Source organism: Roseateles toxinivorans, from assembly GCF_004362525.1.
GTDB lineage: Bacteria > Pseudomonadota > Gammaproteobacteria > Burkholderiales > Burkholderiaceae_C > Paucibacter > Paucibacter toxinivorans.
The window spans coordinates 392,962-450,458 of the sequence record NZ_SNXS01000001.1 but is presented as its reverse complement, the minus strand read 5'-3'; the positions used below and the strand labels follow the sequence as shown (position 1 = coordinate 450,458).

Annotated in this window: 47 protein-coding genes (1 of these 47 running past the window's edge); 21 read left to right on the top strand and 26 right to left on the bottom strand. The window is 67.0% G+C overall.

What is annotated here, in order from left to right:
- Together DES47_RS02065 and DES47_RS02060 are read left to right on the top strand one after the other, a co-directional pair.
- Positions 1-779 carry the final stretch of an ATP-binding protein gene (locus DES47_RS02065; protein WP_166651810.1) on the top strand. The gene continues 1,783 nt to the left of window position 1, outside the view, so only the last 779 of its 2,562 coding nucleotides appear in the window; the start codon falls outside the window, past its left edge; it ends in the stop codon at positions 777-779.
- Positions 769-1,812, top strand: a complete 1,044-nt coding sequence (locus DES47_RS02060; RefSeq protein ID WP_133698993.1) for an RNA methyltransferase — start codon at positions 769-771, stop codon at positions 1,810-1,812. Before DES47_RS02065 ends, DES47_RS02060 begins: the two co-directional genes overlap by 11 nt.
- 11 nt (positions 1,813-1,823) lie before the next feature.
- Here DES47_RS02060 and DES47_RS02055 read toward each other — a convergent pair whose 3' ends face one another.
- A complete protein-coding gene (locus DES47_RS02055; RefSeq protein ID WP_166651809.1) occupies positions 1,824-4,238 on the bottom strand; it encodes an EAL domain-containing protein in 2,415 nt (804 codons plus the stop codon).
- A gap of 246 nt (positions 4,239-4,484) precedes the next feature.
- Between DES47_RS02055 and mfd the strand changes: the two genes are divergently transcribed.
- Together mfd and serB are read left to right on the top strand one after the other, a co-directional pair.
- Positions 4,485-7,937, top strand: coding sequence for a transcription-repair coupling factor (mfd, locus tag DES47_RS02050; RefSeq protein WP_133698991.1), 3,453 nt, complete (start codon positions 4,485-4,487; stop codon positions 7,935-7,937).
- A 108-nt stretch (positions 7,938-8,045) separates the two neighbouring features.
- Positions 8,046-8,744 carry a phosphoserine phosphatase SerB gene (gene serB / locus DES47_RS02045; RefSeq protein ID WP_133698990.1) on the top strand — a complete coding sequence of 233 codons (699 nt, stop codon included), beginning with the start codon at positions 8,046-8,048 and terminating at the stop codon, positions 8,742-8,744.
- Between the two features lies 1 nt (position 8,745).
- Here the strand turns inward: serB and DES47_RS02040 are convergent, their stop codons facing one another.
- The gene (locus tag DES47_RS02040; RefSeq protein WP_133698989.1) at positions 8,746-9,237 is read right to left on the bottom strand and encodes an Lrp/AsnC family transcriptional regulator; all 492 of its coding nucleotides are present in this window, start codon (positions 9,235-9,237) and stop codon (positions 8,746-8,748) included.
- A gap of 105 nt (positions 9,238-9,342) precedes the next feature.
- Between DES47_RS02040 and DES47_RS02035 the strand changes: the two genes are divergently transcribed.
- Complete coding sequence (locus DES47_RS02035; protein ID WP_133698988.1) at positions 9,343-10,263, top strand: EamA family transporter; 921 nt, start codon at positions 9,343-9,345, stop codon at positions 10,261-10,263.
- A gap of 7 nt (positions 10,264-10,270) precedes the next feature.
- Here the strand turns inward: DES47_RS02035 and DES47_RS02030 are convergent, their stop codons facing one another.
- From DES47_RS02030 to DES47_RS02015, 4 genes are read right to left on the bottom strand one after another with little or no spacing between them, the layout of a single operon-like run.
- Entirely contained in the window at positions 10,271-11,254 is a 984-nt protein-coding gene (locus tag DES47_RS02030; RefSeq protein ID WP_243748119.1) for a tripartite tricarboxylate transporter substrate binding protein, read from the bottom strand.
- Positions 11,255-11,272: 18 nt separating this feature from the next.
- Positions 11,273-12,247 carry a zinc-binding dehydrogenase gene (locus DES47_RS02025; RefSeq protein ID WP_133698987.1) on the bottom strand — a complete coding sequence of 325 codons (975 nt, stop codon included), beginning with the start codon at positions 12,245-12,247 and terminating at the stop codon, positions 11,273-11,275.
- A gap of 2 nt (positions 12,248-12,249) precedes the next feature.
- Positions 12,250-13,068 (bottom strand): enoyl-CoA hydratase, encoded by an 819-nt coding sequence (locus DES47_RS02020; RefSeq protein WP_243748118.1) that lies wholly within the window; start codon positions 13,066-13,068, stop codon positions 12,250-12,252.
- Positions 13,068-14,258 carry a CaiB/BaiF CoA transferase family protein gene (locus DES47_RS02015; RefSeq protein WP_133698986.1) on the bottom strand — a complete coding sequence of 397 codons (1,191 nt, stop codon included), beginning with the start codon at positions 14,256-14,258 and terminating at the stop codon, positions 13,068-13,070. The genes DES47_RS02020 and DES47_RS02015 overlap by 1 nt, the downstream gene beginning before the upstream one ends.
- A 134-nt stretch (positions 14,259-14,392) precedes the next feature.
- On the opposite strand from DES47_RS02015, the gene DES47_RS02010 reads away from it, so the two are divergent.
- Genes DES47_RS02010 through DES47_RS01995 form a run of 4 tightly spaced genes read left to right on the top strand, consistent with a single transcriptional unit; the run spans position 14,393 to position 18,478 of the window.
- Entirely contained in the window at positions 14,393-15,115 is a 723-nt protein-coding gene (locus DES47_RS02010; protein ID WP_133698985.1) for a GntR family transcriptional regulator, read from the top strand.
- A complete protein-coding gene (locus DES47_RS02005) occupies positions 15,112-16,077 on the top strand; it encodes a Bug family tripartite tricarboxylate transporter substrate binding protein (RefSeq protein WP_133698984.1) in 966 nt (321 codons plus the stop codon). Before DES47_RS02010 ends, DES47_RS02005 begins: the two co-directional genes overlap by 4 nt.
- Before the next feature lie 22 nt (positions 16,078-16,099).
- A complete protein-coding gene (locus tag DES47_RS02000; RefSeq protein WP_133698983.1) occupies positions 16,100-17,470 on the top strand; it encodes an MmgE/PrpD family protein in 1,371 nt (456 codons plus the stop codon).
- Positions 17,471-17,497: 27 nt separating this feature from the next.
- Positions 17,498-18,478 (top strand): MBL fold metallo-hydrolase, encoded by a 981-nt coding sequence (locus DES47_RS01995; RefSeq protein WP_243748117.1) that lies wholly within the window; start codon positions 17,498-17,500, stop codon positions 18,476-18,478.
- A 42-nt stretch (positions 18,479-18,520) separates the two neighbouring features.
- Here the strand turns inward: DES47_RS01995 and DES47_RS01990 are convergent, their stop codons facing one another.
- The 3 genes from DES47_RS01990 to DES47_RS01980 form a co-directional block, all read right to left on the bottom strand.
- On the bottom strand, positions 18,521-18,742 hold the full coding sequence (locus tag DES47_RS01990) for an RNA-binding S4 domain-containing protein (protein WP_133698982.1): 222 nt from the start codon (positions 18,740-18,742) through the stop codon (positions 18,521-18,523).
- A complete protein-coding gene (locus DES47_RS01985) occupies positions 18,739-20,463 on the bottom strand; it encodes a thiamine pyrophosphate-binding protein (RefSeq protein WP_133698981.1) in 1,725 nt (574 codons plus the stop codon). The genes DES47_RS01990 and DES47_RS01985 overlap by 4 nt, the downstream gene beginning before the upstream one ends.
- A 397-nt stretch (positions 20,464-20,860) precedes the next feature.
- The gene (locus DES47_RS01980; protein ID WP_133698980.1) at positions 20,861-22,117 is read right to left on the bottom strand and encodes an MFS transporter; all 1,257 of its coding nucleotides are present in this window, start codon (positions 22,115-22,117) and stop codon (positions 20,861-20,863) included.
- 70 nt (positions 22,118-22,187) lie between these two features.
- On the opposite strand from DES47_RS01980, the gene DES47_RS01975 reads away from it, so the two are divergent.
- The 3 genes from DES47_RS01975 (at position 22,188) to DES47_RS01965 (ending at position 24,645) form a co-directional block, all read left to right on the top strand.
- A complete protein-coding gene (locus DES47_RS01975) occupies positions 22,188-23,027 on the top strand; it encodes an AraC family transcriptional regulator (protein WP_133698979.1) in 840 nt (279 codons plus the stop codon).
- Between the two features lie 93 nt (positions 23,028-23,120).
- Entirely contained in the window at positions 23,121-24,245 is a 1,125-nt protein-coding gene (nadA, locus tag DES47_RS01970) for a quinolinate synthase NadA (RefSeq protein WP_133698978.1), read from the top strand.
- 106 nt (positions 24,246-24,351) lie between these two features.
- On the top strand, positions 24,352-24,645 hold the full coding sequence (locus DES47_RS01965; protein WP_133698977.1) for a late competence development ComFB family protein: 294 nt from the start codon (positions 24,352-24,354) through the stop codon (positions 24,643-24,645).
- Between the two features lie 12 nt (positions 24,646-24,657).
- Here the strand turns inward: DES47_RS01965 and DES47_RS01960 are convergent, their stop codons facing one another.
- From DES47_RS01960 to clpB, 3 genes are all read right to left on the bottom strand, one after another.
- Positions 24,658-25,578 carry a bifunctional helix-turn-helix transcriptional regulator/GNAT family N-acetyltransferase gene (locus DES47_RS01960; RefSeq protein ID WP_133698976.1) on the bottom strand — a complete coding sequence of 307 codons (921 nt, stop codon included), beginning with the start codon at positions 25,576-25,578 and terminating at the stop codon, positions 24,658-24,660.
- 73 nt (positions 25,579-25,651) lie between these two features.
- Positions 25,652-27,316 carry an L-aspartate oxidase gene (gene nadB, locus DES47_RS01955; protein ID WP_133698975.1) on the bottom strand — a complete coding sequence of 555 codons (1,665 nt, stop codon included), beginning with the start codon at positions 27,314-27,316 and terminating at the stop codon, positions 25,652-25,654.
- 98 nt (positions 27,317-27,414) lie between these two features.
- A complete protein-coding gene (clpB, locus tag DES47_RS01950) occupies positions 27,415-30,009 on the bottom strand; it encodes an ATP-dependent chaperone ClpB (RefSeq protein WP_133698974.1) in 2,595 nt (864 codons plus the stop codon).
- A gap of 332 nt (positions 30,010-30,341) precedes the next feature.
- On the opposite strand from clpB, the gene DES47_RS01945 reads away from it, so the two are divergent.
- Positions 30,342-31,214, top strand: a complete 873-nt coding sequence (locus DES47_RS01945) for a 4-hydroxy-tetrahydrodipicolinate synthase family protein (RefSeq protein ID WP_243748116.1) — start codon at positions 30,342-30,344, stop codon at positions 31,212-31,214.
- On the opposite strand, the gene DES47_RS29505 is transcribed toward DES47_RS01945, so the two are convergent.
- A complete protein-coding gene (locus tag DES47_RS29505) occupies positions 31,199-34,507 on the bottom strand; it encodes an ATP-binding protein (protein WP_133698972.1) in 3,309 nt (1,102 codons plus the stop codon). The genes DES47_RS01945 and DES47_RS29505 overlap by 16 nt on opposite strands.
- A 253-nt stretch (positions 34,508-34,760) precedes the next feature.
- On the opposite strand from DES47_RS29505, the gene DES47_RS01935 reads away from it, so the two are divergent.
- From DES47_RS01935 to DES47_RS01925, 3 genes are read left to right on the top strand one after another with little or no spacing between them, the layout of a single operon-like run.
- Entirely contained in the window at positions 34,761-35,426 is a 666-nt protein-coding gene (locus DES47_RS01935; protein ID WP_208114881.1) for a helix-turn-helix transcriptional regulator, read from the top strand.
- Between the two features lie 29 nt (positions 35,427-35,455).
- Positions 35,456-36,460 carry a hypothetical protein gene (locus DES47_RS01930; protein WP_133698970.1) on the top strand — a complete coding sequence of 335 codons (1,005 nt, stop codon included), beginning with the start codon at positions 35,456-35,458 and terminating at the stop codon, positions 36,458-36,460.
- A 37-nt stretch (positions 36,461-36,497) separates the two neighbouring features.
- Positions 36,498-37,622, top strand: coding sequence for a hypothetical protein (locus tag DES47_RS01925; protein ID WP_133698969.1), 1,125 nt, complete (start codon positions 36,498-36,500; stop codon positions 37,620-37,622).
- Here DES47_RS01925 and DES47_RS01920 read toward each other — a convergent pair.
- Positions 37,600-38,907 carry an MFS transporter gene (locus DES47_RS01920; RefSeq protein WP_133698968.1) on the bottom strand — a complete coding sequence of 436 codons (1,308 nt, stop codon included), beginning with the start codon at positions 38,905-38,907 and terminating at the stop codon, positions 37,600-37,602. The two genes, DES47_RS01925 and DES47_RS01920, sit on opposite strands and share 23 nt — an antisense overlap.
- Before the next feature lie 174 nt (positions 38,908-39,081).
- Here DES47_RS01920 and DES47_RS01915 point away from each other — a divergent pair, with 174 nt between their 5' ends.
- A complete protein-coding gene (locus tag DES47_RS01915) occupies positions 39,082-40,008 on the top strand; it encodes a PEP-CTERM sorting domain-containing protein (RefSeq protein WP_166651807.1) in 927 nt (308 codons plus the stop codon).
- 21 nt (positions 40,009-40,029) lie between these two features.
- On the opposite strand, the gene DES47_RS01910 is transcribed toward DES47_RS01915, so the two are convergent.
- Genes DES47_RS01910 through DES47_RS01870 form a run of 9 tightly spaced genes read right to left on the bottom strand, consistent with a single transcriptional unit; the run spans position 40,030 to position 47,945 of the window.
- Entirely contained in the window at positions 40,030-41,040 is a 1,011-nt protein-coding gene (locus DES47_RS01910) for a MerR family transcriptional regulator (RefSeq protein WP_243748115.1), read from the bottom strand.
- Position 41,041: 1 nt separating this feature from the next.
- A complete protein-coding gene (locus DES47_RS01905) occupies positions 41,042-41,425 on the bottom strand; it encodes a CrcB family protein (RefSeq protein WP_243748114.1) in 384 nt (127 codons plus the stop codon).
- Positions 41,422-41,901 carry a molybdenum cofactor biosynthesis protein MoaE gene (locus DES47_RS01900; protein ID WP_133698966.1) on the bottom strand — a complete coding sequence of 160 codons (480 nt, stop codon included), beginning with the start codon at positions 41,899-41,901 and terminating at the stop codon, positions 41,422-41,424. Before DES47_RS01900 ends, DES47_RS01905 begins: the two co-directional genes overlap by 4 nt.
- 1 nt (position 41,902) lies before the next feature.
- Complete coding sequence (gene moaD, locus DES47_RS01895) at positions 41,903-42,154, bottom strand: molybdopterin converting factor subunit 1 (protein ID WP_133699683.1); 252 nt, start codon at positions 42,152-42,154, stop codon at positions 41,903-41,905.
- 2 nt (positions 42,155-42,156) lie between these two features.
- Positions 42,157-43,419, bottom strand: coding sequence for a molybdopterin molybdotransferase MoeA (locus tag DES47_RS01890; protein WP_133698965.1), 1,263 nt, complete (start codon positions 43,417-43,419; stop codon positions 42,157-42,159).
- Positions 43,394-43,951 carry a molybdopterin-guanine dinucleotide biosynthesis protein B gene (gene mobB, locus DES47_RS01885; protein WP_133698964.1) on the bottom strand — a complete coding sequence of 186 codons (558 nt, stop codon included), beginning with the start codon at positions 43,949-43,951 and terminating at the stop codon, positions 43,394-43,396. The genes DES47_RS01890 and mobB overlap by 26 nt, the downstream gene beginning before the upstream one ends.
- Before the next feature lie 6 nt (positions 43,952-43,957).
- Positions 43,958-45,364, bottom strand: a complete 1,407-nt coding sequence (gene thrC / locus DES47_RS01880) for a threonine synthase (RefSeq protein ID WP_133698963.1) — start codon at positions 45,362-45,364, stop codon at positions 43,958-43,960.
- Positions 45,361-46,671 (bottom strand): homoserine dehydrogenase, encoded by a 1,311-nt coding sequence (locus tag DES47_RS01875; RefSeq protein ID WP_133698962.1) that lies wholly within the window; start codon positions 46,669-46,671, stop codon positions 45,361-45,363. The genes thrC and DES47_RS01875 overlap by 4 nt, the downstream gene beginning before the upstream one ends.
- 38 nt (positions 46,672-46,709) lie before the next feature.
- Positions 46,710-47,945 (bottom strand): pyridoxal phosphate-dependent aminotransferase, encoded by a 1,236-nt coding sequence (locus tag DES47_RS01870; RefSeq protein WP_133698961.1) that lies wholly within the window; start codon positions 47,943-47,945, stop codon positions 46,710-46,712.
- Positions 47,946-48,066: 121 nt separating this feature from the next.
- Here DES47_RS01870 and DES47_RS01865 point away from each other — a divergent pair, with 121 nt between their 5' ends.
- From DES47_RS01865 to DES47_RS01850, 4 genes are all read left to right on the top strand, one after another.
- Complete coding sequence (locus tag DES47_RS01865) at positions 48,067-48,441, top strand: Mth938-like domain-containing protein (RefSeq protein ID WP_133698960.1); 375 nt, start codon at positions 48,067-48,069, stop codon at positions 48,439-48,441.
- 121 nt (positions 48,442-48,562) lie between these two features.
- Positions 48,563-49,039, top strand: coding sequence for a peroxiredoxin (locus tag DES47_RS01860; RefSeq protein ID WP_133698959.1), 477 nt, complete (start codon positions 48,563-48,565; stop codon positions 49,037-49,039).
- A gap of 221 nt (positions 49,040-49,260) precedes the next feature.
- Entirely contained in the window at positions 49,261-50,985 is a 1,725-nt protein-coding gene (locus DES47_RS01855; protein WP_133698958.1) for a PhoH family protein, read from the top strand.
- Between the two features lie 15 nt (positions 50,986-51,000).
- Positions 51,001-51,843 carry an HAD-IIB family hydrolase gene (locus tag DES47_RS01850; RefSeq protein WP_133698957.1) on the top strand — a complete coding sequence of 281 codons (843 nt, stop codon included), beginning with the start codon at positions 51,001-51,003 and terminating at the stop codon, positions 51,841-51,843.
- A gap of 3 nt (positions 51,844-51,846) precedes the next feature.
- On the opposite strand, the gene mdtD is transcribed toward DES47_RS01850, so the two are convergent.
- The 3 genes from mdtD to DES47_RS01835 all read right to left on the bottom strand — a co-directional run bounded on the left by mdtD (position 51,847) and on the right by DES47_RS01835 (position 57,352).
- Entirely contained in the window at positions 51,847-53,292 is a 1,446-nt protein-coding gene (mdtD, locus tag DES47_RS01845) for a multidrug transporter subunit MdtD (RefSeq protein WP_133698956.1), read from the bottom strand.
- Between the two features lie 54 nt (positions 53,293-53,346).
- Positions 53,347-55,329 (bottom strand): M3 family metallopeptidase, encoded by a 1,983-nt coding sequence (locus tag DES47_RS01840; protein ID WP_133698955.1) that lies wholly within the window; start codon positions 55,327-55,329, stop codon positions 53,347-53,349.
- A gap of 133 nt (positions 55,330-55,462) precedes the next feature.
- Positions 55,463-57,352, bottom strand: coding sequence for a propionate--CoA ligase (locus DES47_RS01835; protein WP_133698954.1), 1,890 nt, complete (start codon positions 57,350-57,352; stop codon positions 55,463-55,465).
- Between the last annotated feature and the right edge of the window lie 145 nt (positions 57,353-57,497).

Genomic DNA, 57,497 nt, shown 5'->3' with positions numbered 1-57,497 from the left:
TGTGCACCAATGCCTGGCATGCGCTGAGCGGCAGCACCGGCCGCATTCGCGTGGGCATGGCGCGCCAGCGGCTGGACGCCTACAGCGACCCGCGCCTGGCCCAGCTGCCTCAGGGCGACTATGCCCATCTGTGGGTGGCCGACAGCGGCGTGGGCATGTCAGCCGAGGTGCTGGCCCGGGTGTTCGAACCCTTTTTCACCACCAAGCCGGTGGGCCAGGGCACGGGCCTGGGCCTGGCCGTGGTGCACGGCATCGTCAAGGCCCACCAGGGCGGCATCACCATCGACAGCGCGCCAGGCAAGGGCACGACCTTCCATCTCTACCTGCCGCTGCTGGAGACCGAGGCCCAAGCGCCCGTCACCCAGCCCGGCGACAATCTGGGTGAGCTGGACCAGGGCAGCAACGAACGCGTGCTGTATCTGGACGACGATGAGGTCATGGTGCTGATGGTCGAGCGCCTGCTCAGGCGTAGCGGCTACCAGGTCAGCTGCTTCATGGAGGCAGGCGAGGCGCTGCAAGCGCTGCTGCAGCAGCCCCCTGCCTTCGACATACTGGTGACCGACTTCAATATGCCCGAGATGTCGGGCCTGGACGTGGCGCAGCGGCTGCACATGGTGGCGCCGAGGCTGCCTGTCATCATCAGCTCGGGTTTCATCAACGAGGAGCTGCTGGCAGGCGCCCATGAGTGCGGCGTCAGGGCCGTGATGCAGAAGCAGAACACGCTGGAAGAATTGCCCCGTTTGATACACCGCACCCTCTACCCACCCCATGCAGATTGAAGCCCTGCGCCAGCGCCTGCGCGCGCTGGGCGCCAAACCGAAACACGAGCAGCGCCTGCTGGCCGACTGGGTACTGGCCCGCCCGCACGAGCAGGGCAGGCGCCGCCCGGCGGACTTTCTGCCGTTGGCGCTGCGCGAGGCCCTGCCGGCGCTGGACGCCGAGCTGCAGAGCCTGGCCACGCTGGTCTCCATCCACCCCGATGCCGTCGGCTCGGCCCGCCTGCTTGTGGGTTTGAATGACGGCCAGACGGTCGAGTCGGTGCTGCTGCCGCGTGACGGCCTTTGCGTCTCCACCCAGGTTGGCTGCGCGGTCGGCTGCGTGTTCTGCATGACCGGCCAGAGCGGCCTGTTACGTCAGGTCACCAGCGGCGAGATCGTCGCCCAGGTGGCGCTGGCGCGCACCCAGCGGGTCGTCAAGAAGGTCGTCTTCATGGGCATGGGCGAGCCCGCCCACAACCTCGACAATGTGCTGGAGGCGATCCACCTGCTGGGCACGGTGGGCCAGATCGGCCACAAGAACCTGGTGTTCTCCACCGTCGGCGATCCGCGGGTGTTCGAGCGTCTGCCGCTGGGTGAAGTCAAGCCGGCGCTGGCGTTGTCATTGCACACCACCAAGCTCGAGCTGCGCCGCCGGCTGCTGCCGCGCGCACCGCAGATAGCCCCCGACGAACTGGTCGAGCTGGGCGAGATCTATGCCCGATCCACCGGCTACCCGATCCAGTACCAGTGGACCTTGATGGAGGGCATCAACGATGGCGAGGACGAGCTTGACGGCATCGTGCGCCTGCTCAAGGGCAAATACGCGCTCCTGAACATGATTCCGTACAACACCATTCCAGAGCTGGCCTTCAAGCGGCCCAGCTGGGAGCGGGCGGCGGCGATTGCCCGCAGCCTGCACCAACGCGGCGTGCTGACCAAGCTGCGTGACTCGGCGGGGCAGGATGTGGAAGGGGGTTGCGGGCAGCTGCGTGCGCGCAGCCGCACCCCTGTGGCGCAGCCCCTGACCCTGCACCGCCCGGCAAGGGGCGCCTGAGCCCGCCGGGGTCAGGCCGGCCCGGCCGGCAGCACCGCCGCAGCCCCCTGCGCACGCAGCAGCAGCGCAATCTGTTCCGGCAGCTCAGGAAAGCCCAGCAAATAGCCCTGCACCTCGTCGCAGCCCTCCTCCCGCAGGAACCCCAGCTGCGCCGAGGTCTCGACCCCCTCGGCGACGACACGCAAGCCCAGCGTGTGGGCCATCGAGATCACCGCGCTGACGATGGCCTTGGCGTCCGTGTCATCGGGAATGTTGCGCACGAACAGGCGGTCGATCTTCAGCGTGTCGATCGGCATCTGCTTGAGCACGCTGAGCGAGGAATAGCCCGTTCCGAAATCGTCGACGGCGACCCGAATGCCGATATCGCGCAGGCGCTGCAGCACCTTGCCACTGTGCTCGACCCCCTGCAGCACGCTCTCGGTGATCTCGACCTCGATCGCGGCATCGCCCGCGCTCAGGCCGTTGCTGTGCAGCGCCGCCTCCAGTTCCTCCACCAGCTGCTGGTGCAGGATCTGGTGGCCCGACACATTGATCGCGATGCGGACCGGCGCCAGGCCCGCGTCCAGCCAGGCCCGGGCCTGCGCACAGGCGCGCCGCAACACCCACCCGCCGAGCGCATCGATGAGGTCGCTCTCCTCGGCCAGCGGGATGAACCGGTTTGGCGGTATCAGCCCCTGCTCCGGATGGCGCCAGCGCAGCAGCGCCTCGACGCCCGTCAGGCGCTGCGTAGCCGCGTTGAACTGGGGCTGGTAGTACAGCAGCAGTTCGTCACGCTCCAGTGCTCGGCGCAGGCCGGTCTCCATGGCCAGGCGCTCCTGCAGACCGTCCGCAATCTCGCCGGTATAGAAGGCGTAGGTATTGCGTCCGCGCTCCTTGGCCATGTACATGGCGGCATCGGCAGCCTTGGTGAGGTCGTCCACCGAGTCGGCATCATCGGGATAGAGGGCAATGCCCACGCTGGCCGAGATCACGATGTCGCGCCCGTACAGGGCCACCGGCCGGGCAATCTCGGCAATGATCTTGCGCACTACCGCGGCGATCGCGTCGGGACACTCCACTTCCTCAAGAGCCACCGTGAACTCGTCGCCGCCCAGGCGCGTGACCAGGTCCTCGGCACGCACGATGCGCTTGAGTCGCTGCCCGATCTCCTTCAGCAATTCGTCGCCGGCCGCGTGGCCCAGGGCATCGTTGACGATCTTGAAGCGATCGAGGTCGATGAACAGCAGCGCCACCTTCTGCTGATGGCGCCGCGCACGCGCCACCGAATGCTGCAGACTGCTCGAGAACATCAAGCGGTTCGGCAGCCCGGTGAGCGGATCGTGGTGGGCCAGATGGCTAAGCCGCTCCTCGGCGCGCTTGAGCGGCGTGATGTCGGACAGCACCGCCACGTAATGGGTCACCAGCCCGCTCGCATCCGTGACCGCGCTGATGCTCTCCCAGGCGGGGAAGACCTCGCCGTTCTTGCGCCGGTTCAGTATCTCGCCCTGCCACTGGCCCGTCTCGGCCAAGGCGGCCCACAGCCTCTGGAAGAACGCATCGTCATGGGATTGCGATCGCAACAGGGACGGGTTTCGACCCAGCACTTCGGCAGCCTCAAAGCCGGTGATGGCGGTGAACGCGCGGTTCACCGTCAGCAGGTTCGACCGGGCGTCGGTCACGAGGACGGCCTCATTGGTGTTGTCGAACACGGTGGCGGCCAGCAGCAACTGGGCCTCGGCCCGCCGGCGTTCGCTGATGTCGCGCACAAAGGCCTGCCACTGCCCGTTGCGCAGAATCTTTGCGCTCACCTCCACCGGCAATTGGCTGCCGTCCTTGCGGCACAACGTCCACTCCGCGAGTTCGGCGGCGCCACCGATCAACTGCTGCTTCGATTGCGCCAACCGTGGCAAATCTCCGGGCGGAATCAAGTCGGCAATGGTCTTGCCTACCAACTCCGCCCGGGCATATCCCAGCATCTCGCATGCGGCACGGTTGACGTCGACATAGCGCCCGTCGAGATCGGCCACGAAGATGCCTTCGCCGGCCTGGTCGAACAGGCTGCGCAAGCGCTGTTCGCTGCTGCGCAGCCGCGCGTGCGACAGGCTGAAGGCCAGGCCCATCATGCAGAACACCAGCAGCGGAAACAACGCCCGGAGGCTGCCCTTGTCGAACTGATGGACCGGCGGGATGAACAGGTACCACACCATCAGGGCCGACAGCGCGGTGGCCCGCAGGCCCGCGGCCGTACCCCCGATCCAGGAACTGGCGAACACTGCCGGGAAGAACAGGAACCAGACATAGGGCGTGATATGGGCCCAAAGCGCCCATTGCAGCAGAACTGCCAGCAGCGGCGGCAGCAGGGCCAGGCCCGCGCGGGCCAGCGGCGCCTGGTGCAGTTCATCCCGGAGGTGGGCACCAAGTCGCGAAACTGCACTGTTCTTTGGCATCAGGACTCCTGGCTGGCCGCCCATGGGCGTGGCACAACCATCGATCGGCACCCTTGCGAGGGTACGCGAGCGGTATCGACTCCCTTGTTTTGATGTTAGTCAGGCCAGGTTTTCTGCACTTGACTCAACTCAACCCTGCTGTCGGCCGCCGTGGCGCGGCTGGCGGGAAAGCGTGCGATCAGCGCGCATCCCTACAATCGAAGCCATCCTCAAGCCCCGTTCCGGGGCTGAACTCATTTGTGCACCATGCAGCTGCCCTCCATTGCCCCCGGTAAACGCTTTACCCTGCCCCGCCCCGTAGGCTCGGCCGATGCGCTGATGCTGGCGCAGTTCGTGCAAAAGCAGGTGGCTTCAGGTCGCATCACGGCCATCATCACCGCCGACCCGGGCGACACGCAACGTCTCGAAGACGAACTGCCCTTCTTCGTGCCGGGCCTGAAGGTGGCCGTGTTCCCCGACTGGGAGACCCTGCCCTACGACACCTTCAGCCCGCACCAGGACCTGATCTCGGAACGCCTGGCCACGCTGTGGCGCCTGCTGCAGAACCGCCACACCCACGAGATCGACGTCGTGCTGCTGCCGGCCACCACCGCCCTGACCCGCCTGGCGCCGACCAGCTTTCTGGCCGCCACCACCTTCAACTTCAAGCAGAAGCAGCGGCTCGATGAGGCCAGCCTGAAGGCGCAGCTGACGCTGGGCGGCTACACCCATGTCAGCCAGGTCGTTTCGCCCGGCGAGTACGCGGTGCGCGGCGGGCTGATCGATCTGTTCCCCATGGGTTCGCTAGTGCCCTACCGCGTCGATCTGTTCGGCGACGAGGTCGATTCGATCCGCACCTTCGACCCGGACAGTCAGCGCAGCCTCTACCCGGTGCCCGAGGTCCGCCTGCTGCCCGGCCGCGAGTTCCCTATGGACGAGCCGGCGCGCAAGGCCTTCCGTGCCCGCTGGCGCGAGAAGATGGACGGCGACCCGACCAAGTCGCGTCTGTACAAGGACATTGACCAATCGATTGCCACCGGCGGCATCGAGTACTACCTGCCGCTGTTCTTCGAGCAGACGGCGACGATCTTCGACTACCTGGGCGAGCAGGCCACCATCGTCCTGCACGGCGATCTGGACGAGGCCTTGGGCCGCTACTGGGTGGACACCCGCGAGCGCCACCGCTTCCTGCAGCACGACCCCGAGCGGCCCATCCTGCCGCCCGAGGAGCTGTTCCTGCGGCCCGAGGACTTCTTCTCGCTGACGCACCCGCATCCGGTGCTGGCCCTACGCGGCACCGAGGCGGTGGACTACGCCCGGCCGCTGCCCGACGTCAGCGTCGAGCGCGGCGCGCAGGAGCCGCTACAGCGCCTGCAAGACCATCTGAAGAGCACGCCGCATCGCGTGCTCTTGCTGGCCGAGAGCGAGGGCCGGCGCGAGAGCCTGCTGGAGCTGCTGCGCGACAACAAGATCGATCCACCGTCGGTGGCTACGCTGGACGAATTCATCGCCAGCGACGAGAAGTTCGCGATCACGGCCGCGCCCCTGGCCGAAGGCTTCTTCTGGTTCGAGCCCGAAGCTGAACGGCAGATCCAGTTCTTCACGGAAACCGAACTCTTTGCCACCACGCCGACGACGAGACGCCGCCGCAAGCAGGAGCAGGTCAGCGACGTCAATGCGCTGATCAAGGACCTGTCCGAGCTGAAGGTCGGCGACCCGGTGGTCCACGTCAACCATGGCATAGGCCGCTACCAGGGCCTGATCAATATCGACATCGGCGACGGCGCCTCGGAGTTCCTGCATCTCGAGTACGCCGACAAGGCAACGCTCTACGTGCCGGTGGCGCAGCTGCATCTGATCAGCCGCTACACCGGCGTCAGCGCCGAAGAGGCGCCGCTGCACCGGCTGGGCTCCGGTCAGTGGGAAAAAGCCAAGCGCAAGGCCGCCGAACAGGTGCGCGACACCGCGGCCGAGCTGCTCAATCTGTATGCCCGCCGCGCCGCCCGCGAGGGCTATGCCTTCCGCTTCTCGCCGCACGACTACGAGGCCTTCGCGGCCAGCTTCGGCTTCGAGGAGACGCCGGACCAGCGCGCCGCCATCCATGCGGTGATACAGGACATGATTTCACCGAAGCCGATGGACCGGCTGGTCTGCGGCGACGTCGGCTTTGGCAAGACCGAGGTCGCGCTGCGCGCCGCCTTCGTGTCGGTGATCGGCGGCAAGCAGGTGGCGATACTCGCGCCCACCACGCTGCTCGCCGAGCAGCATTTCCAGAACATCTCGGACCGCTTCGGTAAGTGGCCGGTCAAGGTGGCCGAGATGAGCCGCTTCCGCTCGCCCAAGGAGATCAAGGCGGCGGTCGAGGGCATTGCCGATGGCACGATAGACATCGTCGTCGGCACGCACAAGCTGCTCAGCCAGGACGTCAAGTTCAAGCGCCTGGGTCTATTGGTGATCGACGAGGAGCACCGCTTCGGCGTGCGCCACAAGGAGGCGATGAAGGCCCTGCGCGCCGAGGTCGATGTGCTGACGCTGACCGCCACGCCGATACCGCGCACCTTGGGCATGGCGCTGGAAGGCCTGCGCGACCTGAGCGTGATTGCCACCGCCCCGCAGCGCCGCCTGGCGATCAAGACCTTTGTGCGCAGCGAGTCCAGCGGCACGATACGCGAGGCCGTGCTGCGCGAGTTGAAGCGCGGCGGCCAGGTCTACTTCCTGCACAACGAGGTCGAGACGATTCAGAACCGCGCGCAGAAGCTGCTGGAGCTGGTGCCCGAGGCCCGCATCGCCGTGGCCCATGGCCAGATGCCCGAGCGCGAGCTGGAGCGGGTGATGCGCGAGTTCGTCGGCGGCAAGCACAACCTGCTCTTGTGCTCGACCATCATCGAGACCGGTATTGACGTGCCCAGCGCCAACACCATCATCATCAGCCGTGCTGACAAATTCGGCCTGGCCCAGCTGCACCAGCTGCGTGGCCGTGTCGGCCGCTCGCACCACCAGGCCTATGCCTATCTGATGGTGCCCGATGTGCAGAGCCTGACCAAGCAGGCCCAGCAGCGGCTGGACGCGATCCAGAGCATGGAAGAGCTGGGCTCCGGTTTCTATCTGGCCATGCATGACCTGGAGATACGCGGCGCCGGCGAGGTGCTGGGCGAGAACCAGAGCGGCAACATGATGGAAGTCGGCTTCCAGCTCTACAACGACATGTTGGCCGAGGCCGTGCGCTCGCTGAAGGCCGGCCGCGAGCCGGACCTCTTGAGCCCGCTGGCCGCCACCACCGAGATCAATCTGCACGCCCCCGCCCTCTTGCCCGACGCCTATTGCGGCGACGTCCATGTGCGCCTGAGCCTGTACAAACGCCTGGCCACGGCCGAGAAGAATGAGCAGATCGATGCCATGCTCGAGGAGATCACCGACCGCTTCGGCAAGCTGCCGACCCAGGGCCAGACACTGTTCGACACGCACCGCCTGCGCGTGCTCGCCAAGCCCTACGGTGTGCAGAAGATAGATGCCGCGCCGACGGTGATGAACATCAGCTTCCGCCCGAACCCACCGATCGACGCACTGCGCGTGATCGAGATGGTGCAGAAGAACAAGACCATCAAGCTGGTCGGCAACGACAAGCTGCGCATCGACAAGCAGCTGACCGATCCCAAGGACCGCGCCCAGGCGATACGCGAAGTGCTACGCCTGCTGGGCAAACCGACCACGCCCGCTTGACCAGGTAACCCGGATGAAGTGCAGCGCAATCCGGGGCCGGCACATGCTCGCCAGGAGCCCCGGATTCCGCTTCGCTGCATCCAGGCTACGAATTTCTCAGGAACCGATATGCAAGACCCGACCCTTATCACCCAAGGCTTCACCCCGCCGCTGCTGCTGAGCAACTTCCGCTTGGCCGCCTTCGACATGGACTCGACGCTGATCAATATCGAGTGCATCGACGAGATTGCCGACGCGGCCGGCCGAAAGGCGGAGGTGGCGGCCATCACCGAGGCGGCGATGCGCGGCGAGATCACCGACTTCAAGGACAGCCTGCGCCGCCGACTGGCCCTGCTCAAGGGCGTGCCGATGTCGGCGCTGGAAGGCGTGCTGAAGGAGCGGCTGCAGTTCAACCCCGGTGCCCGCGCCTTGTGCGCGGCGTTGAAAAGCGCCGGCATCAAGCTGGTGCTCGTCTCGGGTGGTTTCACCTTCTTCACCCGCTTTGTGGCTGCCGAGCTGGGCATGGACTTCGTGCGCAGCAACGAGCTGGAGTTCAAGGACGGCGTGCTGACCGGCGGCCTCGTGATGCAGTCCTGGGGCGAGATCTGCGACGGCGAGGAGAAGCGGCGCATGCTGCTGCAATGCTGCGCCGAGATCGGTTGCAGGCCCGAGCAGGCCATCGCCGTCGGCGACGGCGCCAATGACCTGCCGATGATGGGCGCGGCAGGCCTGTCCGTGGCCTACCACGCCAAACCGAAGGTGCGCGAGCAGGCGATGGTGGCCATCAACGACGGTGGCCTCGATCGCCTGCTGGACCTGCTGAACTGAGTCAGCCCGGCTTGGCGCTGCGCTGCGGCGGCTTCACGTCCTCGCGCCGCGCCGGGCGCACGGCCTGCTGCTCACGCACGGTGCTGAGGATGATAGCGGTGGCCGTCTCGCCGAGCATGCAGAAGCGGCTCACCACGGCATCCAGATGGGCCACGTCCAGCACGGCGATCTCCAGCATCCAGCTGTCGCTGCCGGTGATGTTGTGGCAGCGGATCACCTCGGGCGTGTCCTCCACCAGCTTGACCATGCGAGGGTAGTCGGTGCGGCCCACACGCATCAGCGCCCGGATGCCGTAGCCCAGCGCCGCCAGGTTGACGGTGGCCCGGTAGCCCGAGATCACGCCTGCGCTCTCCAGCTTGCGCACCCGCTCGGTCACGGCCGGCTGGCTCAGGTGCACGCGCCGGCCCAGCTCGGCCATCGACAGACGGGCATCCGCCTGCAGTTCCAGCAGGATGCGGGTGTCATGGGCGTCCAAGGCTATTCCAGATTCCATATTCAAAGCTTAGCACCACGAAAACAATGAAATGCAAGCTCAAACCCGGTGAAGTCCTGTGAACTGACATTCACCGCAATCTGCTTGCTCTCTACGATTTGCAGCATGACCACCGCCACCCTGACCCCGCTGCGGACGACTCCCGCCCTCTCGCCCTTGATCATTGCCTGCCTGGCCGCGACCTGGCTGGTCTGGGGCTCCACCTACCTGGCGATCAAGTACGCGCTGATCAGCCTGCCGCCCTTTGTGCAGATGGGCTCGCGCTTTCTGGTCGCCGGCCTTGTGCTGATGGCCTGGATGCGCTGGCGCGGCGCACCCTGGCCCGATCGCCGTCAGTGGCGCAATGCGCTGGCCGTGGGCACCCTGATGCTGGGTGGCGGCATGGGCGGCACGGCCTATGCCGAGCAGACGGTCGGCTCGGGCCTGGTGGTGGCCTTCATCGCCGTGGTTCCCGTACTGATGGTCGCCGCCAACGCGCTGATGGGCAATCTGCCCTCGCGGCTGGAGGCCCTGGGCATTGCCTTTGGTCTGGGTGGCGTGCTGCTGCTGACGCAGGGGGCAGGTTTTGCCGCCAGCACGCCGGGGCTGATCGCCATCGCCATTGCCTGCCTGGCCTGGTGTGCCGGCAGCATGCTGTCGCAGCGCCGCCTCCCGCTGGCCCCCGGCGCCACCGGCTTTGCCAGCGAGATGATCTGTGGCGGCGTGGTGCTTCTGATGATGGCCGCCATCAGCGACGACTATGCCGTGCTGGCCCGCCAATGGCCGCCCGAGCCGGTGTCGGTGGCGGCCTGGTTCTATCTGGTGGTGGCCGGCTCGCTGATCGCCTTCAACGCCTATATGGTGCTGCTGGCCAAGGCGCCCACCGGCCTGGCCTCCAGCTACTGCTTCGTCAATCCGGTCATCGCCATGCTGCTGGGCGTGGGCATTGCCGGCGAGGTGGTCAGCTCGTTCGAATGGGCCTCGGCGGGCCTGGTGCTGGTGGGCGTGGTGCTGCTGCTGGCCGGGCGCAAGAGCGGCGCGACCTGATCCGCAGTCAGTCCGACTTCACACCGGCGTCTTTCACCAGCTTGGCCCAGAAGCGGTTGTCCTCGGTCAGGAAGGCGGCAAAGTCCTCGGGCGACTTCGACATCGCCACCTCGGTGCCCTCGCGCGCCAAAGCGGCCTTCACTTCGGGGCGCTGCATGACCTGCTGCGTGGCATCGAACAGCTTCTTCGTCACCTCGGACGGGGTGCCCACCGGCACAAAGAAGCCGTACCAGAACGACAGACTGTAGCCAGGCAGGCCGGCCTCGATGGTGCCCGGCACATCGGGCACCAGCGGCGTGCGATTGGGGCTGGTCACGGCCAGCGCCTTCAGGCGGCCGGCCTGCACCATGGGCAGGACCGAGGGCGGCGTGCCGAAGGTCAGCTGGGCATCGCCGGCCACCACGGCCTGGATCGCCGGTGCGCCGCCGCGGTAGGGGATGTGCACCATATCCACGCCGGCCACCTTGCTGAAATGGGCCGCGCCCAGATGCGGCGCCGAGCCATTGCCCGAGGTGGTGTAGTTCAGCACCCCCGGCTTGGCCTTGGCCGTGGCGATCAGCTCCTGGAAGGTGTTGATGCCCGCCCCCGGGTTGACCGCCACGACCAGCGGCGAGGTCGTGACGCGGGTGACCGGCAGCAGGTCCTTGGCGCTGTAGCTGAGCTTGGGGTTCAGCGCCGGGTTGACCGAGATGCTGCTGGGGCTGGCGATCAGCAGCGTGTAGCCATCGGCCGGTGCCTTGGCCACGAAGTCGGCGGCCAGGCTGCTGCCTGCACCGGCGCGGTTATCGACCGTCACCGTCTGACCGAGCACGCGCCCCAGCGGGTCGGCGATGGTGCGGGCCACGTAGTCAGCCGCGCCACCGGGCGCGAAGCCGATGACCAGCCGTATCGGCTTGGACGGCCAGGCCTGGGCCTGGGCGGCGCCGGCACCGCAAAGCAGCAGCAGGGTAGCCAGCAGGGTGCCGGTCTTGTGGTTGGTGTTGTGCATCATGTCTCCGGTCTTGCGATCTCAGTCGCTGATCTTCAGCACGATCTTGCCCAGGTGCTGATTGGTTTCCATATGAGCCTGGGCGGCCGCGAGTTCGTCGAACGGGAACACCCTATCGACGAGCGGCCGGATGCGGCCGTCGGCAATTGCCGGCAGCAGGTCGACCTTGAAGGCGGGCAGACCCGCAGCACGCTGATCGGCGCTGCGCATCTTGTTGGACACGCCGAACAGCGTCAGCCGCTTGACGTGCAACGCCTGTATGTCGATCTCGGCCTTCAACTGATGATCCACATAGCCGACGGTGGCGAGCCGCCCCTCGAAGGCCATGCAGCGCAGGCATTCGGCAAATACGCTGCCGCCGACCGTATTGACCACCAGGTTCACGCCCTGGCCGCCTGTGGCTTCCAGCACCTGTGCAGCGAAGTCCGGTGAGCGGGTGTTGATGGCCACATCCAGGCCCAGGGCCTGCAGGCGCGCCAGCTTTTCAGGTGAGCCAGAGGTGCCGATGACCTTGGCGCCCAACGCCTTGGCCGCCTGCAGCGAGGCCACGCCAACGCCCGAGGACACTCCGGTCACCAGCAGCCACTCGCCGGATTGAAGCCGACCCTGCAGCACCAGCATGTCATGCACCACCAGCAGGGTCAGCGGCACCGCGGCGGCCGCTTCCATCGCCAGGCCGGCCGGCACCGGCAGTGCCTCGCGTGCGTCCATCACCGCGAATTCGGAGAAGGCGCCGGGGCAGCGGCCCATCACGCGCTGGCCTATCGTCAGACCGGTGACACCAGCGCCCAGAGCAACGATCTCGCCCGAGCCCTCGATGCCGGCAGGCTTGGCGGCACCGCCCTTGATCAGCCCGCCGGGTATGAACTCGCCGCGGTTCAGGCCGGCGGCATGCATCTTCAGCAGCAGCTGGCCGGGGCCGGCCTCGGGCATCGGCACATCGGCCAGCTGTACGAGGACTTGTGTGCCTTCGACCCTGAGTGAATAGGATTTCATCATCATCGCCCCTTGAACTGCGGCTTGCGTTTTTCCATGAAGGCGCGGCGGCCCTCGGCGTAGTCCTCGCTCTCGAAGCAGCCGAGGATCAGCGCCCGGCAGCGCTCGACGTCCAGGTCCGGCGAGAGCTTGAGGATTTCGCCGACGATCTGCTTGGCCGCGGCAATCGTCAGCGGTGCGTTCTCGCCGATGCTGCCGGTGTACTCGGCCAACAACGCGGGCAATTGCTCGACCGCGCAGGTACGCGAGATCAGCCCCAACGCCTTGGCCTCGGCGGCATCGATGCGGCGCGCGGTGTAGAACAGATCCTTGGCGGCGCCGACGCCGATCAGGTCCACCAGATTCTTCAGCGCCGAGTAGCGGTAGCCCAGGCCCAGCCGAGCGGCCGGTATGCCGAACACCGCGTCGCTGGCGGCGATGCGGATGTCGCAGCTGATGGCCACATTGACGCCGCCGCCAATGCACCAGCCTCGTATGCAGGCCAGCGTCGGCTTGGCCGAGTGATAGATGGCCATCAAGGCCTCTTCGGCCAGCGCCTCGTAGTGCTTGACGGCCTCCTTGGCGGCCCGCTGGTCCTCGAACTGCGAGATGTCTGCGCCCGAGACAAAGGCCTTCTCGCCAGCGCCGGAGAACACCACCAGGCGCACGCGTTCGTCAGTGGCAGCCTGCGTCAGCAGCGCCGGCACGGCGCCCCACATGTCCACGCTCAGCGCGTTGTGCTTGGCCGGATTGTTGAAGACGATGTGCAAGGTGCTGCCGTCCAGGCGCACCTGCAATCGCTCGGTGGGTGAAACGTAGATGCCCATGTAGTCAACCGTCATCAGAACACTCCCCGCGCCTTCAGCTGCGCTATATCGTCGGGCGCCAGGCCCAGTTCGCCCAGCACTTCTTCCGTGTGCTCGCCGCGCCTCGGTGCTGCACGCACAAGCAGGCTGGGCGTGCGCTCCAGGGTCATCGGCTGGCCGACATGGCGCTGCGGCCCCAGACGCTCGCTGACCACGCTCTGCACCAGACCCAGGTGCTTGACCTGGGCCTCGTCGAAGACTTCGCTCATGTCGTTGATGTGGCCGCAGGCCACACCGTCCCTGTTGAATCGCTCTATCCAGTGGGCGCGGTCCTGATGCGCCAGGCGCTCGTTGATCGCCGCATTCAGCGCATCGCGGTTGACGCTGCGGCTGGGCTTGTCATGGAAGCGCGGGTCGGTGATCCACTCGGGCGCGCCCAGGGTAGTGCAGAAGCGCTCCCAGATCTTGCTGCCGAACACAGCAATGTTCATAAAGCCGTCGCGGGCCTTGTAGACGCCGGTCGGGATGCTGGTCGGGTGGAAATTTCCGGCCTGCGTCGCCACCTCGCCGTCCACCAGCCAGCGGGCGGTCTGGAAGTCCATCATGTAGATCATCGATTGCAGCAGCGAGGTCTGCACCCACTGGCCCTTGCCCGAGGCATCGCGCTCCAGCAGCGCGACCAGAATGCCCTGGGCCGCGAAGATGCCCGCGCACAGATCGGCGATCGGAATGCCCACGCGCACCGGCCCCTGGTCCTGCAGCCCGGTGACCGACATCAGCCCGCCCATGCCCTGGGCGATCTGGTCGAAGCCGGGGCGCTCGGCCAGCGGGCCGGTCTGGCCGAAGCCGGAGATGCTGGCATAGACCAGGCCCGGCTGATCCCTGGCCAGGGTCTCGTAGTCGATGCCCAGGCGGAACTTCACATCGGGGCGGAAGTTCTCGACCACCACGTCGGCGGTGGCGATCAGTTTTTTGAGTGCCGCAATGCCCTCGGGCTCCTTCAGATTGAGCGTGACGCTGCGCTTGTTGCGGTGCGTGTACTGGTAGTCGCTGCCGTCCTGGCCACCGAGCGTGTCGTCGCCGCGCATGTGCTCGGGCATCTGCACCTGGATCACGTCGGCGCCCCAGTCGGCCAGTTGGCGGCAGGCCGTGGGGCCGGCCCGCACCTGGGTCAGGTCGATGACGCGAAAGCGCGCCAGGGCGCTGGAAGCAGGGACATGCGGCATGGCGGTCGTGTCGGGGCAGACCCGGAAAGTGTGCGCCGAGTGTTGGCCGTCAAGCCAAAAGTGTCAACACTTTCAAACCTATCGCAAACACTTAGAGGCCCACAAAGGCCGCTGCTTGCGCTAGCATCCGGCCCATGAACACAAGTCCCGCCGCAAAAAAACGTGCCACGCCGGCCCGCGCCGAACGATCGCAGCAGGGTCTGGCCCATGGCATCTGCGAGCAACTGCAGCAGCTGATCTACAGCGGCGAGATCGCCCCCGGCGAGCGGCTGAACGAGGCCGCACTGGCCCTGCGCATGGGCACCAGCCGCGGCCCGATACGCGAGGCCATACGCATGCTGACCGGCATCGGCCTGGTGCTGGCCGTGCCCAACCGCGGCGTGTTCGTGCGCCAGATCTCGGTGCGCGAAATGCTGGAGATCTACGAGCTGCGCGCGCTGCTGCTGGGCTTTGCCGCGCAGCAGGCGGCCGAGCACCTGAGCGAGGCCGACCGCCGGGAGTTCGAGCAACTGCTGGATGGCATGGATGCCGCCTGCGAGGCCGACGACGGCCAGCACTACTACCAGCTGAACCTGCGCTTCCATGCGCTGCTGATGGCGCAATGCCGCAACCAGCGCGCGCAGCAGGCCTATGAAGACCATGTGAAGGAGCTGCACCTGTACCGCAGGCGCTACTTCGACGCCTCGATCAATATGCGCCGCTCCAACAAGGAGCATCGCCAGATCTTCGAGGCCATTGCCAAGGGCACGGCCGACCGCGCCAACAAGCTGGCGCAAGCCCATGTGCTGCAGGGACGCCAGCGTCTGCTGTCCACGCTGGACGTAGCCAGCACACCACCCGAATGGAAACAGGCATGAAACGACGCACGCTGCTGCAAGCCACTCCGCTGATGCTGGGCCTGCCGGCCTGGGCCCAGACCGCCTTCCCGAACAAGCCGATCCGCTACATCGTGCCGGTGGCGCCGGGCGGCGGCAGCGACTTCGTCGGCCGCACCGTCACCGAGCGCTGGGGCCAGGCGCTGAAGCAGACCTTTGTGGTGGACAACCAGAGCGGCGGCGGCGGCACCATCGCGGCCCAGACCACGGCGCGTGCCGCCCCCGATGGCTACACCTTGATGCAGGGCTATGTCGCCACCCATGGCACCAGCCCGGCCACCCGCAAGCTGCCCTATGACGCGATCAAGGACTTCACGCCGGTGGGCATGATCGGCGGCACACCCAATGTGCTGGTCGTCAACGCCGCACTGCCCGTCAACACGCTGAAGGAGTTCGTCGCCTATCTGCGCCAGAACCCGGGCAAGCTCAGCTATGGGTCCGCCGGCGCGGGCTCGCTGACACACCTGACGATGGAACTGTTCAAGCAGCAGGTCAACTCCTTCATCGTGCACATTCCCTACCGCGGCATCGCCCCGGCGTTCACCGACCTGATCGGCGGCCAGACGCAGGCGATGTTCCCGGGCCTGGCGGCGGCCGTGCCGCACATCCGCTCCGGCCGCGTGCGGCCGCTGGCGGTGACCGGCCTGGTCCGCCACCCGCAGTTCAAGGACATCCCGACCCTGGACGAGTCCGGCTTCAAGGGCTTCGAGGCCCAGCAGTGGTATGGCGTGGTCGGCCCCGCCGGCATGCCCGCCGCCCTGGTCAAGACCCTCAATGACAGCCTGGGCGCGGTGCTGGCCATGCCCGACCTGCGCGAGAAGCTGTCGATCGAGGCGCTGGAGCCGCTGGCCATGAGCCCCGAACAGTTCGCCGAGTTCATCCGCGCCGACATCGCCCGCTGGACGCAAGTGGCCAAGGCCCGCGGCATCCAGCTCGACAACTGACCCTCCCCAGAAAGATTTCCCCATGGCCCGCAATACCCAGGTCGCCGCCGACCACAACGCTCCACCCGTCACCCGCATCCTGGCCGAGTTCATCGTCAATCACCCGTCTCGCGGCTGGAGCGATGCGGTGGACCATGAAGCCCACCGCACCTTGATGAACTGGGTGGGCTGTGCCGTTGGCGCCGCTCACCACGAAACCGCACAGGCAGCGCTGGCCGCAGTGCAACTGCTGCAGCCCGCGGCGCAGGCCAGCATCCTGGGCCGCGGCGAGAAGGTGGACATGGCCAGCGCCGCACTGATCAACGGCATCAGCTCGCACACCTTCGACTTCGATGACACGCACCTGAAGACCATCATCCACCCGGCCGGCCCGGTGGCCAGCGCGGTGCTGGCACTGGCCGAACATACCGGCGCCAGCGGCCGCGCGCTGATCGACGCGCTGGTGCTGGGCATCGACGTCAGCTGCCGCGTCGGCAATGCGATGTACCCGGACCATTACGACCGCGGCTGGCACATCACCGGCAGCACCGGCACGCTGGGCGCGGCGGCGGCCTGCGCGCGGCTGCTGAAGCTGGACGCGCAGCAGACGGCCATGGCGCTGGGCATCGCCGCCTCGCAGCCGATCGGCGTGCGCGAGCAGTTCGGCACCATGACCAAGCCCTTCCACCCCGGCGCCGCCGCACGGGCCGGCCTGATGGCGGCGCTGCTCGCCCAGCAGGGCTTCACCGCCAGCCCGCGTGCACTGGAGGCACCGCGAGGCATGATGCAGACGATCTCGACCAAGAACGACTGGTCGGAGATCACATCCGAGCTGGGCTCGCGTTTCGAGATCAGCTTCAACGCCTACAAGCCGTTTGCCTGCGGCATCGTCATCCACCCCAGCATCGACGCCTGCGCACAGCTGCGCGAACAGGGCGTGAGGCCGGAGCAAATCGAGCGCATCGAACTCAAGGTGCATTCGCTGGTGCTGGAGCTGACCGGCAAGAAGGAGCCGGCCGACGGCCTGCAGGCCAAGTTCAGCGTCTATCACGGCTGCGCCGCCGGCCTGACCTTCGGCCGTGCGGCCGAAGAGGAGTTTGCCGACGACATCGTCAACCGCACCGACATGGTGGCGCTGCGCCGCAAGGTGGTGGCCACCGTCGATGACGCGATTGCCGAGGCCAGCGCCGACGTCACCGCCGTGCTGAGCGATGGGCGACGCGTCCATGTTTTTGTCGAGCATGCCATCGGCTCGCTGGCCAGGCCGATGAGCGATGCGCAGCTGGAAGCGAAATTCCACGGCATGGCCGATCAGGTGCTGGGCGCCGAGCGCTGCAGCGCGCTGATCGCGGCCTGCTGGGGTGTGGGCAGCGCCGTCGATGTGCGTGCGCTGGCCGAACAGGGCCGTGACTGAACGCAACCGCAACAAGGAGACTTTTTCATGATGAATCGTTCGACCTGGATCGCCGCCGTGGGCGCCCTTGGCGCCGCCCTGAGCCTGCCTGTGCACGCTCAGCCGGCGCAGACGACAGTGAAGGTCACACCGCTGGGCGGCATCGACGGGGAGTTCTGTCCACAGGATCGCGCGCTGGTGTTCGAAGACCCGAACGGCACGCGCGTGCTCTATGACCCCGGCCGCACGGTGGCCGGCGCCACCGACCCGCGGCTGGGCAAGATCGACATCATCCTGGTCAGCCATATGCACGGTGACCATGTCGGCAATGCGCACAACAAGGCGCCGAACTCGGGGGCCTGCGACAAGCCTGACATGTCGGTCTCGGCCATGCCCAACTCCAGCGTGGTGAATATCGCGCTGGCCAAGAAATCGAAGATCGTGACCGGCAGCGAAATGCCGCCCTTCTTCGCGGCCAAGCTGAAGGCCAATGGCGGCGATCCGGCGAACTCGATGCTGGCCCGCTTCGGCGGCAGCGTGACGGTCGGCGGCGTGAAGATCGCCACGGTGACGGCGCTGCACAGCAACGGCGTCGATCCCGACTACATCGGCGGCGAGCTCGGCAAGGCAATGAAGGACGTGGGCATTGCCGGTGACGTGGGCCTGGCGACCGGCTATGTGCTGCGCTTCAGCAACGGCCTGGTGGCCTATCTGTCCGGCGACACCGGCATCACCGCGGACCAGGATCTGGTCGTGAACAAGCACTACAACGCCAAGCTGGCGGTGATGAATATCGGCGACGGCTTCACCACCGGGCCGGCCGAGGCGGCCTATGTGATCAACGATCTGGTCAAGCCCGCCTCGGTAATCGCCTCGCATGCCAACGAGGTCGGCACCGTGGGCGGCAAGCTGCGCCCGGGCAGCAAGACCGAGGCCTTCATCAAGGCCACCAAGGTGCCGGTCCACATCCCGCTGTCGGGCAAGACGATGGAGTTCGACGCCCACGGCAAGTGCACGGCAGGCTGCTGAGCACGACCGCCGTGCTCGCCGCCAGCTGTGGCGGCGGACGCATCAAGTCCCGGCAAGCACCCTGACCTGCGTGCCCTGATAGCTCACGACCTGACCCTCACGGATCTTGGCCGTCTTGCGCAACTCGGTCTTGCCGTCCACCTCGACCTGCCCCTCGCTGATGACGACGCGGGCGCGCCCGCCGCTTTCGGCGAGACCTGTGGCCTTGAGCAGGCTGTCCAGCGGGATGAACTCGCCGCGCAACTCGAACAGGATATTGCTCATGACGACCCCAGGCGCTTGTGCGCCGCCTCGCGGATCGCGCTCAGCGTGCCGCGGCTGGTGATCACGTCCGAGTCAAGCTTGATGTGAATCAGCGTGGGTCGGCCGCTCTCGATGGCCTCCCGCAGCGCGGGCTCGAACTGGGCCGTGCTGTCCACCTTGGCGGCGCGCCAGCCATAGGCCACGGCCAGCGCGGCGAAGTCAGGGTTGAACAGATCGCTGCCGCTGACGCGGCCAGGGTACTCGCGCTCCTGGTGCATCCGTATCGTGCCGTAGGTGCCGTTGTCGACGACGATGCTCAGCAGCTTCTTCGCGCCGTAGCCGGTGGCCGTGGCCAGTTCCTGGCCGGTCATCAGGAAGTCGCCATCGCCGGCAATATTGACGACCCAGCGCTCGCTCTGCAAAAGACTGGCGGCCACGGCCGCCGGCACGCCGTAGCCCATCGCCCCCGAGGTCGGCGCGAGCTGGGTGCGGCCATGCTGGTGCAGCGCCGTGTAGCGGTGGAAACGGTGCAGCCACCCGCTGTAGTTGCCGGCGCCATTGGTGTAGATCGTGCCCTCGGGCAGCAAGGCGTCCAAGGTCTTGATGACCTCGGCCATGTCCATGGGCGCGACCGGTTGCGGCACGAGATTGGCCTGGTAGTCGGCGTTTGCGGCGGTCGTCCAGGCCGACCATGCAGCTTTAGCGGGCGCAGCCAGACTCTTCAGCGCAGTGGCGGCACAGCCCATGCTGGCATTGATCAGCAGATCGGCCGTGTAGACCCGGCCCAGCTCCTCCGCCCCGGCATGGATGTGCACCAGCCGCTGCTTCGGCCGCGGCGCCTGCAGCAAGGTGTAGCCACCGGTCGTCATCTCGCCCAGGCGCGGGCCGATGGCGATGATCAGGTCGGCGTCCTGCACGCGCTGCGCCAGCTTCGGATTGATGCCGATGCCGACATCGCCGGCATAGAGCGGGTGGGCGTTGTCGAACAGGTCCTGGAAACGGAAGGCACAGCCCACCGGCAGCTGCCAGGCCTCGGCGAAGGTCTGCAGATCGGCACAGGCGGCAGGCGTCCAGCCACCACCACCGGCAATCACCAGCGGCTGTTTGGCGGCCAGCAGCAGCTCGCGCAGCGTGCTCAAAGCGGCCGGCGTCGGCGCGGCCTCGGCAAAGGCGACAGGGGCGACGATGGGCGCGGTCGTGGCCTGCGTCAGCATGTCCTCGGGCAGCACCAGCACCACCGGGCCGGGACGGCCCTGCATCGCGGTGTGGAAGGCACGGGCGACGTACTCGGGCAGACGGTGCGGGTCATGGATCTCGCCCACCCATTTGGCCATGCCCAGCGTGCCGGGGCCGAACATCTGGCGGTAGTCCACCTCCTGGAAGGCCTCGCGGTCGCGCTGATCGCTGGCCACCTGGCCGATGAACAGAATCATCGGCGTGCTGTCCTGGAACGCGGTATGCAGACCGATGCTGGCATTCGTCGCGCCGGGCCCACGTGTGACGAAGCAGATGCCGGGCTTGCCGGTCAGTTTGCCCTGCGCCTCGGCCATGAAGGCGGCGCCGCCCTCTTGCCGGCAGGCGACGAAGCGGATCTTTTCGGCATGCTCGTGAAAGCCATCCAGCACGGCCAGATAGCTTTCGCCGGGGACACCGAAGACGGTATCAATGCCTTGGGCAATCAGGGCCTCGACCAGCGCGTGGCCGGCGAGGCGGGACGGTGTTGTGGGGTGTTGCGTGCTCATCCCGCCACTGTACCGTGGCGGGTGTCCATTTCAGCTATCCACCGCGCTTGGGGCGACTCACGACACATTTATCTTGCAGCGACTGGGACGAGGGAGTGCCAGCCGGTGCGGGCTGAAGCCTTGTCCGGTCCTGGACGGACCGGGCTCCGGCTTCTATATGCCCGCTGCGACCGGCACACCCTCCTCCCTGCTGCGTGCCAGCTCGTCAACCCGAAATACGCGCGCACTACTCAACGTTGGCGGCCACCAGCGCATCCGCAGAGGGGGCGGGGGGCCGGACACTGAGGGCATAAAGAAGCTGAAGGTCGGTCCGTTCAGGAACGGACCAAGCTTCAGCCCGCAGTGGCCGGCCCCCCGCCCCCTCGGCCACTCCAATAGCCAGTCGAGCGTTTGCGCTTCAGGCCGCAGCCAGCGCCGAATTGCGGCGCGACAGATAGCCGCCCACCAGCCCCGCCGAGGCCACACCCAACATCAGAGCCACAGCCGAACCGACGAAGATGCTGGATGGCTGGCCATGATCCAGCAAGGCGCCGAACACCGGTGCGGCCAGGGCGAAGCCTACGTCCAGGCCGGAATAGACTGTGCCGTAGACGCGGCCCGTGGCTCCCGGAGGGGCGGCGCGTTTGATCAGCATGTCACGCGACGGGCCGGCCAGGCCAGTGCCGAAGCCGGCCAGCGCGGCCACCGCGGCGGCCAGCATGCCGGGCAGCCAGCCGCTGGCGGTCAGCAGCAGCAGCACGGCGGCAAAGGCCATCGCCGCGGCGATGGTGCGTTCCAGTTGCTGCACTCGGGCGACCAGAAAGCCGCCCACCACCATGCCGGCGGCGCCGCACAACATGTAGCCGGTCACCACATAGGCGGTCAAGGTCAGCGGCAGGCCGTACATGCCGGCCAGCGCCGGGCTGGCAAAGCTCTGGATGGCGCTCAGCGCGGCCGTGGTCCAGAAGAAGAAGGAGAAGCACATCCACACCGACGGCAGCTTCAGAAAGGCCATCGGATGCTCATCGACGGGCGCCGCGCCCTTGGCCTTGTCGTGCGCCCACGCACCCTGGCTGTCGTCGATCGCGTCGCGCTTCAGGAACAGCAGCAGCATCACCGAGAGGGCGATCAGGCCGGTGGCCAGATAGGCCCAGCGCCAGTTGCCGGTAGCCGTGGAGACGCCGATCAGCAGCACCGGCGCCACCGCCCAGCCCAGATTGCCGGTGATGCCGTGCACCGAGAAGGCGTGTCCCAGGCGCGGCGCCGACACGCGCTTGTTCAAAATCGTGAAGTCCACCGGATGGAAGGGCGAGTTGCCCAGGCCGGCCAGCGCCGCGGCCAGCATCAGGCCCGAATAGCCGGTGGCCACACCCGCCGCGATCGAGGCCAGCACAAAGCAGCTCAGCGCGGCGAACAGCACCGGCCGCGCGCCGGTGCGGTCGACCAGAAAGCCGGCCAGCGCCTGGCCGATGCCCGAGATCACGAAGAAGGTCGTGACCAAGAGACCCAGCTCGGAAAAGCTCAGGCCGAACTCCTTCATGAAGATGGGGAACATAGGCGGCAGCAGCATGTGGAAAAAATGCGAGGTGCCGTGGGCCAGGCCGATCAGGCTGATGGTGGTGATGTCGCTTTTTGCCGAGGCAATTGGCGCGTTGGGGAGTGTGGTGCTGCTCATGCCCTCACTGTAGGCGGGGCAGTGGCGTCCGGGTTACGATAGTCCGACAAGTTCTGTTGAATTCACGCCAATGACCGCGCAGTCCCCACCCCAGCGCCCCCGCCGCCAGCTGGTCGACACCCCTCCGCTGGACCCGCGGCTTTACGAGCCCACGGCCGAGCGGCCGCTGCGCGCCAAGGCGCGGGTGCTGGCCAATCACATCCGGATCGAGCCGCACCACCATGCCTGGGGGCAGTTGGTGTTCTCGGTCACCGGGGTGACGCGGGTCAGCGCCGGCTTGAGCACCTTCATCGTGCCGCCGTCGCGGGCGGTGTGGATTCCGCCGCGGCGCGTGCACAGCGTCACCGCCGTCGAGCAGGCCGATCTGCGCACGCTCTATCTGCATCAGGCGGTTGTGCCCGACAGCGTCGCCTGGCAGGAATGCCGGGTGCTGGAGGTCTCGCCGCTGCTGCGCGAGCTGGTGCTGCAGCTGGCCACCGACCCCGATGCGCCGTCGACCAACGAGATCGACGAGCGGCGCGAACACCACATCGCCGCCCTGGTGCTGGACGAGCTGCAACGTGCCCGCCAGCTGCGCCTGGGCGTCGATCTGCCGCAGGACAAGCGCCTGCTCGCGCTGTGCGAGGCCATCCTCGACGAGCCGGCCCGGCACGCCAGTCTGGACGGCTGGGCGGAGGAAACCGGCGCCAGCGCCCGCACCATCGCGCGGTTGTTCCGCCAGGAGCTGGGCACCAGCTTTGCGCAGTGGCGCCAGCAGGTGCTGCTGGCACGGGCGCTGTCGATGGCGGCGCGCAAGCGGCCGATGAGCCATATCGCCGCCGAACTGGGTTACGCCAGTGCCAGCGCCTTCACGGCCATGGTCACGCGGGCGGTGGGCATGCCGCCGAGCCGCTTCTTTGCCGAGGCCTGACATCAGGGCTGAGGCCAAGACCCTCGCGCCATCCGGTTGCTCGCCGTGGGCTACCATCCCCCGACTTTCTGAACTTTCGCTCTCGCTGCCGCCATGACCCAGGTGCTTTTCGACTACACCCGCCAGGACGCCCAAGGCGCCAGCTGCACCGCCCATGCCTGGGCCAAGGTGCCACCCCCTCTGAACAGCGCGCAGCGCAAGACCGTCAAGCAGCGCGCGGCCGAGCTGCTGGAGCAGCACAAGGCGGTGCTGGTTGCGCACTACTACGTCGATGGCGATCTGCAGGATCTGGCGCTGGAGACCGGCGGCATCGTCGCCGACTCACTGGAGATGGCCCGCTTCGGCCGCGATCATGCGGCCCAGACCCTGGTCGTGGCCGGCGTGCGCTTCATGGGCGAATCGGCCAAGATACTGAGCCCGCACAAGCGAGTTCTGATGCCCGACCTGGACGCCACCTGCTCGCTGGATCTGGGCTGCCCCGCCGATGAGTTCGCGGCCTTCTGCGACGCCCACCCGGACCGCACCGTCGTCGTCTATGCCAACACCAGCGCCGCCGTGAAGGCCCGCGCCGACTGGATGGTCACCAGTTCCTGCGCGCTGGCCATCGTCAACGAGCTGAAGGCCCGCGGCGAGAAGATTCTCTGGGCCCCCGACAAGCACCTGGGCGGCTATATCCAGCAGCAGACCGGTGCCGACATGCTGCTGTGGCAGGGCGCCTGCATCGTCCACGACGAGTTCAAGGGCCTGGAGCTGGACCTGCTGCGCGCCCAGCACCCGAATGCGATGGTGCTGGTGCATCCCGAATCACCGGCCAGCGTGGTCGCCCAGGCCGATGTCGTCGGCTCGACCTCGCAGATGCTCAAGGCGGTGATAGACGGCAAGGCGCAGGAGTACATCGTCGCCACAGACAACGGCATCCTGCACCGCATGCGCCAGCTGGCACCGGGCAAGACCTTGATCGAGGCGCCCACCGCCGGCAATGCCGCCACTTGCAAGAGCTGCGCCCACTGCCCCTGGATGGCGATGAACGCCGTGCAGGGCGTCGTCGACTGCCTGGAGCTGGGCTCGGGCGAGATCTTCGTCGATGAGACGATACGGCAGCAGGCGCTGGGCTGCATCACCCGGATGCTGGACTTCGTGGCGCAGAACCCGGCGGCGGTGGCCCAGCCGGCCGCACGCGGTACCGTCGGACTGACACCCGGCATGGGCGCGGTCTGAACGATTTTGTGAGGAATAGAACCGTCGACCGCCGCTTATTCGGCGCTGGCCGGTGGCGATTGGGCCTATAAAGAGCACATCGCCAACCCAGCCGCGAGAACTGGTCATGACAACCGATTTCACCTCGATCTACAACCATCACGAGCGCATCATCTTCGGCGCGGTGATGGACTACGCGTCCAACTATCCCGAGATCCGCGACGACGATGATCTGCTGGCCGACGTGGCCTGCGTCGCGCTGAACCGCCTGCCGCCGCGCTACATCCGCCATGAGGTCGATTTCGTGTTCTACCTGACGGACCGCGAACGCCACGAGATGGATCTGGCGACCAAGGAGGCGGTCGGCTATGCCTTCGAGTTCGTCGCCGCCCGCGCGGCGCTGAGGGCCCGCCAGCAGTAGGCCAGCGGCCCTCTACAGGGTCAGGTTCCATATCTGGCCCACCTGGTCCTTGCCAAAGGAATGGTGCTGCTCCTCCGACACCAGTTCGAAGCCCGCCGCCCGGTAGATCTTGCAGGCCGAGACCAGCACCTTGTTGGTCCACAGCGTCAAGGTGCTGTAGCCCTGCTGGCGCGCAAAGCGTATGCACTCGTCGGTCAGGCGCCGGCCCAGGCCCAGGCCGCGCGCCGAAGGTTCGACATAGAGCAGGCGCAGCTTGGCCACCGCGTCTGACTCGCGCACCAGGAACACCGAGCCGACGATCGCCCTCTCGCGCTCGGCAATCCAGCAGCGCTCCTTCTTGGCATCGAACTCGCGGATGAACTTGGCGGCAATCTCGGCCACCAGTGCCTCGAAGGTCTCGTCAAAACCGTACTCCTGGGCATAGAGCAGGGCCTGGCGGTGCGTGACCCAGCCGATGTCGCCGATCTGGTGCGGGCGCAGCAGATAGGGCATGGCCGGTGGCGAGGCTGCGCCCAGCAGCCGTTCGACAGTGGTCAGGGCCTGCACCAGTTCGCCCTGCTGGGCGGGCTTCAGTGGCTCAAGCAGGGCCGCGACCTGCCGTTTCGAGCCCTCGTTCAAGGGCGCAAAGGCCGCGTGGCCGGCCTCGGTCAGGCTGAGCAGGGTCTGGCGCGCATCGTCCGGCGAGGGGCGGCGGGTCAGCAGGCCCAAACTTTCGAAGCGCTTCAGGATGCGGCTCAGATAGCCGGCGTCCAGGTGCAGTTCCTGGCGCAAGGTGGTTGCCGTCAGGTCGGCACGGTGGGCCAGCTCGTAGAGGATGCGTCCCTCGCTGAGCGAGAAGCTGCTGTCGAGCAGGGCTCCGTCCAGCAGGCACAGCTGGCCGGTATAGAAGCGGCTGAAGCGGCGCACCGCTTCGATGGTGGTGTGTTCGGTCATGAGCGTCCTCGCTGGCGACCCTCATGATCCAGCGATCAATTGCCTAAGTCAAATAGTTATTTGACTCAAGCACTCAATGCCCCTGTTTCAACGAGTCCAGCCAGGCCGCGCTGGGCGCCACCTCGCTGGGCCGGCGCCGCGGCGCACGCACCAGCACGGTCGGGAAGCTGACCGGCAGCGTGGCCGGATAGTCGCGGCTGAAGTGCAGGCCGCGGCTCTCGTGCCGGGCCAGCGCCGAGCGGACGATCAGTTCGGCGCAGTCCACCAGATTGCGCAGCTCCAGCAGGTCGCGGGTGACGCGGAAATTGGCGTAGTAATCGTCGATCTCGTTGCGCAGCAGGGCGATGCGGTGCAGCGCCCGCTCCAGCCGCTTGGTGGTGCGCACGATGCCGACATAGTTCCACATCACCAGGCGCAGCTCGTCCCAGTTGTGGGCGATGACGACCTGCTCGTCGGCGTCCTCGACCTGGCTTTCATCCCAGGCCGGCAGCGCCATGGGCTCGGGGCTGCCGCGGGTCAGGATGTCATCGGCGCAGGTCTGGCCGACGACCACGCACTCCAGCAGCGAATTGCTGGCCAGGCGATTGGCGCCATGCAGGCCGGTGTAGGTGGTTTCGCCCACCGCGTAGAGGCCCGGCATATCGCTGCGGCCCTGCAGATCGGTGACCACGCCGCCGCAGGTGAAATGCACCGCAGGCACGACCGGAATCGGCTGGCGGGCGATGTCTATGCCTAGGGCCAGGCAGCGGGCATGGATGGTCGGGAAGTGCTCCTTCAGGAAGGCCTCGCCCAGATGGGTGGCGTCCAGCAGCACATAGTCCAGGCCGTGCTTCTTCATCTCGAAGTCGATGGCACGGGCGACGATGTCGCGCGGCGCCAGCTCCAGCCGCTCGTCGTGCGCGGCCATGAAGCGGGTGCCGTCGGGCAGCTTGAGATGACCGCCCTCGCCTCTCATCGCCTCGGTGATCAGGAAGCTGCGCTCCTGCGGGTGGTACAGGCAGGTCGGATGGAACTGGATGAACTCCATATTCGCCACCCGGCAGCCCGCGCGCCAGGCCATGGCGATGCCGTCACCGGTGGAGGTGTCGGGGTTGGTGGTGTAGCGGTAGACCTTGCCGGCACCGCCAGTGGCCAAGATCACCGCGCGGGCGTCCAGCGCCTCGACGCGCTGGCGGTCGATGTCCAGCGCGTAGATGCCGTAGCAGCGCGGCTGCTCGTCGCGCTTCAGGTGGCGCGAGGTGATCAGGTCCAGCGCCATCCAGCGCTCGCGCAGGGTGATGTTGGGATGCGCCGCGGCGGCAGCCAGCAGCTGGTCATGGATGGCCTTGCCGGTGGCGTCGGCCGCGTGGGCGATGCGCCGCACCGCGTGGCCGCCCTCGCGCGTCAGGTGCAGGCCCAGCGGGCCGGTATCGTCCGGCGTGAAGGGCACACCCTGGTCCACCAGCCAGGCCACCGCCTGGGCGCTGCGCTCGGCGATGAAGCGCGCGGTGACCTCATCGACCAGGCCGGCCCCGGCATCCTGCGTGTCGCGCACATGGCTGTCTATGCTGTCGTCGCTGCCCAGCACACCGACGATGCCGCCCTGCGCCCAGGCGGTGGCGCCGACGTTCAGCTCGCGCTTGGCCAGCACCACCACCGGCACGGTGTCGGCCAGGTGCAGGGCCGCGGTCAGACCGGCCAGGCCGGCACCAACGATGACGACGGGGGCGGAAGAATTCTCGGCAGCAGCAGCGCTCATGCAAAAAGTGAGCGGCCCGTGTTGGCGGGCCGCTGATCAATCAACGTGGCTCATTCTAGGGCGGCGCCGTCACCGAGGTGTCACGGCACCACCCGGAATCAATGCACCACCCGGCTGAACGAGAACTCCCCGTCCGCCACATCGACCGGAATCACGTCCTTGGGGCCGAACTTGCCCTGCAGGATCAGCTTGGACACCGGGTTCTCGATGCGCTGCTGGATGGCCCGCTTCAGCGGCCGCGCGCCGAACGAGGGATCGAAGCCGACCTTGGCCAGCTCGGCCACCGCCGCGGCGCTGACCTCCAGCTTCATGTCCATCTTCTCCAGCCTGGCCTCCAGCACCTTCAGCTGGATCTTGGCGATGGACTCGATATTGCTCTGGTCCAGCGCGTGGAACACCACCGTCTCGTCGATGCGGTTCAGGAACTCCGGGCGGAAGTGCTGCTTGACCTCGCCCCACACCGCCTCGCGTATCAGGGCCGGGTCTTGCCCCGCCATCTGCATGATCATGTGCGAGCCCAGATTGCTGGTCATCACGATCACCGTGTTCTTGAAGTCGACCGTGCGGCCCTGGCCGTCGGTCAGGCGGCCGTCGTCCAGCACCTGTAGCAGCACATTGAACACGTCCGGATGGGCCTTCTCGACCTCGTCGAGCAGCAGCACGCTGTACGGCTTGCGGCGCACCGCCTCGGTCAGGTAGCCGCCCTCGTCGTAGCCGACATAGCCTGGAGGCGCGCCGATCAGCCGGCTGACCGAGTGCTTCTCCATGAACTCGCTCATGTCGATGCGGATCATGTGTTCTTCACTGTCGAACAGAAAGCCGGCCAAGGCCTTGCACAGCTCGGTCTTGCCGACGCCGGTGGGGCCCAGGAACAGGAAGCTGCCGGTCGGGCGGTTCGGGTCGGACAGGCCGGCGCGCGAGCGGCGGATGGCATCGGCCACGGCCACGATGGCCTCGTCCTGGCCGACCACGCGGTCATGCAGCTTGTCTTCCATCTGCAAGAGCTTGTCGCGCTCGCCCTGCATCAGCTTGGCGACCGGAATGCCGGTGGCACGGGCCACCACCTCGGCGATCTCCTCGGCGCCGACCAGCGTGCGCAGCAGCTGAGGTGCCTTGCCATCCTTGGCCTTGCCGGCCTCCTTGGCCTGCGCCTCCTTCAGGCGCTTCTCCAGCTCGGGCAGCTTGCCGTACTGCAGCTCGGCGACCTTGTTGAAATCGCCCTTGCGCTTGAGTTCTTCCATCTGGAAGCGCGTGGCCTCGATCTCTTCCTTCAGATGGGCCGAACCCTGGGCGGTGGCCTTCTCGCTCTTCCAGATCTCGTCCAGATCGGCGGCCTCGCGCTCCAGCTTCAGTATTTCTTCCTCGATCAGCCCCAGGCGGCGTTGCGAGGCCTCGTCCTTCTCGCGCTTGACCGCCTCGCGTTCGATCTTGAGCTGGATGATGCGGCGGTCGAGCTTGTCCATCACCTCGGGCTTGGAGTCGATCTCTATCTTGATCTTGGCCGCGGCCTCGTCGATCAGGTCGATGGCCTTGTCGGGCAGGAAGCGGTCGGTGATGTAGCGGTGGCTCAGCTCGGCCGCGGCGACGATGGCCGGGTCGGTGATCTCGACGCCGTGGTGCACCTCGTACTTCTCCTGCAGGCCGCGCAGGATGGCAATGGTCGCCTCCACGGACGGTTCATCGACCATCACCTTCTGGAAGCGCCGCTCCAGCGCAGCGTCCTTCTCGACGTATTTGCGGTACTCGTCCAGCGTGGTTGCACCGATGCAATGCAACTCGCCGCGCGCCAGCGCCGGCTTGAGCATATTGCCCGCATCGATCGCGCCCTCGGCCTTGCCGGCGCCGACCATCGTGTGGATTTCGTCGATGAAGATGATGGTCTGGCCCGCGTCTTGCGCGACTTCCTTCAGCACGGACTTGAGCCGCTCCTCGAACTCGCCGCGGAACTTGGCGCCGGCCAGCAGCAAGGCCATGTCCAGCACCAGCACGCGCTTGTTCTTCAGCGTGTCCGGCACCTCGCCATTGACGATGCGCTGGGCCAGGCCCTCGACGATGGCCGTCTTGCCCACGCCGGGTTCACCGATCAGCACCGGGTTGTTCTTGGTGCGGCGCTGCAGCACCTGGATGGCGCGGCGGATCTCGTCGTCGCGGCCGATCACCGGGTCCAGCTTGCCCAGACGGGCGCGCTCGGTCAGATCCAGCGTGTACTTCTTCAGCGCCTCGCGCTGCCCTTCGGATTCGGCGCTGTCGACCTTCTGGCCGCCGCGCACCGATTCGATCGCTGCCTCGAGAGACTTGCGCGTCATGCCATGGCCACGGACGATGCCGGCCAGGTCGGTCTTGGCCTCGCTGAGGGCGAGCAGGAACATCTCGCTGGCGATGAACTGGTCACCGCGCTTGGAGGCTTCCTTCTCGGAGGTCTGCAGCAGGCTCAGCAGATCGCGCCCGGCCTGCACCTGCTGGTCGCTACCCTGCACCTGGGGCAGGCCGTTCAGGGCAGCGTCCAGCGAAGTCTTGAGCGCAGGCAGCTTGACGCCGGCGCGCTCCAGCAGGCTGCGCGGCCCGTCGTCCTGGGCCAGCATGGCCAGCAGCACATGGACCGGCTCGATGTACGGGTTGTCGCGGGTCACGGCCAGGCTTTGCGCCTCGCCCAGGGCTTCCTGAAAACGGGTGGTCAGTTTGTCGGCTCGCATAGGTCAAATCCTCCAATGGCAGGCAGGTGGGACCATGGCCCCGGATTTCAAGGCACCTGTCGAGTGAGCCAGCACGCGGCCCGGCTTGTCTTGCGCTGGATCAAGCCGGCATAATGCAACCATGCATTGCGCCCTCCCCTTCGCCCCTTGGCCCTGCGCCAGCCGGGCTTGCGGCGTGGTCGCGTGCAAATCGAAAAAGCAGCCGCTCATCTGACCGGCGCTGCTGCCGTGCTCGGATGAGCGACGGCAGCCTCCACTTTCTTCCCGGCGACAGTCTTCGCGCTTCCTCCCGCACGGTTTTCCAGGTCAACACCACCTGAAGGACTTTGATCGTGATCGTGCAAGATTTTTCCGGCCTCTGGATCCCCGTCGTCACCCCGTTTGTCCATGGCGAGATCGACCATGGCGCGCTGAAGGCGCTGGTGCTGCGGCTCAAGCGGGACGGCGTGGGTGGCTTCGTGGCCAGCAGCAGCACCGGCGAAGGCGGCCTGCTGAATGAGGCCGAGCAGAACGCCGCGCTGGCCACCACGGTCGAGGCGGCCGGTGGTTTGCCGGTGATCATGGGGGTGTCCGGGCTGCGGCCCGAGCGCGTGGCCGCGCGCACGCAATGGCTGGCCGAGCGCTTCCCGCTGCACGCCTTTCTGCTGCCGCCGCCCAGCTATATCCGGCCCTCACAGGCCGGGCTGCTGAGCTACTTCCGCACCGTGGCCGACGCCACGCCGCTGCCACTGGTGCTCTACGACATCCCCTACCGCACCGGTGTGAAGATCGAGCTGGCGACGCTGCTGGAGCTTGCAGCCCACCCGGCCATCCAGGGGCTGAAGGACTGCGGTGGTCAGCCCGCCTCGACTGAGGCATTGATCGGTGACGGCCGCCTGGCCGTGCTGGCCGGCGAGGACCATCAGATCTTCGGCACCCTGGCCCTGGGCGGTACCGGCGCCATCACGGCCAGCGCGCACTTGCAGACACCCCGTTTCGTTGCCTTGGTTCAGTCACTCCTGGCTGGTGATCTGCCGCGTGGCAGGATGCTCTGGCGCCAGTTGCGGCCCTTGATCGAGCTGTGCTTTGACGAGCCCAACCCGGCGCCGATCAAGGCCATGCTGGCCCGTCAGGGCGCGGTGCAGAACGAGTTGCGGGCCCCGCTGCAGCCGGCTTCCGCCGAACTGCAGCAGCGCTTCGGGCATCTGCTTCAAGACATCGAGTGAGCACCGCGCTCTGCCGGCTCGCCCGGCAGCCGCGCCGCCAGCAGCGCCCGGTTGAACGGATTGCGCTCCCGGAAGCTGGGCATGAAGGCGTCCGGCACATGGGGCAGGCAGGAGGCTATCCAGGCCCTGCCCTTGGCCAGCGCCTGCCGGGCCGCGGTCTCCTCACCGGCGTCGCGCAGCGCCTGGAAGGCCAGCCACCAGAGTTCGGCCGGGTCCATGTCCAGCGCGCTGCTCTGCGCCGCCAAGGCCACAGCGGCACGGGCATGCCGGGCAGCTTCAGGGTGGCGGCCGAGGCGACGCAGCGCGTCGGCCTGTCGCAGGCCGGCATGCAGGCGCACCGGCGCGTTGTCAGCGGCCACCCGCGCCAGCACCCGTTCGCACCAGGCCAATGATTCTTCGGGCGGCAGCAGCGAGGCAAGCAGCAGCTCGTAACTGCATCGATCCGCAAGGTCCAAGGTGTCGGGTAGCGAGGGGTGGGCCGCCAGCAGCGCGGGCAGCACCCGTTTGCCCGCCAGGGCGTCGAGCCGGGCGACGAGCACCTGCCGCGCGGCACGATTGCCGGCGTCCGCACCGGCGGGCAGCGGCGTCATGAGCTGTCGGGCCCTGGCGATCTGGCCCAGACGCAGATGGATGCGTGCCAGCCTGTTTTCGGTGATAACCACCCAGGCCGGCGCCTCGCCCTGCCGGAACTGGGCCAGGGCCCAGGGCAGCAGATCCAGGGCCTCACGGTAGCGCCCCAGGCCGAAGTAGGAGGTTGCCAGATGGACGTGGTTGGTGGCCGCCGCCAGGCCGGGCGGCTCGCCCATGCGCCGCCACAGACCCAGCATCTGCTCGCCGGTGACCAAGGCGGCTTCGCGCTCGCCCAATGCGGTCAGGCACACGGCCACATTGCAGTGCTGCTCCATCGCCTCGCTCAGGTCGCCCAGGCTCTCGGCCAGCGCCGCGGCCAGGCGCAGCGGGGCCAGCGCCTCGGTATAGCGGGCGGCGCAGAACAGCACATAGCCATGGGCGCCATGGAAATCCAGCCGGGCGCGCACGTCGTCCAGTCGCTCGGCGGTGCCACGCGCCCGCTCGCAACAGGCCAGCCCCTGAGCGAGATCGCCGGTCAAGGTCAAGGCCATGCCGTGCCAGCCGGCGGCCACGGTTTCGAGGTCATGGCGACCGAGCGCCTGCGCCAAGCGCAGGGCCTGGCCGGACGGCAGCAGCGCGCCCGCGCCATCGGACAGGCAAAGCCGATAGCGGCTGGCGGCCAGCAGCGCCGTCAAGCGCTGCCCATCATCGCCGGCCATCAGCTGCAGCGCGTCCACACGGGCCTGCGTCGCGGCCGGGGTTTCCACGCTCATGGCCGCGCTCAGCGCACGGTGCGCGACCCGGAAGACACCGTCCTGGGCGCCGGCCTTGCTGTAGTAGTGGGCGGCCCGGTCCAGAAAACCCAGCTCCTCGACGCGGCGTGATGCCGCCAGCGCGGCCTGAGCCGCGAGCTCGAACAAGCGTGCCGCCGCGGGCCACTCACCGGCCGCGGCCCAGTGCGAGGCCACCACCGAGGGGGCAGCGGCCTGCTGTTGATGCAGCGCCGCAGCAATTGCGCGATGCAGCAGCGCCGCAATCGCTTCCGGCACCGAGCCCTGCAGCGCTTCCTGGGCCAGATCGAAGGCCAGGCCCTGCTCGCCCATCAGCTGCGCCGCCTGCAGCTCCCGCAAGGGATCGACCAGGTCGATGGGATGCAGGCGCAGCACCTCGGCCGCCAGCGCCACAGAGAACGCAGGCCCCATCAGCGCCGCGACCCGCGCCAGCTTGAGCGCCGGGGCCGATAGCGCCAGCAGCCGGGTTTCTATCATCGCCAGCAGTTGCCGGGGTTCGGCCTCGGCCAGCGAACCCTCTGCCGGCAGCAGGCCGCCCCCCGCGCGCAACAGCTCCAACATGAACAGCGGCCGACCGCCGGTACGCCGCAACAGCGTGACTGCCAGCGTTTGCCGGGCCGAGCCATCAAGCTGCGGCAAGTCCAGCGCCTGCACGAAGTCCGCGATGGACGATTCGGGCAGCGGCCGCAGCGTCAGGGCACCCATGCGCTCAAGCGCCTGCTCGGCCACCCAGGCACGCAAGGCCGCCGCAGGCTCGCCCGAGCGGACAACGAACACGACCCAAGGCAGGTTCGGCGAGGCCGGTGCCAGCCAGGCCAGCAGGCCGTCCAGCGACGCCGCATCGGCCCACTGCAGGTCATCCAGCACAAGGCTGCCCAAGCCCTGATCAGCCCAGGGCTTCAGTGCCTCGGCCAGCGCCTGCCTCAACCTCAGGACTTCCAGACGCGGCTCGGGCGAGGGTCCCAACTCGGGCAGCAGACGCGCCAGCTCGGCTCGCGCCCAGTCCGGCGGCGCTGGCAGCTGGGGCAGCAGCAAACGCAGCGCACGCGCCAGCAATGCATAGGGCGTACCGGCATCGCCCGCATAGGCCTTGACCGATTGCACGGGCCCGCAGCTGCGGGCGAAATCTTCAGCCAGCCGGCTTTTGCCGATGCCGGCCTCCCCCTCCAGCAGCAGCCATTGCCCGCGGCCGCGGGCAGCGGCAAGCAAGCTCCATTCGGCCTCCCGGCCCACCAGCAGCGGGGGCCTGAGCAGGGTCACCGCACGTGCGGCTGTTGCAGGAGCGGTCGACAGGTCGGCACTGCGTTCAATCAAGGCTGCCAGCGCCTGCGTCTCATCGCCGGGGCTTGCCCCGGCCTCCCGCATCAACGCTTGCTGGCACGACCGGAAGGCCGCCAGCGCGGCGGCTCGGTCCCCACGCCGGTAGTGCAGGCGCATGACGCGGCGATGCGCATGCTCGCTGTCGGCATGCTCCAGGGCCAGGCCTTGCGCCCAGGGCAGTGCCTCGGCCAGACGTCCGGCGGCTTCCAGCGCTTCGGCGCGCGATGCCCAGGCCGTGCGGCGCTGCTGGCGCCACTTCGCGCGGGCCTCCTCGACCCACTCGCCCAGCGGGCCGCAGTCGGCATAGTCCAGGCCACCCAGCAACAAGGCATCCTGGGCCACCACCGGGGCCGCGAGCGCCTGCGGCTGGAGGTCATGGGCAAGTCCCGGCCCCAGCCGCAGCGTTGCCTGGCCCAGCACCAGCCCCGCACTCACCGCCTGCTTGAGCCGGAACAGGCGCTGCCGCAGATTCGTCTGCGCCTTTTGCGCCGGCAGGCCGGGCCACAGGCTCTCAGCCGCCTGAGCCCGAGGCATCGCACCGCGCAGCACCAGCATCGCAAGCAGGGCCGCGTCGCGACGCTCCAGCAGATGGTCGGCCCGGTCGGGTGTCACGATGCGAGGCAGCCCCAGCAGGCACAGCCGGGGAGCTGGCGGGACTGCGGAGACTCCAGCGCTTCCAGGATCGGGGTCGGGGTCGGACAGCGTCACAGCGGTGCTCGCATCAGGTGGCGTCAGGGTCGGACGTTAGCACGGCGCCGCGACTGGCGAGCTGGCCGCGTCACGCGCCAGTAACGCACAGGTCGCCATGCTTCACGCACTGACATCGCCAACGCACCCGAACCGGCCTGCGCCTTCGACCATGCCCTTGCAGATCGCCCCCGCCCTGTTGCCCCACAACGCGCTGCTGCTGGATCTGCAAATGCATTTGCTGAGCTGCAGCGACGGTGCCCGAGCCGTGCTGGCGGCCAATGCCGAGGTCCTGGGCTTGCTGCGCGGCCGTCTGGTGGCTCGGGGTCAGCAAGCCTCCCTGGCCGAACAGCTGGTAGCCGGTCAAAGCCTGACCCTGACGCGCAAGGGTCGGCCCTCGCTCAGCGTGCTGGCCCAGATCATCACCGACAGCCAGGATCAGCCCTTGGCTGTGCTGGCTACCTTGGTCGACCCGATGAACCAGCGCATGGACCGCCGGCTGCTGCCGGGGCTGTTCGGGCTGACGACCACCGAAGCCCGCATCGCGGCCGCGCTGGCCGATGGCCAAGGCACCCATCAAATTGCCGCCGAACTTGGCGTGCAACTCAACACCGTGCATGCCCATGTCAAGAAGCTGCTGGCCAAGACCCATACCCAGCGCCAGGTGCAACTGGTGTCTTTGCTGTGGCGCAGCGTGTCAGTGCTGACCGCCCACCCGCCGCGCCTATCCATGAGCGATCTGCTGCCCCCCCGAGTTGCGGGGGAGCCGCCCCGGGGGGATGCGCCTGATGCCAATTCAGGTAATGACGCGAGCCTTCACGCCAACCAGACTGAGGCCGGCTGAAACCCAGGCTTCTTCCTGTCAGGAGTTCCATGACAACCACTCTCTCCACTTCCTTGCGCCTGCTGACTCTGGCCGGCTTCAGCAGCCTGTGCGCGCAGCAGGCCTACGCCCTGCGCGCCGAGACGGCACTCGACTTTCTTTCGCCGCTCTCCGCCGGTAGCTACAGCTGGATTCGCCCGACCAGCACGGTGACCTTCGACAGCACACCGTCGGTCTGGAGTCAGGCAGGCGGCTTCGACGTGATAGACAACGCGGGGGCAGCCACGACCACCAGCTACCAGTCGCAGGCGCGTGCGGTGGCCAACTACACCCAGTTGTCGGTGCAGGCGCGCATCATGGTGGACAACCCGATGACCGCGGGCAGCGCCAACCTGCCCTACGCCGATGCCAATGGCATACCGATAGCGGGTGGCGTGCCCATGGGCTACGCAAGCCGGGCCTCGGCCAGCCTGGGCGACATCGTCACCCTCGGCACGAGTGCAGGCACCGCTGCGGCCAGCCTGCGCTTTGAGCTGGGCATCGACGGCACACTGGGCGTCGACTTCCACGGCGACCAGTACAGCTCGGTGGAAGGCAGTCTGTGGCAGGTCAATCAGTACGACAGCGCCAACTGGGGCGCCACTCTGGCCTGGGATTCACAACAGTCCAGCTTCGACCCTTCGACTTGGCTCTTCACACATGGCACGAAAACCATTGACCGAGCCGTATGGTCCAAGCCCATCCCGGTGGTCAACGGCAAGGCTGATTTCAGCTTCGAGCTGATGGCCCATGCCGAAGTGAACTTCGCCCAGTCCTACATCAATGGCGGCAGCTACGAAGCCTGGGCGGACCTCGGCAGCACCTTGCGTCTGGTGCGCGCCCACGCCTTCGACGCGATGGGCAACGAGATTGGGCTGGACAGCCTGGTGGGCAACTCGGGCACGCACTACGCCGTCAGCAGCGTTCCCGAGCCCGGCAGCTGGCAATTGCTGCTGCTGGGCGTTCTGCCGATCCTGCTCCGGCAAAGTCGCAAGCGCCCGATGGCGCGTCTTTGAAGCCCTGCACCCAAACGTTCACAACGAAAGATCCGTCATGACTCTCAACGCATCCCCCGCCCGCAAGCTGGCGCCGAACCGCCTCGCCGCAACCCTGGCCATGGGCCTGTTCGCCGGCAGCTACGCCGTGGCCAGTACCACACCGGTCACGCACTACAGCGGCCGCCATCTGAACTCGGGCGAGTATGTCCAAACCGCGGAGTACGCCAATTCCAACTACGGCTACATCGTCGACTACAGCGGCGCGGCCACCGAAGGCAGCAACAGCGGTGCGCGCACCTGGGCCTTCGGCAACGGCGCCGGCGGCTATCTGCACAAGCTGGAGACCAGTTCGGTCTTCGCGCGCGCCGATCTGGCCAGCGGCGAGCTGAAGGCCAGCGCCTCGCTGGGCCTGGGCATCAACCAGCCCGGCAGCGACGCCGCCCCTGCCTTCGGCGTCAGAAGCACCACCGCCAGCGCATCGGCCACCATCGCGGACAGCCTGAGCTTTCGCAACGGCAGCAGCGGCTACCTGTGGGCCGATGGTGAGCAGTTCACCTTCCGCTTCGGCGTAGACGGCACGGTCGATATTCCCGCTGCCGTGGCAACGCCGGTGAGCAGTTCGGCCATGACCTGGGCCACGTTGAGATTGAATATCTGGCGCCCCGGTGGCCTGGAAGCCAACCACCAGCTCAGCACCTTCGACTACAACGCCTACGCCCAGCAGTTTGGCAATGATGCTGCCTGGACCGAGTACGTGCGGCTCAGCAACCAGGTCAATGCGCTGGCGCTGAACAGCGCCGGCTGGTGCCTGGGAGAGAGCCGCACCCTGGCGGGCTTCTGCGGTGGTGTGTTCTTCCAGCAGGTCACGTTGGGTGCGACGCCGGCCGAGGTCAGCTATGCCTTTGCGCCGGGGGGTGACTTCGAGTGGACCCTGGAGCTGGAAACCCGGGTGGCGATGGACCTGTCCTACGAGAACCTGAGCTCGTCGCTGGACTTCTCGCACACCATACGCACCGGCTTCGTCGCACCAACAAGTGCGACCACCTATTCGGCCTCGGGCCTGTTCCCCGACACCCTGCCGGCGGCTGCAGTGCCCGAGCCCCACTCCTGGGCACTGATGGCCTGCGGATTGTTGGGGCTGATGGGCGCGGCCGGCTTCAAGCAGCGACGGCCTCACTGACCTGTGGCATCTGCGTGGCCAGCAAGGCCACCACGACGATGACCACCAGCAGCGCGCCGCTGGCCAGGAACAGGGTGCTCAAGGCCAGGCTGTGCAACAGCCAGCCGGTGGCCGCCGAGGACAGTGGCGCCAGGCCCATGAAGATGAACATGAACAGGCTCATCGCCCGACCCAGCATGATGGGTGGCACGCGGCGCTGTATCCAGGTGAACACGGCCACCTGCATGAAGCCGCCGAGCAGGCCGATCAGCAAGAGCAGCGCGGCGCCCTGCCAGGTGGCGGTGATGGTGCCCATGGGCATGAACAGCAGGCCCACCAGGGCATCAACGGCCAGCAGCGTGAGACCGAGGCTGCGCAAGCGCCACTGCGGTTTGGCGCCCGCCACGCCCATGCCCATCAGCGTGCCGGCGCCGTGCGCGGCGAGCATCGTGCCCAGCGCCGCGGCGCCCAGGCCGGGCACCTGCTTGGCCAGCACCGGCAGCGCGATATGCACCGGGCCGCTGATCAGCAGGGCCACTGCCGCCCAGTAGAGCAGGCAGGTGCGCAGCTGCGCATCGGCCCAGAAGGCGCGTAGGCCCTCGCCCACCGAGGCCAGCACCGAGACCTTGGTGGCCGAAGCGGCCGGTGGCGTCAGCACGCGCACCCGGGACAGGGTCCAGGCCGACAGTGCAAAGCTGAAGGCGTCGAAGCCGAAGGCCAGGCCCAGGCCGCGTGCATCGGTCACCGCGTCGGCGCGGCCGGAGCCGAACAGCGCGATCAGCAGGCCTGCCAGCAGAGGGCCGACGAACATAGCCAGCTGGCGCAGCCCCAGCATCACGCCGTTGGCCGCCTGCAGCTGCTCACGCGCCACCACCTGGGGCAGCATGGCCGTGCCGGAGGGGATGCTGAAGGCGGTGGCCAGGCCTATGCCCAGCGACAGCGCGTATAGCCAGGGCAGCGTCAACGCGCCGGTCAGCACCAGCAAGGCCAGCGCGCCTAGCAGCACGGTGTTGACGTACTTGGTCAGCATCATCACCCGCTTGGGTGAGTAGCGGTCGACAAAGGCGCCGCCGATCAGGATGAACAGCGCGCGGGGCAGGCCCACAATCAGCAGCACGGTGCCCAGCACCCGGGTGTCGCTGCTCATCTGCAGCACCAGCCAGGGCAAGGCGATCAGGGTGAACTGATCACCCAGCATCGAGAGGATGCCACCGCCCAGCATCCAGATGAAATTGCGGTCGCGGAACAGCGCGCCGCGCTGCAAGCCAGGCGCGGCGGACGAAGAAGGCGTTTGAGGATGCGTCATGGCCCGCACTGTGCGGCCTGACGTGGCGTGAGGGTCAAGCGCATCAGGCGTTTTTCTGCAATCGCCGCCTGCCCCCCGAAACAAGGGAGTGCCGCTACTCCGCTACCGGTTCAGGTAATGACGCCTCGCCGCGGGCTGGTGACACTAGGCCTCGATCAAAACGAGGAGAGACCTGTGCTCAACAGCAACACCACACTCACTGGCATGGCGCTTGCCTGCGCCCTGATCGGCACAGCCTGCAACGCCAACGCGGCCGAGACCGTGTTCAGTTTCCAGACCGGGGCGCTTGGCAACCAGCTGTCCCTCAGCCTGATGGATGGCAACGGCATGCTTGCCTGGTCCAATACCGTCGGCACGCCATCGGCGGAGCTTCAGGCCTTTGCCCAGGAGAACCCCAGCCTCGGCGGATGGTTCTCCTACGACCGCACCAGTGCGCCCGTGCTTTCCGGGTCGGATTTCGCGGCCTACTCTGCGAAGTTCGGCATGACCGTGACGCGCAATGGCGCGACACAGGCGCTGGTCCGCGACCAGACGCGGGTGTTCATTGGCGACAACCGCCTCGGCACTATCGACGTGCTCTCCGTGCCCTGGGACTTCGGCCCACTGTCCGGCGGCTCGCTCGACTTCTCCCTGGCCACCCCTCAATCAACCGCGTTCGACCCTCTTCAATCGCCCTGGTCGTTCCAGCAGGCAGCGCCGGCGCTGGCCGCGATGCCGCTGCATATGAGCTACAGCCAGCTGAGCTTCCAGTTCATGGGCATTGCGCTGCGCGACAGCAAGGGCCTGGCGATTAGCGGCACGTCCCTGCCCTCGCAGATCAATGTCGGCGGCTTCGACACCGCGATCTTCTCGCTGCAGGCCTCTGGCCAGGCAAGCATTGAGGTGCTGGAGTCCGACTACGCCAACCAGGACGACTACCAGCTGGCCCTGGACTGGGTGAGCACGCATACGCAGCGCAGCGAGGTCGTGTTCGTCATTGGGGGCGCGGTCAGCAGTATTACCGTGAGCGCGGTGCCGGAGCCGGGCAGCTGGGTCCTGATGCTGTTGGGACTGGGTGCATTGAGCGGCAGAAAGCTGGCCCGCGGCCGGCGCAGAGACTGAACCGCCATCAAGGCCTGAGGCTTAGGCCTTGATGGCATCGGCCACCTGCATCAGGAAGGCGCGCTGCGCCTCGGTCAGCGCAGCGCCCAGGCGCAGCAGCGGTTCGCGCTCGTATGCCTGTTGCAGCTTGGCGCGCAGCTGTGCGTCGCCTTGGCTGGAGCGCTCCATCAGGGCCAGCCAGCGCGGCAGCAGCGCGCGGGCTTCCGAGCCGTCCGGGGATGCCTGCGCATCGATCAGCCCCTGCACCGCCGCGGCCATGGCCCGCCACTCGTGCTGCGGCACATTGCCGATGCGGCGCAGGTCGGCGTCGCTGATGTAGCGGCGCAACAAGCCCAGGCGCAGCTGCACGGCCTGGTCGATGAAGCTGACCATGGCCAGATTCGGGCCAGCACCGGCATGCAGGCCCGGCTCGGCAAAATACATCCTGCCCCAGCGCTCCATCAGATCGAAGTCGCCGCGCATCCAGTCGTGCATCAGATTCATCCAGCGCTGGGCCAGCGGCTGCACCAGCGGGTCATCCGAGCCCACGCCGGTGGCCATCAGCGCATGGACATCGGCCACCAGCTGCTGCCAGTCGGCCTCCACCACCGGCCAGTTGCCGAAGATCAGCTTCATCTCGGCCGGGGTGAAATAGCTGTCGCAGGTGGTCATCAGCTGCAGGCTGGACAGCCAGTCGTCCAGCTCGGGCTCGCGGCCAGAGGCGAACTTGGCCTGCAGCAACTCCAGCCGCTGACGCAGTGCATTGGCCTGCTTGATCTGATCCTCCAGCGCGGTCAGCTGGCGCTCGACGATCAGCGGCAGGTCGGCCCCGCCGCTATCCAGCAGCCGGCCGATCTCGTCCAGCGGCAGGCCCAGGCCACGCAGCGCCTGGATGCCGTGCAGGCGGGCAATGTCGCCCTGGTTGTACAGGCGGTAGTCGCTGTCGGAGCGAGCCGAGGGGCGCAGCAGGGCTATGCTGTCGTAGTGATGCAGGGTGCGCACCGTCAGGCCGGCACGCTTGGCGAGTTCACCGACCTTCAGCAGCATGGTCATGTCAGTCGAGCCACAGCTGGATCAGCTTCAGGCCGAGGCTGGCCGCGGCCAGCGCGCCCAGCACATGGGCGGCGGTGTGGGCAAACGCCATGCCGAGAGAGCCCCGCTGCAGCAGCGCCAGCGACTCGCCGGAAAAGGCCGAGAAGGTCGTCAGCCCGCCCAGAAAGCCGGTCACCAGCAGCAGGCGCAGCATCTCGTCCGGCGTGCGGCCGAACCACTCCAGCGCCATGCCGATCAACAGACCACCGACCAGATTGACCAGCAGCGTGCCAAGCGGAAAACCGCCCCAGCTGGCATTGAGCCACAGACCGGCGCCCCAGCGTGCCAGCGCGCCGGCGGCGGCGCCCAGCGCCACCATCGATGCCTGCGCCAACAGAGCACTCACACGTCTGCGGCAGCGTTGCCGGCCTGTATGCCCCAGCGGGCCAGCGCCGCGTCATCGACGCTGCGCGCATCGACCCAGCGCGCACCTTCGGGCGTGGTCTCCTTCTTCCAGAACGGCGCCTGGGTCTTCAGATAGTCCATCAGGAACTCGCAGGCCTGGAAGGCCTGGCCGCGGTGCCTGGACGTGACCGCCACCAGCACGATCTGCTCCAGCGGCTGCAGCACGCCGACGCGATGGATGACACGGGCGCCGAGGATGTCGAAGCGCTTGTGCGCCTCGTCAACCATGGCCTCTATCGCCCGCTCGGTCATGCCTGGGTAATGCTCCAGCTCCATCAGGCTGATGGCCTGATCCTGACCCCGATCGCGCACCGTGCCGACGAAACTGACGATGGCACCGACACCGCCGTTGCCGGCATGCAGGGCCGCGACCTCGGTCGTGAGATCGAAATCCTGGGTCTGGATGGCGACTGACATCTCAGCCCCCGGTCACCGGTGGGAAGAACGCCACCTCGGCGCCATCGGGAATCGGCGCCGATTCGTCGCACAGGGTCTGGTTCAGCGCCGCGCGCAGCGCCCGGCCGCGGGCCAGTGCACCGGCGTGCGGCTCACCACGGGCGATCAACTGATCACGCAGCGCACCGACGGTGCTGCCGACCTCGATCTCGACCGTCTCGGTGGAACCCAGGGCCTCGCGCAAGGAGGCGAAATAGCGCAGATGAATCTTCATCGTCATGACATCAGCCCCGCCATCGGCAGAAAGCGCACGGCGTCTCCGCAGGCTATTCGCTGCCCGGCCGGCAGATCCAGCAGGCCATCGGCCCAGACGGCCGAGGTCAGCACGCCCGAGCTCTGGTTGGGGAACAGGTCCAGCCCGCCCTGGGCGTTGAGCCGCACGCGCAGGAACTCGCGGCGGCGGTCGGGCCTGGGCCAGTCGAAATCCGCGCGCAGGGTCAGCGCCTGGGGAGTCAGCGCCGTGGCGCCCTGCAGCCGCAGAATCACCGGCCGCACCAGCAGCATGAAGGTCACGAAACTGGACACCGGGTTGCCCGGCAGGCCGATGAACCAGGCGCTGCCCGATCCCTCTTCACGGCGCACCTCACCAAAGGCCAGCGGCTTGCCCGGCTTGATCGCAATCTGCCACAGGTCGAGCCGCCCTTCCGCCTGCACGGCCGGGCGCAGGTGGTCTTCCTCGCCAACCGACACGCCACCCGAGGTGATGATCAGGTCGTTGCCGGCTGCGGCCTCGCGCAGTGCGGCGCGGGTGGCGTCCAGCCGGTCGGGGACGATGCCCAGATCGGTGATCTCGCAGCCCAGCGCCTGCAGCAGGCCACGCAGCGTGAAGCGGTTCGAGTTGTAGATCGCGCCGGGCTTGAGCACCTCGCCGGGCATGGCCAGCTCGTCGCCGGTGGAGAACAGCGCGACGCGCGGGCGGCGGGCGACCTGCAGCGTGGCGGCGCCGACCGTCGCGGCCAGACCCAGCGCAGCAGGGTCCAGCCGGTGGCCGGCATGGAGCACCACGGCGCCCTGCTCCACATCCTCGCCGCGGCGGCGTATCCACTGGCCGGCCTGCGGCACTTCGTTGACACGAACCGAGCCCAGGCCCTCGCCCGGAATGCCTTCGCACAACTCCTGCATCACCACCGCATCGGCGCCGAGCGGAATCTGCGCGCCGGTGAAGATGCGGGCGGCCGTGCCAGGTCGCAGCACGGCGCCGACGATGCCAGCCGGCACGCGCTGCGCGACCGGCAACACGGTGCCGGCGGCGGGCACATCGGCGGCGCGCATGGCATAACCATCCATGGACGTGTTGTCGGCCGGCGGCGCATCGATGGTGGAGACCACGTCCCGCGCCAGCACCCGGCCCAGCGCATCGAAAGTCGAAACGGTCTCGGCCTCGCCCAGTGGAGCAACGGCCGTCAACAGCCGGGCCAGCGCCTCGTCCAGGCTTTGCAGTGCGGGAAGCTTTTCAGGCGTCGGAGGACTCGTCGGCATAGGGGCTGTGGTAGTCATATCGAGCCGCATCTTGCATCAGAAATTGCAGCAATGCGGCCGAGTCGCCCATGGTGAAGACCGGCAGGCCGGTGGCCACCGGCAGCCCATCCGGCGCGTCGGTCACGACTGCGACGACATAGGGATCCTCGGGGTACAGCACCGGGCCGCCCACCGCGCTGCGCCAGACCTCCAGCTTCAACAGCGAGGCATGCTTGAAGCCCTCGACCAGGGCCCAGTTGCGGACCTCGCCGTTGTCGGCCAGTTCGGCCAGCAGCTGATCAACGTTGAGGTCCACCTCCGACTCGAACTCGCGGACCTTGGCCAGACGCCGGCTGTTCGCGATGATCACCTCGAACGCACCCGCCGCGCGGTGGCGGAACGAGTCCTTGCCCGGATGGTCGATATCGAAGCGCTTGTGCGCATGCTTGACCACCGAGATGCGCTGACCCGCCTCACGCAGCGCCTTGATCAGGCCCTCGGCGACGGTGGTCTTGCCGGCGCCCGAAGCGCCACAGAGGCCCAGTACCTTCATGGCCGCTCAGACATGTTCGACCACATAGCGCTTGACGGCGTCCACATCGGAAGCCATCACGGTGACGCGGCGCGGGCGCGACTCCAGATCGGCCAGCGCGGCCGGCCGTGGCGGCTCGACGCCCAGCGCCTCGCGTATCGTCTCGGCGAACTTGGCCGGCAAGGCGGTCTCCAGCACGATCATCGTCGTGCCCGGCTGCAGATGCTCGCGGGCCACCTTCAGGCCATCGGCCGTGTGCGTGTCCACCATCACGCCGGTTTTTTCGTAGGTCGCGCGAATGGTGGCCAGACGGTCTGCGTGACGGCTGCTGCCGGACGCGAAGCCGAAACCGGCGATGCGCGCGAACTCGTCCGCCGTGATGCTGAAGGCGCCGCTGGCGTTCAACGCATCCTTGAAGCAGGCCTTGGTGCGGGCGCCGTCGCGGCCCAGCAGATCGAACACGAAGCGCTCGAAGTTCGAGGCCTTGGAAATGTCCATCGAAGGACTCGAGGTCTCGTGAGTCTCGGCGCTGCCGCGCACGCGGTAGCTGCCGGTGCGGAAGAACTCGTCCAGCACATCGTTCTCGTTGGTGGCCACCACCAATTGCTTGATCGGCAGGCCCATCGAACGGGCCACATGGCCGGCGCAGACATTGCCGAAATTGCCCGAGGGCACGGTGAAGCTGACCTTCTCCTCGTTCGACTTCGTCGCCTGGATATAGCCGGCGAAGTAATAGACCACCTGGGCCAGCAGCCGCGCCCAGTTGATCGAGTTGACGGTGCCTATGCGGTATTTGCGCTTGAAGTCCAGATCGTTAGACACCGCCTTGACGATGTCCTGGCAGTCGTCAAACACGCCTTCGATGGCGATGTTGTGGATGTTGGCATCGGGCAGGCTGAACATCTGCGCCTGCTGGAAGGCGCTCATGCGACCGTTGGGGCTCAGCATGAACACATTGACGCCGCGCTTGCCGCGCATCGCGTACTCGGCGGCGCTGCCGGTGTCGCCCGAGGTCGCGCCGAGGATGTTCAGCTGCTCACCGCGCCGGCCAAGTTCGTACTCGAACAGCGCGCCCAGCAACTGCATGGCCATGTCCTTGAAGGCCAGCGTCGGGCCGTTGGACAGGGCTTCCAGCACCAGGCCGGGCTCCAGCGGCTTCAAGGGCGTGATCGCCTTGGTGCCGAACACTTCCTCGGTGTAAACCTTGGCCGTGATCGCGCGCAGGTCGGCGGCCGGGATGTCGCTGATGTACAGCGACAGAATCTCGAAGGCCAGCTCGGCGTAGCTCAGCTTGCGCCACTTCGTCAGCGTCGCATCGTCGATCTGCGGATAGTGCGTCGGCAGATACAGCCCGCCGTCGGGCGCCAGGCCTTCGAGCAGGATGTCGCAGAAGCTGCGTTCGGTTTTGTCACCGCGGGTGGAGATGTACTTCACGCCAGCTCCTCCTTGCGGATTCTGACGATGGGTGCCAAGACGGTAGGCAGTGCCTGCATCTGCGCCAAGGCCTTGTTCATGCTGCCCTCAAGCGTGTCATGGGTCAGGATGATCAGATCGGTCTGGCGCTCGCCTTCGGCCGATTCGCGCTGCAGCACGGCGTCGATCGAGATGTCGTGCTCGGCCAGGATGCCGGTGATGCGGCTCAGCACGCCGGCCTCGTCGGCCACCGTCAGGCGCAGATAGAACGAGGTGATGACCTGGTCCATCGCCAGTATGGGCGCATCGCTCATCGCATCGGGCTGGAAGGCCAGGTGCGGCACGCGGTGGTCGGGATCGGCGGTGTGCAGGCGGGTGATGTCCACCAGGTCGGCAACAACGGCCGAGGCGGTAGGCTCGGAGCCGGCGCCCTTGCCGTAATACAGCGTGGTGCCCACGGCGTCGGCCTGCACGACGACGGCGTTCATTGCGCCCTCGACATTGGCGATCAGGCGCTTGGCAGGGATCAAGGTCGGGTGCACGCGCAGTTCGATACCGTGGTCACGGCGGCGCGTGATGCCCAGCAGCTTGATGCGGTAGCCCAGCTGCTCGGCGTACTTGATGTCGGTGGCCTGCAGCTTGGTGATGCCCTCGATATGGGCGCGGTCGAACTGCACCGGCGTGCCGAAGGCGATCGCGCTCATGATGGTCAGCTTGTGCGCCGCATCGACGCCTTCGATGTCGAAGGTCGGGTCGGTCTCGGCATAGCCCAGGCGCTGGGCCTCTTTCAGCACCACGCCGAAGTCCAGGCCCTTGGCGCGCATCTCGCTGAGGATGAAGTTGGTCGTGCCGTTGATGATGCCGGCGATCCATTCGATGCGGTTGGCCGTCAGCCCCTCGCGCAATGCCTTGATGATGGGAATGCCACCGGCGACGGCGGCCTCGAAGGCGACCATCACACCCTTGTCGCGGGCCGCGGCGAAGATCTCGGTGCCATGCACGGCCAGCAGGGCCTTGTTGGCAGTGACCACATGCTTGCCGGCGGCAATCGCCTTCAGCACCAGGTCCTTGGCCAGCGTCGTGCCGCCGATCAGCTCGACGACGATGTCCACGTCCGGGTGGGTGGCGACGGCCTCCAGCTGGCTGCTGTAGTCGGCCGCGATACCCAGGGTGCTGCGCGCCTTGTCCAGATTGCGCGCACCCACATGGGTGACCTGGATGCCGCGGCCGGCACGGCGCATGATTTCGTTCTGGTTGCGTTCCAGCACCTTGGCCACGCCCGTGGCGACGACGCCGGCCCCGATCAGGCCCACTTGCATTGGTTTCATGTCAGCTCATGCGCCACCGGGCGCCCTGCGGTTTGATGTCAGAGGGAGTGCGCCGAGTGGCGCTTGCGATAGTGGTCCAGGAACCTGGCGATGCGGCCCACCGCCTCGGCCAGGTCATCGGTATTGGGCAGGAATACGAGGCGGAAGTGGTCGGGCTGCAGCCAGTTGAAGCCGGTACCCTGGACGATCAGCACCTTCTCCTCGGCCAGCAGGTCGTAGGCGAACTGCTGGTCGTTGGCGATCGGGTACATCTTCGGGTCCAGCCGCGGGAACATATACAGCGCCGCCTTGGGCTTGACCACCGACACGCCCGGAATCTGCGTCAGCAGGTCGTAGGCCTGGTCGCGCTGGCGGGCCAACCGGCCGCCCGGCGCCACCAGGTCCTTGATGCTTTGATAGCCGCCCAGCGCCGTCTGTATCGCCAGCTGGCCCGGTGTGTTGGCGCACAGCCGCATCGAGGCCAGCATGTTCAGGCCCTCGATGTAGTCGCGCGCATGGCGCTTCTCGCCCGACACCACCATCCAGCCGGCGCGGTAGCCGCAGGAGCGGTAGTTCTTCGACAGGCCATTGAAGGTCACGCACAGCACATCGTCGGCCAGCGAGGCGATGCTGGTGTGGCCGTGCCCGTCATAGATCGTCTTGTCGTAGATCTCGTCGGCGAAGATGATCAGCTGGTGCTGGCGCGCCACCTCGATGATCTCCAGCAGCACGCTGTCCGGATAGAGCGCACCGGTCGGGTTGTTCGGGTTGATGACGACGATGGCCTTGGTCCGCTCGGTGATCTTGGACTTGATGTCGGCGATGTCGGGCATCCAGTCGCTCTGCTCGTCGCACAGATAGTGCACCGGCGTGCCGCCCGACAGCGCCACGGCGGCGGTGTACAGCGGATAGTCAGGGGCGGGCAGCAGCACCTCGTCGCCATTGTTGAGCAGCGCGTTGATGCTCATCACGATCAGCTCGGAGGCGCCATTGCCCAGATACACGTCATCGACGGTGACGCCGGCAATGCGCTTCTCCTGACAGTAGTGCACGACCGACTTGCGCGGCGCGAACAGGCCCTTGGAGTCGGTGTAGCCGGCCGCATGGGGCAGGTTGCGGATCATGTCCTGCACGATCTCGTCGGGCGGCTCCAGGCCGAAGGCGGCGATATTGCCGATGTTCAGCTTGATGATCTTGTGGCCCTCGTCCTCCATCTGCCGCGCCTTGTCCAGCACGGGGCCGCGGATGTCATAGCAGACGCTGGCCAGCTTGTCGGACTTGGAAACGGTCTTCATCGCGGGTTTCAAGACGGGAACTCCTGAGTGGGCGGGGCCTTTGCATGGCAGCAAGTTTGCTGCACTGCAAAAGATACAATTTAATCACAGCGCCTTGCTGCCAAGGAATAACAGGCCACGGATGAAGTTTCAACTCGACGAACCGATGGGCGGCAACAGCATCTCCCGCCATGATGCCAGCCAGGTCTGGGTCAACGGCCGGCCGCACGGCCGCAGCCTGCTGGTGCCCTGGCAGGGCGAGGTGCAGGAGTGGCCGGTGAGTCGCTTTCCCGACCTGCAGGCCGGCCACTTCGAGCAGATCCTTGCGCTGAAGCCGGAACTGGTGATTTTCGGCAGCGGCGCCAAGATCCGCTTTGCCACTGCGGCCCTGTACCGCAGCCTGATAGACGCCCGCATCGGTATGGAAACCATGGATCTGGCCGCCGCCTGCCGCACCTACAACGTGCTGGCCAGCGAGGGCCGGGCGGTGCTGGCGGCCCTGTTGATCGAGAGCTGAGCGCCCCGCGGACAGGGGCCGATTCGAGACTTCTCTCACGACTCGGCCGGAGCGGGCCTGATCAGACCGTATAATTGCGGGCTATGCCCACAAGGGCACATACCTCTGTGCAGAACGCCTCATGACGCCAGCGCTCAATAAAACCCTCCCGGAACTTGAAGCACTCGCCACCGGCGGTGTGAAGTTCACGCCGCAGACCTACGCAGGTCAAGCCGTCGTGCTCTACTTCTACCCCAAAGACAATACGCCCGGTTGTACAACCGAAGCAATGCAGTTCCGTGACCGTCACAAGGATTTTGTGAAGGCTGGGGCCGTGGTGCTGGGCGTGTCTCGAGACAATATGGCTTCACACGACAAGTTCAAGCAGAACCTTGAACTGCCGTTCGAACTGATCGCCGACACAGAAGAAAAGCTGTGCCATATGTTCGGCGTGGTCAAGAACAAGATCATGTACGGCAAGAAGGTCAAGGGCATCGAGCGCTCGACCTTCCTGATCGATGGTGCCGGCGTGCTGCGTGCAGAATGGCGCGGCATCAAGGTGGCCGGCCATGTGGACGAAGTCCTCAAGGCCGTCAAGGGGCTGAAAAAAGCCGTCTGATCGGTTTGCCTTGTTTGTGACAAAAGCCGACCTCGTGTCGGCTTTTGTCGTATTTGCGCTGCGTCGCGTGGCGGGAGTGTCACATCGACTTGTGCATAATGATTCCATGCCCGTGACGCGAACCACGCCCCTGCGTGAACCACGAACTTCCCTGAAGCCGTACAGCCGACTGTGCGGCTTTTTGCTTTTTTGGCCCTCATAGCCTGTTTGAAGACGCCCACATGCCTCTGCCCAAGCCACCCGCAAAACGAGCCAGCCTCCTCTCCGCAGCCGACTTTGAAGCCACGGCCACCGCAGCCCGAAAAAGCCCCAGCGCCGCCCGCCCGCGCCCGGCACCCGCGCCGGCTCGCGAAACCAGTGTCACCGCTGCGGCCGTGGCGGTCGCCCCTCCAGCCCCGACCCCTCAGGCCAAGGCCAAGGCACCGGTCAGCCTGCCGCCGGCGCCCAGCAGCCCTGCCCCATTGATACTGCCGGCCCACAACGGCGCGGCCAACCGCAAGTCGCCAGAGCCGCGCACCCGCAAGCCGCGTGGCACCGGCCCGGCCAAGCTGTTCGTGCTCGACACCAATGTGCTGATGCATGACCCGATGTCGCTGTTCCGATTCGAGGAACATGACATCTATCTGCCAATGATCACGCTGGAGGAGCTGGACGGTCACAAGAAGGGCATGACCGAGGTCTCGCGCAATGTGCGCCAGGTCAGCCGAGAGCTGGACGCGCTGGCTGCCAGCCTGCCCAGCGGTAGCAAGAACACGGCCGAGGACATGGCGGAGGGCCTGTCCCTGGCCCACACCGGCCACCGCGAGGCCGGCGGCAAGCTGTTCTTCCAGACCGGCCTGATGGAGACGGTGCTGCCCGCCGGCCTGCCCCAGGGCAAGGCCGACAACCAGATCCTGGCCGTGGTCCAGGCGCTGCGCAAGCAGCAGCCCAAGCGCGAGGTGGTGCTGGTGTCCAAGGACATCAATATGCGCATCAAGGCCCGCGCGCTGGGCCTGCCCGCCGAAGACTACTTCAATGACAAGACGCTGGAAGACGGCGATCTGCTCTACACCGGCGTGCTGCCCCTGCCGGCCGATTTCTGGGAGCACCATGGCAAGACCATGGAGAGCTGGCAGCAGGCCGGCCTGACCTATTACCGCATCAGCGGGCCCATGGTGCCGGCGTTGATGGTCAACCAGTTCGTCTATCTGGAAGCCCCAGGCGCCACCTCGCTGTACGCCAAGGTGACCGAAATCACCGGCAAGCATGCCGTGCTGCGCACCCTGAAGGACTACAGCCACCAGAAGAATGCCGTCTGGGGCGTGGCCGCGCGCAATCGCGAACAGAACTTCGCGCTGAACCTGCTGATGGATCCGGACTGCGACTTCATCACGCTGACCGGCACGGCCGGCACCGGCAAGACCCTGATGACCTTGGCTTCCGCCCTGTCGCAGGTGCTGGACGACCGCCGCTACACCGAGATCATCGTCACCCGCGTGACGGTGCCGGTCGGTGAGGACATCGGCTTCCTGCCCGGCACCGAGGAAGAGAAGATGAGCCCCTGGATGGGCGCGCTGGACGACAACCTCGAGGTCCTGGCCCGCGGCGACAGCGGTGCCGGCGAATGGGGGCGTGCCGCCACCAATGACCTGGTGCGCAGCAAGATCAAGATCAAGAGCCTGAACTTCATGCGCGGCCGCACCTTCTTGAACAAGTTCGTCATCATCGACGAGGCGCAAAACCTGACCCCCAAGCAGATGAAGACCCTGATCACCCGTGCCGGCCCAGGCACCAAGATCATCTGCCTGGGCAATCTGGCGCAGATCGACACGCCCTATCTGACCGAGGGCAGCTCGGGCCTGACCTATGCGGTGGATCGCTTCAAGGGCTGGGCCCATGGCGGGCATGTGACCTTGGCGCGTGGCGAGCGTTCGCGACTGGCGGACTTCGCGTCCGATGTGCTCTGACGCGCGCGCCTTGACATGACTCTGTATGTGTCCGACCTGGACGGCACCTTGCTGGACAGGTCCGGCAGGCTTTCCGACCGCACCCGCACGGGCCTGACCCGCTTGCTCGACGAGGGCCTGCTGTTCACCGTGGCCAGCGCGCGCCATGTCTCGTCGATCCGACATCTGCTTGGCGATCTGCCGCTGCGGCTGCCGGTGATCTCGACCAACGGCGCCTGCATCAGCGAGATGGCGACCTGCAAGCATGAGCTGGTCCATGCGATGGAGCCGGCCCTGGCGCAGGAGGTGTTCGCGTTGATCGTCCGGTTGGGCCTGACGCCCTTCTTCGCGACTCATGGACCGCGCGGTGACCACCTGTTCCATATCGAGGCGCAGAACCACGGCCAGCAGCGCTTCATCGAAGAACGCATCGCCAATCGCGACCCGCGGCTGCGTCGCGCCGAGCGGCTGCAGGACGAGTTGATCGATCCGGCGGTGACCTTTGTGGTCGTCGATCGCGAGGGGCCGCTGCAGGCGCTGGAAGCCGAGATCGAGACCAGGTTCGGCGAGCGCGTTGAATGCCATCTGGCCGATGACCTCTATCTGCCCGGCTGGTTCTGGCTCACCGTGCACGACCGCCGAGCCACCAAGGATCAGGCGATCAAGACGCTGGCCGAGCGCTATGGCCTGCATGAGCGCGAGATCGTCGTGTTCGGCGACCAGATCAACGATGTCGGCATGATGCGCGCGGCCCACCGCGGCATTGCCATGGCCAACGCCATCGACGAGCTGAAGCGCCATGCGCACCAGGTCATCGGCCATCACGACGAAGACAGCGTGTTGCGCTTCATCGACGCCGACTGGGCCCGGGGCCGCTGAAGGCTACTCCTGCCCCATCGTGTCCTGCGCGTCGCGGGCCCCCTCGTGGTGGCGCAGCTGGTAGAAGATGAACGAGGCCAGCGCCGCCATGCTGCCAATCGCCAGATAGGTGGCGTGAAAGGCCGGCACCAGATCGATGCCGGCTCCCAGGACCGAGTGCACATTGCCGACGCCCGAGAACAGCAGCAGCAAGGTGCTTGAGGTTGCAACGCCCAGGCTCATCGACAGCTGCATCACCACCGACAGCAGGCTGTTGCCGCTGCTGGCCGTGGCGGCATCCAGATCCCCCAGCGTGAGCGTGTTCATCGCCGTGAACTGCATGCTGTTGATCATGCCGAACAGACCCAGATGCAGGGCCAGCCACAGATGGGTGGTGTGCCGGTCCACCAGCGCGAAACTGGCGATCATCGCGCCCAGGGCCAGCGTGTTGGCGACCAGCACCCGCCGGTAGCCCAAGCGCTTGATCAGCTTGATGGCCACCGTCTTGGTCAGCATGGCGCCCATCACCGTGGGCACCATGGACAGGCCGGCCGCGCTGGGCGAGAAGCCCAGGCCCAGCTGCAGAAACATCGGCATCAGGAACGGCGTGGCGCCACTGCCCAGGCGCGCGAACACATTGCCGATGATGCCGATCCGGTAGGTCGGAATGGTGAACAGCACCATGCTGAACAGCGGCTCGGGCGCGCGTGCGGCGTGCAGCCAGTAGGCCATCATGCTGGCCACTCCGGCCACCAGCAGCACCATGGCCACGGCCGAGCCCACCATCTGCTCGCCAAAACCCTGCAGTGCCACCGACAGCAGCATCAGCCCCAGGCTGAACAGCACATAGCCGCCCCAATCGAACGGCGCCGCGCGCTGGCTCTTCAGCTGCGGCATGAAGCGCAGGCTGGCCAGCACGCCGGCCACACCGACCGGCAGATTGATCAGGAAGATCCAGTGCCAGCTGACGTACTCGACCAGCAGGCCGCCCAGCGCCGGGCCGATCAGCGGACCGACCAGTCCGGGAATGGCGATGAAGGTCATCACCGGCAGGAATTCCTCGCGCGGAAAGGCGCGCAGCACGGTCAGCCGGCCCACCGGCACCAGCAGCGCGCCGCCCACCCCCTGCAGCACCCGCGCGGCGACCAGCATGTTCAGCGAGCTGCTCAGCGCGCAGGCCAGCGAGCCGGCGCTGAACAGGCCGATCGCCCACAGGAAAAGCGTGCGGGTACCGAAGCGGTCCGCCAGCCAGCCCGAGGCCGGTATCAGCAGCGCCACCGTCAGCATGTAGGCCACCACGGCCGACTGCATGCGCAGCGGGTTCTCACCCAGGTCCCTTGCCATGCCTGGCAGGGCGGTATTGAGAATGGTCGTGTCCAGCGTCTGCATGAAGAACGCCAACGCCACGACCCAGGGCAGGAAGCGCCGGGCGGCGGGTGTCAGCACCGGGCGCGGGGAGGGATCACTCATGCCCGAAGTATCGACGACTCCGGCATGAGGACCCCGTTCCCGACCACGGACCGATTACTTCTTAAGGTAGTCGTAAAAGGCCTTGGAGTTGGACTCGCGCTTCAGGAACTCGCTCACCAGCTCGGGCGCCGGACGCTGACCGCCATTGCCCAGCACCACGTTGCGGTAGCGCTGGCCCACGGCCGTGCCCAGCTTGTCCGCCTTGAACTCGGTGCGCAGATCCATCGCCACCACCAGGCTCCACAGATAGCCGTAATAGCCGGCGCCGTAGTGGCTGGCGATGTGCCCGAAACCGGCCGGGAACCGCGTGCCCGGCACATAGCCCAGCGGCGTGGCGCCCTCCATCTTGGTCCACAGCGCCATCGGGTCGCTCACCTGGGCGCCGTGCAGGGCCAGGTCATAACTGGCAAACAGATGCTGGCGGCTGTACAGCGAGCCCTTGCCGAAGTTCTTTGCGGCAACCGCCTTGTCGACCAGCTCATCGGGCACCGGCTTGCAGGTGGCACAGACATCGGCCATCAGGCGCAGCACCTTCTTGTCATAGACCCAGTCCTCCAGCATCTGCGACGGCGCCTCGACGAAGTCATGCATCACCGCCGTGCCGCCCTGAGCGGCATAGCGGGTGTTGGAGAGGTTGTTGTGCACCGCATGGCCCAGCTCGTGCAGCAGCGTCTCGACCTCGTCCAGGGTCAGGCCCTTGCGATCGAAGTTGACGACCAGGGCCGCCGTCGGCGTGCGGCCCAGGCGGGTGCTGCTGGAACGCAGCGGCCAGACGGCGGCATGGTTGTACTTGCCGTCGCGCGGATAGAGGTCCACATACATCGTCGCCAGGGCCTTGCCGCTGGCCGCGTCGCTGACCACGAAGGCCTGCGCCTCCGGATGCCAGAGCTCGGCCTTCACTGCGGTGTACTTGACGCCCATCATCTTCTCGATGATGCGCATCGCGAACAGCAGGCTCTCCTGCGGCGGGAAGTACTGGCGGAAGGCCTCCTGGTCAACGCTGTAGCGCTGCAGGCGCACGCGCTCGGCATAGAAGGTGGCATCCCAGCGCTCGACCTTGACGGCCTCGGGCGCGAGGCCCAGGTGCTGGGCCTTGGCCGCGCGCAGATCGACCAGATCGCTGCGCTCACCCTCGGTCACCGCGGTCTTGACCTCGTCCAGGAACTTCCAGGCGGTCTTGCCGTCCTTGGCCATGCGGCGGCGCAGATTGAAGTCCACGTAGTTGTCGAAGCCGAACAGCTTGGCGTACTCGTTGCGCAGCGTGGTGATCTCGGACAGCAGCTTCAGATTGGGCTCGCCGCCCTCGTTCATCTTGGCCCGCCACATGCGCTCGCGGGTGGCGCCGTTCTCGGCACTTTGCAGCACCGGGATGTAGCTCGGGTAGTCCAGACCCAGCAGGATCTTGCCGGCGGCGTCGCGCTTGGCGTTCTTCCACACCGACTCGGGCACGCCCTTCAGTTCGGCCTCGTCGAACGCAACCTGCGTGCCGGCGTCACGGATGTTCTTCTCGAAGGCCTGGCTCAGTTCGTTGAGCTTGTCCAGGATCTGCTTGGCACGGGTGCGCTTGGCGCCCGCCAGAGCCACACCGCTGTCCTCGAACTGGCCCAGGCTGACGCGCACCAGCTCGCGGTCGATCGCATCAACCGTGGGTGCCTTCTTCAAACTGCGGTAGACCTTCTCGTTCTGGCCCAGCGCCGAACTGAACTCGGCCCAGCGCTGCGAGCAGGCCTGGGCGGCATCGCGCACCGCCTTGTCGGGGTGCACATTGAGCACGAACTCGATCGGGTACTGCACGTCTTCCTGGTAGGCATACAGATCATCCAGGGCGGCCAGCCAGCCCTTGTCAACGGCGCGCTTCTCCAGCGTCTTGACCCGCTCGCCCGCGCCCTTCAGGCCCGAGTCGCAGGCGGCCTTGATCTCGCCCTCGCTCAAGAACCGCGGAAAGGCCGGACCGGGCAGCGAGGCCGGGGTCTGGGCATGGATGGCGCTGGCTTGCAGCATGAGCGCGCAGGCGCCGGCGATCAGGGGTCTCTTCATGGGGTCTCCGTCGGATGCGCCGCAGGTCGCGGCGCGCGCGCGGATTGTGCCCTGCCCGGCCCCGGACAAGAGGCGGATGCGACGAAAGCAGCAACCGATGGGATGAACTGCAAGCAGCCCCCCGAAGAAACCCCTAGAGCAGATCGCGGATCTGCTGCAGCGCGGCCGGGTCTTCCATCGTCGTCAGGTCGCCGGGGTCGCGCTGCTCGCACACGGCCTGGATGGCGCGGCGCAGCAGCTTGCCCGAGCGGGTCTTGGGCAGCACGCTGACAAAGCGCACGCGCGCCGGCCGCGCCACCGCGCCCAGCGACTCGTCGACACGCTTCATGATCTCGCCCTCCAGCTTCAGTGCCAAGGCGGTGTCGGTCAGCGCAGCGGTGTCCTTCAACACGGCAAAGGCGATCGCCACCTGGCCCTTCAGCGCATCGGCAATGCCCACCACCGCGACTTCGGCCACATTCGGGTGCGCGGCAATGCTCTCCTCGATCTCGCGCGTGCCCAGACGATGGCCGGCGACATTGATCACATCATCGGTGCGACCGAGGATGAAGTAGTAGCCGTCCTCATCGCGCACGCCCCAGTCGAAGGTGCTGTAGACCAGCTTCCCCGGCACGCTGCTCCAGTAGGTGTTGACGAATCGGGCGTCGTCGCGCCAGACGGTCTGCATGCAGCCCGGCGGCAGCGGCCCCTCGATCACCACCACGCCCTTCTGGTTCGCGCCGGTCAGCTCGTCCCCGGTGCTCTCGTTCAGCAGCTTGACCTTGTAGCCATACATCGGCACGCCGGGGCTGCCGAACTTGCTGGGCTTGCGCTCCACTCCATTGGCAATGCTCAGGATCGGCCAGCCGCTCTCGGTCTGCCAGTAGTTGTCGATGATGGGCTTGCCCAGCGCCTCGGCGATCCAGCGCGCCGTCGGCTCATCCAGCGGCTCGCCGGCCAGGAACAGCGCGCGCAGCGAGCTCAGGTCGTAGCGGCTCAGCTGGGCCGGGTCCTGTTTCTTGAGCACGCGCACGGCGGTGGGCGCGCTGAACATCACCGTCACCTTGTACTTCTCGACCAGGCTCCACCAGATGCCGGCATCCGGGCGCGTCGGCAGACCCTCGTACATGATGGTCGCCATGCCGGCAATCAACGGGCCGTAGACGATATAGCTGTGGCCGACGACCCAGCCGATATCGCTGGTCGAGAAATAGGTCTCTCCCGCCTGTCCGCAATAGATGTGCTTCATGCTCGCCGCCAGCGCAACCGCATAGCCGCCGGTGTCGCGCTGCACGCCCTTGGGCTTGCCGGTGGTGCCCGAGGTGTAGAGCGTGTAGCTGATGTGCTCGGATGGCAGCCAGACGCAGGGCACCTCGGTGTGCAGATGCTGCTCGCGCAGGGGGCCATAGGCCACATCGCGGCCCGCGGTCATGGCCATGGTCGCCAGGCCACGGTCCACCAGCAAGACCTGACCCGGCTTGTGGGTGGCCAGCGCGATGGCCTCGTCCAGCAGCGGCTTGTAGGCGATGACCTTGCCGGCACGGCTCCCCGCATCGGCGCTGACGATCACCGTCGGCTGCGCATCGTCGATGCGGCTGGCCAGGCTGCCGCTGGCAAAACCGCCGAAGACCACGCTGTGGATAGCGCCGATGCGCGCACAGGCCAGCATCGCAAACGCCGCCTCGGGAATCATCGGCATATAGATCAGCACGCGGTCGCCCTGCTGCACACCCAGGGCCAGCAGGCAGGCGGCCATGCGCTGCACCTCGGCCTGCAGTTCGCGGAAGCTGTAGCAGCGCTCCTGACCGGTCTCGGTGGAGACGAAGATCAGCGCATTCTGGTCCGGGCGAGTCAGCACATGGCGGTCCACGGCGTTGTGGCACAGATTGGTGCGGCCGCCGACAAACCAGTTCGCAAACGGCGGCCCGCTGTAGTCGCAGACCTGCGTGAAGGGCTGCTGCCAATCGATCAGCCGAGCCTGCTCGGCCCAGAAGGCCTCGGGCTGCTCGACGGACCGCTGATAGAACTCGCTGTAAACGCTCATCTCTTGTCTCCTCGTTCGCTCGCCCACATTTCAGTGCAGGGGTCTGACGAGAGCCTGACCCGTGTGCTTTTTCACGAGCGCAGCGGCCTTGTTCGCGGCTTGTTTGAGGCAGCGCACAGGGCCCTCGGAATTCATGGTAAACCCT

Excerpts from the sequence above, each read along its gene's own strand:
- DES47_RS02060 (WP_133698993.1), top strand. The coding sequence starts at position 769 with ATGCAGATTGAAGCCCTGCGCCAGCGCCTGCGCGCGCTGGGCGCCAAA.
- DES47_RS02055 (WP_166651809.1), bottom strand. The coding sequence starts at position 4,238 with ATGCCAAAGAACAGTGCAGTTTCGCGACTTGGTGCCCACCTCCGGGAT.
- mfd (WP_133698991.1), top strand. The coding sequence starts at position 4,485 with ATGCAGCTGCCCTCCATTGCCCCCGGTAAACGCTTTACCCTGCCCCGC.
- serB (WP_133698990.1), top strand. The coding sequence starts at position 8,046 with ATGCAAGACCCGACCCTTATCACCCAAGGCTTCACCCCGCCGCTGCTG.
- DES47_RS02040 (WP_133698989.1), bottom strand. The coding sequence starts at position 9,237 with ATGGAATCTGGAATAGCCTTGGACGCCCATGACACCCGCATCCTGCTG.
- DES47_RS02035 (WP_133698988.1), top strand. The coding sequence starts at position 9,343 with ATGACCACCGCCACCCTGACCCCGCTGCGGACGACTCCCGCCCTCTCG.
- DES47_RS02030 (WP_243748119.1), bottom strand. The coding sequence starts at position 11,254 with ATGATGCACAACACCAACCACAAGACCGGCACCCTGCTGGCTACCCTG.
- DES47_RS02025 (WP_133698987.1), bottom strand. The coding sequence starts at position 12,247 with ATGAAATCCTATTCACTCAGGGTCGAAGGCACACAAGTCCTCGTACAG.
- DES47_RS02020 (WP_243748118.1), bottom strand. The coding sequence starts at position 13,068 with ATGACGGTTGACTACATGGGCATCTACGTTTCACCCACCGAGCGATTG.
- DES47_RS02015 (WP_133698986.1), bottom strand. The coding sequence starts at position 14,258 with ATGCCGCATGTCCCTGCTTCCAGCGCCCTGGCGCGCTTTCGCGTCATC.
- DES47_RS02010 (WP_133698985.1), top strand. The coding sequence starts at position 14,393 with ATGAACACAAGTCCCGCCGCAAAAAAACGTGCCACGCCGGCCCGCGCC.
- DES47_RS02005 (WP_133698984.1), top strand. The coding sequence starts at position 15,112 with ATGAAACGACGCACGCTGCTGCAAGCCACTCCGCTGATGCTGGGCCTG.
- DES47_RS02000 (WP_133698983.1), top strand. The coding sequence starts at position 16,100 with ATGGCCCGCAATACCCAGGTCGCCGCCGACCACAACGCTCCACCCGTC.
- DES47_RS01995 (WP_243748117.1), top strand. The coding sequence starts at position 17,498 with ATGATGAATCGTTCGACCTGGATCGCCGCCGTGGGCGCCCTTGGCGCC.
- DES47_RS01990 (WP_133698982.1), bottom strand. The coding sequence starts at position 18,742 with ATGAGCAATATCCTGTTCGAGTTGCGCGGCGAGTTCATCCCGCTGGAC.
- DES47_RS01985 (WP_133698981.1), bottom strand. The coding sequence starts at position 20,463 with ATGAGCACGCAACACCCCACAACACCGTCCCGCCTCGCCGGCCACGCG.
- DES47_RS01980 (WP_133698980.1), bottom strand. The coding sequence starts at position 22,117 with ATGAGCAGCACCACACTCCCCAACGCGCCAATTGCCTCGGCAAAAAGC.
- DES47_RS01975 (WP_133698979.1), top strand. The coding sequence starts at position 22,188 with ATGACCGCGCAGTCCCCACCCCAGCGCCCCCGCCGCCAGCTGGTCGAC.
- nadA (WP_133698978.1), top strand. The coding sequence starts at position 23,121 with ATGACCCAGGTGCTTTTCGACTACACCCGCCAGGACGCCCAAGGCGCC.
- DES47_RS01965 (WP_133698977.1), top strand. The coding sequence starts at position 24,352 with ATGACAACCGATTTCACCTCGATCTACAACCATCACGAGCGCATCATC.
- DES47_RS01960 (WP_133698976.1), bottom strand. The coding sequence starts at position 25,578 with ATGACCGAACACACCACCATCGAAGCGGTGCGCCGCTTCAGCCGCTTC.
- nadB (WP_133698975.1), bottom strand. The coding sequence starts at position 27,316 with ATGAGCGCTGCTGCTGCCGAGAATTCTTCCGCCCCCGTCGTCATCGTT.
- clpB (WP_133698974.1), bottom strand. The coding sequence starts at position 30,009 with ATGCGAGCCGACAAACTGACCACCCGTTTTCAGGAAGCCCTGGGCGAG.
- DES47_RS01930 (WP_133698970.1), top strand. The coding sequence starts at position 35,456 with ATGACAACCACTCTCTCCACTTCCTTGCGCCTGCTGACTCTGGCCGGC.
- DES47_RS01925 (WP_133698969.1), top strand. The coding sequence starts at position 36,498 with ATGACTCTCAACGCATCCCCCGCCCGCAAGCTGGCGCCGAACCGCCTC.
- DES47_RS01920 (WP_133698968.1), bottom strand. The coding sequence starts at position 38,907 with ATGACGCATCCTCAAACGCCTTCTTCGTCCGCCGCGCCTGGCTTGCAG.
- DES47_RS01910 (WP_243748115.1), bottom strand. The coding sequence starts at position 41,040 with ATGACCATGCTGCTGAAGGTCGGTGAACTCGCCAAGCGTGCCGGCCTG.
- DES47_RS01900 (WP_133698966.1), bottom strand. The coding sequence starts at position 41,901 with ATGTCAGTCGCCATCCAGACCCAGGATTTCGATCTCACGACCGAGGTC.
- moaD (WP_133699683.1), bottom strand. The coding sequence starts at position 42,154 with ATGAAGATTCATCTGCGCTATTTCGCCTCCTTGCGCGAGGCCCTGGGT.
- DES47_RS01890 (WP_133698965.1), bottom strand. The coding sequence starts at position 43,419 with ATGCCGACGAGTCCTCCGACGCCTGAAAAGCTTCCCGCACTGCAAAGC.
- mobB (WP_133698964.1), bottom strand. The coding sequence starts at position 43,951 with ATGAAGGTACTGGGCCTCTGTGGCGCTTCGGGCGCCGGCAAGACCACC.
- DES47_RS01875 (WP_133698962.1), bottom strand. The coding sequence starts at position 46,671 with ATGAAACCAATGCAAGTGGGCCTGATCGGGGCCGGCGTCGTCGCCACG.
- DES47_RS01870 (WP_133698961.1), bottom strand. The coding sequence starts at position 47,945 with ATGAAGACCGTTTCCAAGTCCGACAAGCTGGCCAGCGTCTGCTATGAC.
- DES47_RS01865 (WP_133698960.1), top strand. The coding sequence starts at position 48,067 with ATGAAGTTTCAACTCGACGAACCGATGGGCGGCAACAGCATCTCCCGC.
- DES47_RS01860 (WP_133698959.1), top strand. The coding sequence starts at position 48,563 with ATGACGCCAGCGCTCAATAAAACCCTCCCGGAACTTGAAGCACTCGCC.
- DES47_RS01855 (WP_133698958.1), top strand. The coding sequence starts at position 49,261 with ATGCCTCTGCCCAAGCCACCCGCAAAACGAGCCAGCCTCCTCTCCGCA.
- DES47_RS01850 (WP_133698957.1), top strand. The coding sequence starts at position 51,001 with ATGACTCTGTATGTGTCCGACCTGGACGGCACCTTGCTGGACAGGTCC.
- mdtD (WP_133698956.1), bottom strand. The coding sequence starts at position 53,292 with ATGAGTGATCCCTCCCCGCGCCCGGTGCTGACACCCGCCGCCCGGCGC.
- DES47_RS01840 (WP_133698955.1), bottom strand. The coding sequence starts at position 55,329 with ATGAAGAGACCCCTGATCGCCGGCGCCTGCGCGCTCATGCTGCAAGCC.
- DES47_RS01835 (WP_133698954.1), bottom strand. The coding sequence starts at position 57,352 with ATGAGCGTTTACAGCGAGTTCTATCAGCGGTCCGTCGAGCAGCCCGAG.